Origin of the sequence: Saccharomonospora sp. NPDC046836 (genome assembly GCF_040645195.1) — a bacterium.
Lineage (GTDB): Bacteria > Actinomycetota > Actinomycetes > Mycobacteriales > Pseudonocardiaceae > Prauserella_A.
Genome location: NZ_JBEYXW010000007.1, coordinates 110,798 through 166,722, shown reverse-complemented (window position 1 = coordinate 166,722; position 55,925 = coordinate 110,798). Strand labels below are relative to the sequence as shown.

At 68.4% G+C, this 55,925-nt stretch carries 57 protein-coding genes and 2 pseudogenes (2 of these 59 running past the window's edge); 37 read left to right on the top strand and 22 right to left on the bottom strand.

Going from position 1 to position 55,925, the window contains the following annotated elements:
- The 14 genes and pseudogenes from dacB to folK all read left to right on the top strand — a co-directional run.
- Positions 1-1,009, top strand: partial view of a D-alanyl-D-alanine carboxypeptidase/D-alanyl-D-alanine-endopeptidase gene (gene dacB, locus ABZ863_RS12070; RefSeq protein ID WP_358534323.1) — the 3' portion only. 749 nt of this gene lie to the left of the window's left edge; the window shows 1,009 of its 1,758 coding nt (coding positions 750-1,758); its start codon lies beyond the left edge, outside the window; the stop codon is at positions 1,007-1,009.
- A 20-nt stretch (positions 1,010-1,029) separates the two neighbouring features.
- Positions 1,030-2,085, top strand: a complete 1,056-nt coding sequence (locus ABZ863_RS12065) for a zinc-dependent metalloprotease (protein ID WP_358534321.1) — start codon at positions 1,030-1,032, stop codon at positions 2,083-2,085.
- Positions 2,064-3,029, top strand: coding sequence for a tRNA lysidine(34) synthetase TilS (tilS, locus tag ABZ863_RS12060; protein ID WP_358534319.1), 966 nt, complete (start codon positions 2,064-2,066; stop codon positions 3,027-3,029). The genes ABZ863_RS12065 and tilS overlap by 22 nt, the downstream gene beginning before the upstream one ends.
- Positions 3,030-3,064: 35 nt before the next feature.
- Positions 3,065-3,619, top strand: a complete 555-nt coding sequence (hpt, locus tag ABZ863_RS12055) for a hypoxanthine phosphoribosyltransferase (RefSeq protein WP_358534317.1) — start codon at positions 3,065-3,067, stop codon at positions 3,617-3,619.
- Positions 3,620-3,774: 155 nt separating this feature from the next.
- Positions 3,775-4,143: a hypothetical protein gene (locus tag ABZ863_RS12050; RefSeq protein ID WP_358534315.1), complete on the top strand. Its 369-nt coding sequence runs from the start codon at positions 3,775-3,777 to the stop codon at positions 4,141-4,143.
- 18 nt (positions 4,144-4,161) lie between these two features.
- Positions 4,162-5,520: a hypothetical protein gene (locus ABZ863_RS12045; RefSeq protein WP_358534313.1), complete on the top strand. Its 1,359-nt coding sequence runs from the start codon at positions 4,162-4,164 to the stop codon at positions 5,518-5,520.
- 3 nt (positions 5,521-5,523) lie between these two features.
- A complete protein-coding gene (locus ABZ863_RS12040) occupies positions 5,524-6,315 on the top strand; it encodes an ESX secretion-associated protein EspG (RefSeq protein ID WP_358534311.1) in 792 nt (263 codons plus the stop codon).
- 54 nt (positions 6,316-6,369) lie between these two features.
- Complete coding sequence (locus ABZ863_RS12035; protein ID WP_358534310.1) at positions 6,370-7,158, top strand: ESX secretion-associated protein EspG; 789 nt, start codon at positions 6,370-6,372, stop codon at positions 7,156-7,158.
- Positions 7,159-7,367: 209 nt separating this feature from the next.
- The gene (gene ftsH / locus ABZ863_RS12030) at positions 7,368-9,743 is read left to right on the top strand and encodes an ATP-dependent zinc metalloprotease FtsH (protein WP_358534308.1); all 2,376 of its coding nucleotides are present in this window, start codon (positions 7,368-7,370) and stop codon (positions 9,741-9,743) included.
- A pseudogene (locus ABZ863_RS12025) lies at positions 9,724-10,029 on the top strand (GTP cyclohydrolase I); the annotation flags it as partial. The gene ftsH and the pseudogene ABZ863_RS12025, both read left to right, overlap by 20 nt.
- A gap of 621 nt (positions 10,030-10,650) precedes the next feature.
- Positions 10,651-10,995, top strand: a pseudogene (gene folE / locus ABZ863_RS12020) (GTP cyclohydrolase I); the annotation flags it as partial.
- Positions 10,996-11,030: 35 nt separating this feature from the next.
- Positions 11,031-11,831 carry a dihydropteroate synthase gene (folP, locus tag ABZ863_RS12015; protein WP_358534401.1) on the top strand — a complete coding sequence of 267 codons (801 nt, stop codon included), beginning with the start codon at positions 11,031-11,033 and terminating at the stop codon, positions 11,829-11,831.
- Complete coding sequence (folB, locus tag ABZ863_RS12010) at positions 11,770-12,183, top strand: dihydroneopterin aldolase (protein WP_358534306.1); 414 nt, start codon at positions 11,770-11,772, stop codon at positions 12,181-12,183. Before folP ends, folB begins: the two co-directional genes overlap by 62 nt.
- Positions 12,180-12,680, top strand: coding sequence for a 2-amino-4-hydroxy-6-hydroxymethyldihydropteridine diphosphokinase (folK, locus tag ABZ863_RS12005; protein ID WP_358534304.1), 501 nt, complete (start codon positions 12,180-12,182; stop codon positions 12,678-12,680). Before folB ends, folK begins: the two co-directional genes overlap by 4 nt.
- 80 nt (positions 12,681-12,760) lie before the next feature.
- Here the strand turns inward: folK and ABZ863_RS12000 are convergent, their stop codons facing one another.
- Positions 12,761-13,702, bottom strand: a complete 942-nt coding sequence (locus tag ABZ863_RS12000; protein ID WP_358534302.1) for a MerR family transcriptional regulator — start codon at positions 13,700-13,702, stop codon at positions 12,761-12,763.
- A 63-nt stretch (positions 13,703-13,765) separates the two neighbouring features.
- Between ABZ863_RS12000 and ABZ863_RS11995 the strand changes: the two genes are divergently transcribed.
- The 9 genes from ABZ863_RS11995 to ABZ863_RS11955 all read left to right on the top strand — a co-directional run bounded on the left by ABZ863_RS11995 (position 13,766) and on the right by ABZ863_RS11955 (position 22,612).
- A complete protein-coding gene (locus ABZ863_RS11995; protein WP_358534300.1) occupies positions 13,766-14,233 on the top strand; it encodes a DUF3180 domain-containing protein in 468 nt (155 codons plus the stop codon).
- A 69-nt stretch (positions 14,234-14,302) separates the two neighbouring features.
- Positions 14,303-16,060, top strand: a complete 1,758-nt coding sequence (locus ABZ863_RS11990; RefSeq protein ID WP_358534298.1) for a DUF6779 domain-containing protein — start codon at positions 14,303-14,305, stop codon at positions 16,058-16,060.
- Positions 16,061-16,151: 91 nt separating this feature from the next.
- Positions 16,152-17,261 carry a PrsW family intramembrane metalloprotease gene (locus ABZ863_RS11985; protein WP_358534399.1) on the top strand — a complete coding sequence of 370 codons (1,110 nt, stop codon included), beginning with the start codon at positions 16,152-16,154 and terminating at the stop codon, positions 17,259-17,261.
- A 178-nt stretch (positions 17,262-17,439) separates the two neighbouring features.
- Positions 17,440-18,336, top strand: a complete 897-nt coding sequence (locus ABZ863_RS11980) for a DUF2520 domain-containing protein (RefSeq protein WP_358534397.1) — start codon at positions 17,440-17,442, stop codon at positions 18,334-18,336.
- The gene (gene panC / locus ABZ863_RS11975) at positions 18,333-19,247 is read left to right on the top strand and encodes a pantoate--beta-alanine ligase (protein WP_358534296.1); all 915 of its coding nucleotides are present in this window, start codon (positions 18,333-18,335) and stop codon (positions 19,245-19,247) included. Before ABZ863_RS11980 ends, panC begins: the two co-directional genes overlap by 4 nt.
- 11 nt (positions 19,248-19,258) lie before the next feature.
- Positions 19,259-19,759, top strand: a complete 501-nt coding sequence (gene panD / locus ABZ863_RS11970) for an aspartate 1-decarboxylase (RefSeq protein ID WP_358534294.1) — start codon at positions 19,259-19,261, stop codon at positions 19,757-19,759.
- Positions 19,760-20,545 (top strand): type III pantothenate kinase, encoded by a 786-nt coding sequence (locus ABZ863_RS11965; protein WP_358534292.1) that lies wholly within the window; start codon positions 19,760-19,762, stop codon positions 20,543-20,545.
- A gap of 72 nt (positions 20,546-20,617) precedes the next feature.
- A complete protein-coding gene (lysS, locus tag ABZ863_RS11960; protein ID WP_358534290.1) occupies positions 20,618-22,123 on the top strand; it encodes a lysine--tRNA ligase in 1,506 nt (501 codons plus the stop codon).
- Positions 22,124-22,261: 138 nt separating this feature from the next.
- On the top strand, positions 22,262-22,612 hold the full coding sequence (locus ABZ863_RS11955) for an Lsr2 family protein (RefSeq protein WP_358534288.1): 351 nt from the start codon (positions 22,262-22,264) through the stop codon (positions 22,610-22,612).
- A 31-nt stretch (positions 22,613-22,643) separates the two neighbouring features.
- Here ABZ863_RS11955 and ABZ863_RS11950 read toward each other — a convergent pair whose 3' ends face one another.
- Positions 22,644-23,447, bottom strand: a complete 804-nt coding sequence (locus tag ABZ863_RS11950) for a helix-turn-helix domain-containing protein (protein ID WP_358534286.1) — start codon at positions 23,445-23,447, stop codon at positions 22,644-22,646.
- Between the two features lie 74 nt (positions 23,448-23,521).
- On the opposite strand from ABZ863_RS11950, the gene ABZ863_RS11945 reads away from it, so the two are divergent.
- Both ABZ863_RS11945 and ABZ863_RS11940 read left to right on the top strand, forming a co-directional pair.
- Positions 23,522-23,725: a maleylpyruvate isomerase N-terminal domain-containing protein gene (locus tag ABZ863_RS11945; protein WP_358534284.1), complete on the top strand. Its 204-nt coding sequence runs from the start codon at positions 23,522-23,524 to the stop codon at positions 23,723-23,725.
- Between the two features lie 16 nt (positions 23,726-23,741).
- Positions 23,742-24,110 (top strand): TIGR03086 family metal-binding protein, encoded by a 369-nt coding sequence (locus tag ABZ863_RS11940; protein WP_358534282.1) that lies wholly within the window; start codon positions 23,742-23,744, stop codon positions 24,108-24,110.
- A 23-nt stretch (positions 24,111-24,133) separates the two neighbouring features.
- On the opposite strand, the gene ABZ863_RS11935 is transcribed toward ABZ863_RS11940, so the two are convergent.
- The gene (locus tag ABZ863_RS11935) at positions 24,134-24,970 is read right to left on the bottom strand and encodes a (2Fe-2S)-binding protein (protein WP_358534280.1); all 837 of its coding nucleotides are present in this window, start codon (positions 24,968-24,970) and stop codon (positions 24,134-24,136) included.
- A gap of 380 nt (positions 24,971-25,350) precedes the next feature.
- Here ABZ863_RS11935 and ABZ863_RS11930 point away from each other — a divergent pair, with 380 nt between their 5' ends.
- Entirely contained in the window at positions 25,351-27,903 is a 2,553-nt protein-coding gene (locus tag ABZ863_RS11930) for an ATP-dependent Clp protease ATP-binding subunit (protein ID WP_358534278.1), read from the top strand.
- A gap of 86 nt (positions 27,904-27,989) precedes the next feature.
- On the opposite strand, the gene ABZ863_RS11925 is transcribed toward ABZ863_RS11930, so the two are convergent.
- From ABZ863_RS11925 to ABZ863_RS11910, 4 genes are read right to left on the bottom strand one after another with little or no spacing between them, the layout of a single operon-like run.
- Positions 27,990-28,796, bottom strand: a complete 807-nt coding sequence (locus ABZ863_RS11925; protein WP_358534276.1) for an NAD(P)H-binding protein — start codon at positions 28,794-28,796, stop codon at positions 27,990-27,992.
- A 37-nt stretch (positions 28,797-28,833) separates the two neighbouring features.
- Positions 28,834-29,667 carry a Sir2 family NAD-dependent protein deacetylase gene (locus ABZ863_RS11920; protein ID WP_358534274.1) on the bottom strand — a complete coding sequence of 278 codons (834 nt, stop codon included), beginning with the start codon at positions 29,665-29,667 and terminating at the stop codon, positions 28,834-28,836.
- Positions 29,664-29,975, bottom strand: a complete 312-nt coding sequence (locus tag ABZ863_RS11915; RefSeq protein WP_358534272.1) for an antibiotic biosynthesis monooxygenase — start codon at positions 29,973-29,975, stop codon at positions 29,664-29,666. Before ABZ863_RS11915 ends, ABZ863_RS11920 begins: the two co-directional genes overlap by 4 nt.
- 16 nt (positions 29,976-29,991) lie before the next feature.
- Complete coding sequence (locus ABZ863_RS11910) at positions 29,992-31,434, bottom strand: M1 family metallopeptidase (protein WP_358534270.1); 1,443 nt, start codon at positions 31,432-31,434, stop codon at positions 29,992-29,994.
- Between the two features lie 55 nt (positions 31,435-31,489).
- Between ABZ863_RS11910 and ABZ863_RS11905 the strand changes: the two genes are divergently transcribed.
- Entirely contained in the window at positions 31,490-32,254 is a 765-nt protein-coding gene (locus tag ABZ863_RS11905; protein ID WP_358534268.1) for an alpha/beta hydrolase, read from the top strand.
- On the opposite strand, the gene ABZ863_RS11900 is transcribed toward ABZ863_RS11905, so the two are convergent.
- From ABZ863_RS11900 to ABZ863_RS11885, 4 genes are all read right to left on the bottom strand, one after another.
- Positions 32,251-33,222, bottom strand: coding sequence for an N-acetylmuramoyl-L-alanine amidase (locus tag ABZ863_RS11900; protein ID WP_358534266.1), 972 nt, complete (start codon positions 33,220-33,222; stop codon positions 32,251-32,253). The two genes, ABZ863_RS11905 and ABZ863_RS11900, sit on opposite strands and share 4 nt — an antisense overlap.
- A gap of 38 nt (positions 33,223-33,260) precedes the next feature.
- Positions 33,261-34,136, bottom strand: coding sequence for an A/G-specific adenine glycosylase (locus tag ABZ863_RS11895; protein ID WP_358534264.1), 876 nt, complete (start codon positions 34,134-34,136; stop codon positions 33,261-33,263).
- Between the two features lie 10 nt (positions 34,137-34,146).
- On the bottom strand, positions 34,147-34,638 hold the full coding sequence (locus ABZ863_RS11890; RefSeq protein ID WP_358534262.1) for a carbonic anhydrase: 492 nt from the start codon (positions 34,636-34,638) through the stop codon (positions 34,147-34,149).
- Positions 34,639-34,701: 63 nt separating this feature from the next.
- Positions 34,702-35,802, bottom strand: a complete 1,101-nt coding sequence (locus ABZ863_RS11885) for a LacI family DNA-binding transcriptional regulator (RefSeq protein ID WP_358534260.1) — start codon at positions 35,800-35,802, stop codon at positions 34,702-34,704.
- 188 nt (positions 35,803-35,990) lie between these two features.
- Between ABZ863_RS11885 and ABZ863_RS11880 the strand changes: the two genes are divergently transcribed.
- The 3 genes from ABZ863_RS11880 to ABZ863_RS11870 are packed head-to-tail and all read left to right on the top strand — an operon-like array spanning position 35,991 to position 38,650.
- Positions 35,991-36,938, top strand: a complete 948-nt coding sequence (locus ABZ863_RS11880) for a zinc ABC transporter substrate-binding protein (protein ID WP_358534258.1) — start codon at positions 35,991-35,993, stop codon at positions 36,936-36,938.
- The gene (locus ABZ863_RS11875) at positions 36,935-37,753 is read left to right on the top strand and encodes a metal ABC transporter ATP-binding protein (RefSeq protein WP_358534256.1); all 819 of its coding nucleotides are present in this window, start codon (positions 36,935-36,937) and stop codon (positions 37,751-37,753) included. Before ABZ863_RS11880 ends, ABZ863_RS11875 begins: the two co-directional genes overlap by 4 nt.
- Positions 37,754-37,762: 9 nt before the next feature.
- The gene (locus ABZ863_RS11870; RefSeq protein WP_358534254.1) at positions 37,763-38,650 is read left to right on the top strand and encodes a metal ABC transporter permease; all 888 of its coding nucleotides are present in this window, start codon (positions 37,763-37,765) and stop codon (positions 38,648-38,650) included.
- Between the two features lie 19 nt (positions 38,651-38,669).
- On the opposite strand, the gene ABZ863_RS11865 is transcribed toward ABZ863_RS11870, so the two are convergent.
- On the bottom strand, positions 38,670-39,899 hold the full coding sequence (locus ABZ863_RS11865; protein WP_358534252.1) for a DUF445 domain-containing protein: 1,230 nt from the start codon (positions 39,897-39,899) through the stop codon (positions 38,670-38,672).
- A 115-nt stretch (positions 39,900-40,014) separates the two neighbouring features.
- Here ABZ863_RS11865 and ABZ863_RS11860 point away from each other — a divergent pair, with 115 nt between their 5' ends.
- The 5 genes from ABZ863_RS11860 to ABZ863_RS11840 all read left to right on the top strand — a co-directional run bounded on the left by ABZ863_RS11860 (position 40,015) and on the right by ABZ863_RS11840 (position 45,099).
- Positions 40,015-40,890, top strand: a complete 876-nt coding sequence (locus ABZ863_RS11860) for a DivIVA domain-containing protein (protein ID WP_358534250.1) — start codon at positions 40,015-40,017, stop codon at positions 40,888-40,890.
- 72 nt (positions 40,891-40,962) lie between these two features.
- Positions 40,963-41,613, top strand: coding sequence for a class II aldolase/adducin family protein (locus tag ABZ863_RS11855; RefSeq protein WP_358534248.1), 651 nt, complete (start codon positions 40,963-40,965; stop codon positions 41,611-41,613).
- 163 nt (positions 41,614-41,776) lie between these two features.
- Complete coding sequence (locus ABZ863_RS11850) at positions 41,777-42,463, top strand: hypothetical protein (RefSeq protein ID WP_358534246.1); 687 nt, start codon at positions 41,777-41,779, stop codon at positions 42,461-42,463.
- Positions 42,464-42,589: 126 nt separating this feature from the next.
- A complete protein-coding gene (locus ABZ863_RS11845; protein ID WP_358534244.1) occupies positions 42,590-44,119 on the top strand; it encodes a DASS family sodium-coupled anion symporter in 1,530 nt (509 codons plus the stop codon).
- Between the two features lie 59 nt (positions 44,120-44,178).
- The gene (locus tag ABZ863_RS11840; protein WP_358534242.1) at positions 44,179-45,099 is read left to right on the top strand and encodes an NADP-dependent oxidoreductase; all 921 of its coding nucleotides are present in this window, start codon (positions 44,179-44,181) and stop codon (positions 45,097-45,099) included.
- A gap of 6 nt (positions 45,100-45,105) precedes the next feature.
- Here ABZ863_RS11840 and ABZ863_RS11835 read toward each other — a convergent pair whose 3' ends face one another.
- From ABZ863_RS11835 to ABZ863_RS11795, 9 genes are all read right to left on the bottom strand, one after another.
- The gene (locus ABZ863_RS11835; protein ID WP_358534240.1) at positions 45,106-45,708 is read right to left on the bottom strand and encodes an RloB family protein; all 603 of its coding nucleotides are present in this window, start codon (positions 45,706-45,708) and stop codon (positions 45,106-45,108) included.
- Positions 45,708-47,057 carry an ATP-binding protein gene (locus tag ABZ863_RS11830; RefSeq protein WP_358534238.1) on the bottom strand — a complete coding sequence of 450 codons (1,350 nt, stop codon included), beginning with the start codon at positions 47,055-47,057 and terminating at the stop codon, positions 45,708-45,710. The genes ABZ863_RS11835 and ABZ863_RS11830 overlap by 1 nt, the downstream gene beginning before the upstream one ends.
- Positions 47,058-47,194: 137 nt before the next feature.
- A complete protein-coding gene (locus tag ABZ863_RS11825) occupies positions 47,195-48,631 on the bottom strand; it encodes an MBOAT family protein (protein ID WP_358534236.1) in 1,437 nt (478 codons plus the stop codon).
- Positions 48,632-48,731: 100 nt separating this feature from the next.
- Positions 48,732-49,700 (bottom strand): 23S rRNA (guanosine(2251)-2'-O)-methyltransferase RlmB, encoded by a 969-nt coding sequence (rlmB, locus tag ABZ863_RS11820; RefSeq protein WP_358534234.1) that lies wholly within the window; start codon positions 49,698-49,700, stop codon positions 48,732-48,734.
- A gap of 4 nt (positions 49,701-49,704) precedes the next feature.
- Entirely contained in the window at positions 49,705-51,087 is a 1,383-nt protein-coding gene (cysS, locus tag ABZ863_RS11815) for a cysteine--tRNA ligase (RefSeq protein ID WP_358534232.1), read from the bottom strand.
- A 17-nt stretch (positions 51,088-51,104) separates the two neighbouring features.
- Positions 51,105-51,791, bottom strand: a complete 687-nt coding sequence (locus ABZ863_RS11810; protein WP_358534230.1) for an HAD-IA family hydrolase — start codon at positions 51,789-51,791, stop codon at positions 51,105-51,107.
- A 9-nt stretch (positions 51,792-51,800) separates the two neighbouring features.
- Positions 51,801-52,265 (bottom strand): 2-C-methyl-D-erythritol 2,4-cyclodiphosphate synthase, encoded by a 465-nt coding sequence (ispF, locus tag ABZ863_RS11805; protein ID WP_358534227.1) that lies wholly within the window; start codon positions 52,263-52,265, stop codon positions 51,801-51,803.
- Positions 52,262-52,852: a 2-C-methyl-D-erythritol 4-phosphate cytidylyltransferase gene (locus tag ABZ863_RS11800; protein WP_358534395.1), complete on the bottom strand. Its 591-nt coding sequence runs from the start codon at positions 52,850-52,852 to the stop codon at positions 52,262-52,264. Before ABZ863_RS11800 ends, ispF begins: the two co-directional genes overlap by 4 nt.
- A gap of 62 nt (positions 52,853-52,914) precedes the next feature.
- Positions 52,915-53,406 carry a CarD family transcriptional regulator gene (locus tag ABZ863_RS11795; protein WP_358534224.1) on the bottom strand — a complete coding sequence of 164 codons (492 nt, stop codon included), beginning with the start codon at positions 53,404-53,406 and terminating at the stop codon, positions 52,915-52,917.
- 312 nt (positions 53,407-53,718) lie between these two features.
- On the opposite strand from ABZ863_RS11795, the gene ABZ863_RS11790 reads away from it, so the two are divergent.
- Together ABZ863_RS11790 and radA are read left to right on the top strand one after the other, a co-directional pair.
- Complete coding sequence (locus ABZ863_RS11790; protein WP_358534221.1) at positions 53,719-54,258, top strand: copper chaperone PCu(A)C; 540 nt, start codon at positions 53,719-53,721, stop codon at positions 54,256-54,258.
- Positions 54,259-54,287: 29 nt separating this feature from the next.
- Positions 54,288-55,658 (top strand): DNA repair protein RadA, encoded by a 1,371-nt coding sequence (gene radA / locus ABZ863_RS11785; RefSeq protein WP_358534218.1) that lies wholly within the window; start codon positions 54,288-54,290, stop codon positions 55,656-55,658.
- A gap of 80 nt (positions 55,659-55,738) precedes the next feature.
- Here radA and otsB read toward each other — a convergent pair whose 3' ends face one another.
- A protein-coding gene (gene otsB, locus ABZ863_RS11780) for a trehalose-phosphatase (protein ID WP_358534215.1) crosses the window boundary here: on the bottom strand, positions 55,739-55,925 show its 3' portion. 2,342 nt of this gene lie beyond the right edge of the window; the window shows 187 of its 2,529 coding nt (coding positions 2,343-2,529); its start codon lies off the right edge, out of view; the stop codon is at positions 55,739-55,741.

Genomic DNA, 55,925 nt, shown 5'->3' with positions numbered 1-55,925 from the left:
CCAGCTGTCCACCCGCGTGGTCGCTGGTGCCGAACCCGGCACCGTGGTGCTCGTCGCAGGCGGTGACGTGACGCTGTCGTCGCTGCCGGAAGGGCAGGAGTCCGTCTATCCCGGTGCCGCGCATCTCGACGACCTGGTCGCGCAGGTCAAGCAGGCCACCGGTGGCAACGTCACGCGGGTCCAGCTCGACCTGAGCGCCTACGCCGGGCCGCTGAGCGCGCAGGGCTGGGCGGCGGAGGATGCGCCGTCGACCTACGCGGCGCCGGTTACGCCAGCGATGCTCGACGGTGGCCGCAGCGTTGCCGACGACGACAAATCCCAGCGTCACGCCCAGCCGGCCACGGTGCTGGCTCAGGAGCTCGCCAGCCGGCTCGGCGCGCAGGTCGGCACACCGGTCACGACCACCGCGCCGCAGGGCGGACAGCTACTCGGCGAGGTGAAGTCCGCACCGCTCACCGAGCTCGTCGACCAGTTCCTGCTGCACTCCGACAACCTCCTGGCCGACGTAATCGCGCGGCAGGTCGCCATCGCCACCGGTGCGGAGCCGTCGTTCGCCGGTTCCGCGCAGGCCACGCTGGATGTGTTGCAGCGCAACGGTTTCGACATCAGTGGCGCGCACTTGTCCGACAACAGCGGTCTCTCGCTCGACGACAAGGTGCCCGCGAACCTGTTCGGTGACGTGCTGGCGGTGGCCGCCGCGCCGGACGGCAGGGGCGACGCGCGTACCGCGAAGCTGCGGCCGCTGCTGGGCGGGCTGCCGGTCGCGGGTGGCAGCGGCACACTTGCCGACCGCTACACCGAGGGCACCGCCGTCACGGGCCGCGGCTGGGTCCGCGCGAAGACCGGCACGATCCCGTCCGACGGCATCAACACACTCGCCGGCGTCGTCCTCGACAAGGACGGCCGCGTGCTCGTGTTCGCGGTCATGACCTCGGGCTCCGACACCGACGCAGGCCGGGCGGCGCTCGACACCATAACGGCCACGTTGCGTGGCTGTGGATGCCAGTGACAACAGGTAGCGTCGAATACGTGCAAGAGCAGACGCAGGCCAACGCCAACCCTCTGGTCGACTGGTCCGTAGCCGCGTCCACCGGAGCGTTCCTCGCCCGTGGCGGGCCGGTCGTGCCTCGTGCCGAGGCGGAACTCGCCGTCGCTGAACTGCGCGAGCTGACCGTCGACGCCGAGCGCCACGTCCGCGAGCTGACCAAGCTCGGTGCGGGCCTACCGCTGCTGCCCGGCGATGTCGTGGACCGGCCCGGTTGGGTGCGTGCGGCCGCGTCGGGGCTCGACGTGTTGACCAGCCGGGCTCTGCCGACTGTTCCCGCAGGCCCGCTGACGCCGCTCGTCGCGGGTGGCGCCGGTGTACAGACCGGGGTCGTCCTCGCCTTCCTCGGGGCGCGGGTACTCGGGCAGTACGACCCGTTCGGCGGTCTCGGGGGGAACGGCAGGTTGCTGCTGGTAGCGCCGAACGTCGTCACCGCGCAGCGGGCGATGGGTGTGTCCGGTCGCGATTTCCGTATGTGGGTGTGCCTGCACGAGTCAACGCACCGGCTCCAGTTCACGGCCGTCGGCTGGCTGCGGGACTACTTCGCCGACGAGGTGGGCAGGCTGATCGGTGGCCTCGCCGACGCCGACGGGCTCGGCACCGTCCTCGGCAGACTGCCGGAGAGCCTGCGCGACGCGCGGCGGATCAGGGCCGACGGTTCGCACGGCCTTGCCGAGCTGCTGCAGTCGCCGCAGCAACGTGCCGTGTTCGACCGGCTGCTGGCACTGTCGACGCTGCTGGAAGGGCACGCCGACTACGTGATGGACGCCGTGGGGCCCGATGTGGTGCCGAGCGTGGCCACCATCCGCCGCCGGTTCACCGCGCGGCGCAAGGGCGGCGGCCTGCTCGACCGCTTCCTCCGCAGCCTGCTCGGCGTTGACGCCAAGATCCGCCAGTACGCCCTTGGCGCGGCGTTCACCCGGCAGGTCGTCGACGAGGTGGGCATGGCCGGCTTCAACGCCGTCTGGACCTCGCCGAACACCCTGCCCAGCCGCGCCGAGATCAGGGATCCGCAGGCATGGGTGCGCCGGGTGCACTGACCGTCACCAGGCGGGCAGTTCGCGACTTTCTCACCGAGCGTGCCGGCCAGCTCGGCGACGGCGAGGTGTTCGTCGGCGTATCCGGCGGCGCCGACTCCCTCGCACTCACCGAGGCGACTGCGCATGTGGGGCAACGACTCGGGCTGCGGGTCACCGCACTCGTCGTGGACCACGGCCTGCAGCCTGGTTCGGCCGAGGTCGCGGTGCAGGCCGCCGCCACAGCCCGCAAGCTCGGCGCAGCCGACGCGCGGGTTCTCCAGGTGACCGTTGCGGGGCCCGGCGGGCCGGAGGCCGCCGCACGCAAGGCGCGCTACGCCGCGTTACGCGGGGCGTTGCCCGCGGCCGGTGGGCTCGTGTTGCTCGGCCACACCCGTGACGACCAGGCCGAGACCGTGCTGCTCGGGCTGGGGCGTGGTTCCGGCCCGCGCTCGGTGGCCGGGATGCGGCCGTTCGATCCGCCGTGGGGCAGGCCGCTGCTGGGCGTGCCACGCACGGTCACCAGGGAGGCGTGCGCCGAGCTGGGTGTCGAGCCCTGGCTCGATCCGCACAACGCCGACCGCCGCTACACCAGGGTCCGGCTGCGCGAGGAGGTTCTCCCGCTGCTGGAGGACGTGCTCGCAGGCGGGGTCGCCGCCGCGCTGGCCCGCACCGCGGCTCAGCTGCGGGAGGACGCCGAGGCGCTGGACACCCTTGCCGGTCAGTTGCTCGACCGTGCGCGTACCGGGCGTGAACTCGACGTCGCCGTACTCACGCCTGCCGCGCCTGCACTGCGCCGCCGGGTGCTGCGCCGCTGGTTGCTCGATGCCGGCGTCACCGAGCTGACCGACTCCCACCTGCGCTCCGTCGACGCGCTCGTGGGGAACTGGCGCGGCCAGGGTGGCGTATGGCTGCCGGGCAATTTTGAAGCACGCAGGTCACGTGGAAAGCTCTGTGTCGAACCGTGAACTCTCCCGAACCCACCACCAGAGGGGACTGGCCCGTGTACGAAGGCGACATCGCCTCCGTGCTCATCACCGAGCAAGAGATCAATGACAAGATCGCGGAGCTGGCCGAGAAGGTCGCAGCCGACTATCCGATGGAGACGAGGGCATCGGACCTCGTGCTGGTCGGCGTGCTGAAGGGCGCCGTCATGTTCATGACGGACTTCGCCCGTGCGCTGCCGATCCCCGCGCAGCTGGAGTTCATGGCCGTGTCCTCCTACGGCTCGTCGACGTCGTCGTCCGGCGTCGTGCGGATCCTCAAGGACCTCGACCGCGACATAGCGGGCAGGGACGTGCTGATCGTCGAGGACATCGTCGACTCAGGGCTCACCCTGTCCTGGCTGCTGAAGAACCTCGCGACGCGCAACCCCGCCTCGCTCCACGTGTGCTCGCTCCTGCGCAAGCGTGACGCGGTGAAGGTCGACGTGCCGGTGAGGTACATCGGCTTCGACATCCCGAACGAGTTCGTCGTCGGCTACGGCCTCGACTATGCGGAGCGTTACCGCGATCTGCCGTTCATTGGCACGCTCGAACCCAAGGTTTACTCGTCGTAATCGCCGTTGGCTGCACTGCGTGACTACGGGAAAAGTACGGAACTGAGTCTGCGCAGATCGCGTCATAAGTTCGCAGGTAGTGCGTTAACCTAAGCGAAGATCGCTGGCGCGAGGCCGTTTTCGAGCGGTTCTGGGGACGGGAGAGAGCTAAGACTATGGGGAACAGCAGCTACGCGGACGCCGCCGCGTTCCGTAACGCGGCCGCTACCGGTCAGGTCGGCGTGGATCCCGATGCCGCACAGGCCGTGCTCAACAAGATCCGTACCGGTAAGGACCTGGTCGAGGCGTTGCTCGGCAACGCCGCCTCGCTGGCCGCGCCGCCGCGGCTCGGCGCCAACCCGATCGGCAACGCGATCGCCGCCAAGTTCTCCGAGCGCGCCGACGGCGGGGGCGACTCCTACGCGCAGGCGCTGCACAACCTCTACACCCAGTACGAGCAGGCCGAGCAGGCCATCATGACGGCGATGAGCCGGTACCACGAGATCGACCAGGCCGGCGCCGAGCCGTTCAGCGGCCAGGCGTAAACACCAGGGGGAACTCACATGGGCATCGACAATCGTGGCGCCGGGACCACCGGTTCCACCGTCCCACTCGGGGACAACTCCGAGGTCGTCGACATCGTCGCGCAGGCGCAGAGCCGGCCCGACGGGTTCGACTACGGCGACGACCGCGCCATCGGTGACCGGCCGAACTGGTATGCGCAGGACAGCCAGCAGCTCTACAGCTTCGCGACCGTCAACAACGAGCCCGGCTCCGCCGAGGAGATCGGCCAGCAGTGGTCGAGCCACAGTGCGAGCCTGCAGCAGGCGGCCGACGACCTGTACAACGCGATCGCCGAGCTCGGCGCGGCGTGGATCGGCCAGGGTGCCGGCGCGGCGCAGGGCTCGCTCGTCGCGATCGCCAACTCCAGCTCGCAGGCCTCCGAGGCGGCGAACACGATGAGCTCGCGCCTTGCGCAGCAGGCCTCTGCCGCCGCCGAGCTCAAGAAGATGCCGCAGCCGGTCGAGTTCGATCCGGGTGCCCAGACGGCGGCGATGCTGGCCGACGGGCCCGCCGCGATGGTCAAGGACATGAAGCCGCAGTTCGACGCGGCCCAGGACGTCAAGGCCCAGCAGGTGGCTTATCTGGAGGCCTACACCACCGCGATGTCCGAGGTCGACAGCACGACCCCGAGCTTCGGCCCCGAGTCGCTCGGGCTCAAGCCGCTGACCATTGGTTCGGGCCACAACGCGGGCCAGGTCGGCTCTCTGGGCTCCTACGGCGTCGGTTTCGGCACGCCGGGTGGCACGCTGGCCGGCATCGGCGCGGCCCCGGGGATCGTCACGCAGGGCGTCGACAACAGCGTTGTCTCCTCCGGCTACGCCGCAGGTGGGCAGGCTGTGTCGCCGGCTGCCGCAGCTCACAACGCGCCGGCCGCTGCCGCCGCACCGGCACCGGGCACGGGCATGGGCACCGGCACGGGCGTCGGTTCCGCGGCCGTTGCGCCCGCGCCGAGCTCCGGCCCGAACGTCGCCGGGTCGCTGGGTGCGGCCGTGGCGGGTGGTGCCCTCGGCTACGCCGGCGCGCGCTCCCTTGGCAGGGGCAACCGCACCGGGAGCACCAAGCAGTCGTCGTCGGAGACCGCCGCCACCGCCAACCAGCAGGGCGGCAGCGCGGCGTCGGTGCAGCCGCAGAACCAGAGCATGGTGCCGTCCAGCGGCACGATCGGTGGTGCGAACGCGGTCCCGCCCGGCGCACCGATGGGCGGCATGGGTGCGGGGGCGGCCAGGCAGGAAGAGGAGAAGGAGCACACGCACGCCTCCTTCCTCATCGACCCGGACCCCGACGAGACCTTCGGTGCCACGCAGGCCACGGCGCCGCCGGTGCTGGGTGCCTGGGGCCCCGACGACGAGGAGCGGTAGACAGTGGCGGAGCGGCTCACACCGCTCGAGTTCGACTTCCTCTGGGAGTCCTTCGGGGCAGGCGAACTGCCCTACCCCCTCCAGGTGCACTCACACGGCGAGACCATGGCCGAGCGTGCCACCCTGCGCAAGCAGGTGCTGCAGGACCTCGCCCAGCGTGGGCTGGTCGACGACCGGGGCAGGCCGCAGCCGTATGTCGAGGACTGGCTCGGCGTCATCGCCGGCTCCGACGTCAGCCTCGATTCGGTACAGATCAGCTCACAGAACGCCGAGCCGCAGCTGGCCGTTGCCGCTGCGCTCGGCGCGCAGGGCGTGCTCCTGATCAAGGATCCGCAGGGCTTCTTCCTCGACCGGTTGCCTGCGGACGCGCTCGCCAGCGCGATCGTGCGCCTGTTGCCAGCCGCTCCACGCGGTGGCGAGAAGTCGATCACCGTGACACTCGAACAGCTGCTCTCCGGACCGGGCGTGGACTTCCTCCAGCGCCGGGCGCCTGCTCCGGACGGCGGCCGGGGGAGCGTCGACGAGGATCGGAAGGCGCTGGCTCGGCTCCATGCACAGACCCGGCTGCGCGGCGGTCAGGTCGGCGCGAACGCGCGCAGCGGCACCGGCAGCAAGTCCCGTACCCCCGTGCTGAGCTGGTTCGACACCGAAACCGGCCGCTACTTCACGCAGGCAACGCGCGGTCGCGACGGCAGGGACTGGATCACGATCGCCCCGGCCGACGCACCGACGCTGCGGCACCGGCTCGCCGAGATGCTCGCGAACGCGGCGGACTCCACGACAGCGCCGCTCTAGATCGGGTGCGCTAGGGTTCGCGCAGCGTGTTCGTCGGTCAAGCTCGGGAGGATCGTGCCTGCGCAGGAGTTCTTCACCCCGGTCGCCTTCGACTTTCTGTGGGAGTCCGCCGGAATAGGTGAGCTGCCCTACCCCCTGCGCGTGCGTTCGCATGGGACGACCGAGAGTGAACGGCGCGCCTTGCGCACCCGCGCGGAGACCGAGTTCGCGGCTCGTGGCCTCGGCAACACGCCGGTCGCAGACTGGCTCGCGCTGCTGGCGCGGCCGTCGGTCAGCCTCGACGCGCTGTTCATCCCCGAGTTCCAGGCCCCGCCCGTCGGGGCGCTGGCGGCATCCGACGGGCGCCAGGCGGTACTGGCCGTCCAGGACTCCGACGGAGTCTGGTTACGACCGATCTACCCCGAGGGTCTCGCCTCGGCGATCGTCGACCTGCTCCCGCGGACCGATCGCGGATCGGAGGCGTCCATCACTCTGCCCATCGACGACGCGGTGCGCACCCAGCCGGCCCGTACGGGCGTGACCACGGCGGCGGCCGCCGACTCGCTGGGGCCCGCGCGCCGCAGGGCGAGCCTCGCCGACCGGCCGACCGACCCGCGCCAGGCCTACGCCCAGCTGATCGCCCAGCCCCGGCTGCGCGGCGGGCAACTGGCTGCCAACAGCCGCGATGACCTGGGCGGAAAGCGCCGCTCGGCGGTACTGGCGTGGTTCGACACGGCGACCGGCCGGTACCTGAGCCTGTCCCGCAGCGGACCGGACGGACGGGAGTGGGTGACGGTGTCGCCCGCGGACGCGAAGACCCTGCGCACCCGGCTCGGCGAGCTGCTCACAGCCGTCGCTCACTAAGCACTGGCGAGGCCCGTCGTGACCGACGGGAACACGAATGCCGGAACGACCGTTGACTTCGTGGAGGATCGCCCGGTTCCCCGTTGCGGCCGGGCGGTACCCTGGTGGGACGGCTAGCTCCGTGCCCCATGCAGTAGTGAACACCGTGACGGCGGATGTCACATGTACCGCCTAGCCAGGGAGGGTCGAGGCCACTACGGCCGGATCTAATGGACCGCAAGCGCCTGCTCAGGAACCCGTTGCTGTGGATACTCGCGGCTGTCCTGATTTTCCTCGGGTTCAACACGCTGTTCGACAGCAACCGTGGGTACACGCCCGTTCCCACGTCTCAGGCCGTGCAGTTGATCAACTCTGGCAACGTCACGGAAGCGAACCTCGAGGACAAGGAACAGCAGCTCAAGCTTCACCTGGCCGAGCCGATCAACGTCGACGGCCAGCAGGTGACCCAGGTCATGACAAAGTACCCGGCGGGGGCTTCTGGCCAGCTGTACACCGAACTGCTCGGCGCTCGCCACGGCGACTCGGCCGTCCGGTTCGACACGACGGTGACCCAGGACAGCTTCCTGACCCAGATGCTGTTCTACCTGATCCCGCTCGGCCTGCTGTTGCTGCTGCTGATGTGGATGATGAACAACGCACAGGGCGGCGGCAACCGGGTTCTCAACTTCGGCAAGTCCAAGGCCAAGCAGCTGAACAAGGACATGCCGAAGACCACGTTCAACGACGTGGCAGGCGCCGACGAGGCCGTCGAGGAACTGCACGAGATCAAGGACTTCCTGCAGAACCCGGCGCGCTACCAGGCGCTCGGCGCGAAGATCCCGAAGGGCGTGCTGCTCTACGGTCCGCCCGGTACCGGTAAGACGCTGCTCGCCCGCGCCGTCGCCGGCGAGGCAGGCGTGCCGTTCTACACGATCTCCGGTTCCGACTTCGTCGAGATGTTCGTCGGTGTCGGCGCCTCGCGGGTGCGTGACCTGTTCGAGCAGGCGAAGCAGAACGCGCCGTGCATCATCTTCGTCGACGAGATCGACGCGGTCGGCCGTCAGCGTGGTGCAGGGCTCGGCGGTGGGCACGACGAGCGGGAGCAGACGCTGAACCAGCTGCTCGTCGAGATGGACGGGTTCGACTCGCGGGGCGGGATCATCCTGATCGCCGCCACCAACCGTCCCGACATCCTCGACCCCGCGTTGCTGCGCCCCGGCCGGTTCGACCGTCAGATCCCCGTGTCGGCGCCCGACCTCCGCGGCCGCAAGGCGATCCTGGAGGTGCACTCCAACGGCAAGCCGCTTGCCCAGAACGTCGACCTGAATTCGCTGGCCAAGCGCACCGTGGGTATGTCCGGTGCCGACCTGGCCAACGTCATCAACGAGGCCGCACTGCTCACGGCACGGCAGAACGGGAACGTCATCAACGACGCCGCGCTCGAGGAGTCGGTCGACCGCGTGATCGGCGGGCCCGCGCGCAAGAGCCGGATCATCTCCGAGAAGGAGAAGAAGATCACCGCCTACCACGAGGGTGGGCACGCGCTGGCGGCATGGGCGATGCCGGACATCGAGCCGGTGTACAAGCTCACGATCCTGCCGCGTGGCCGCACCGGTGGGCACGCGCTGCTCGTCCCCGAGGACGACAAGGAGCTGATGACCCGCTCCGAGATGATCGGCAGGCTGGTCTTCGCGATGGGTGGGCGTACGGCCGAGGAGCTCGTGTTCCACGAGCCGACCACCGGCGCCGTGTCCGACATCGAGCAGGCCACCAAGATCGCCAAGGCGATGGTCACCGAGTACGGCATGAGCCCGCGGCTCGGCGCGGTCCGCTACGGCCAGGACCAGGGTGACCCCTTCCTCGGCCGCTCGGCGGGCAGGCAGGCCGACTACTCCCTCGAGGTCGCGCACGAGATCGACGAGGAGGTCCGCAAGCTCATCGAGACCGCGCACACCGAGGCCTGGCAGGTGCTCAACACCTACCGCGATGTCCTCGACGAGCTGGTCGCCGAGCTGCTGGACAAGGAGACCCTCCAGCGCAAGGACCTCGAGCGGATCTTCGAGACGGTTGAGAAGCGCCCGCGGATCACGACGTTCAACGAGTTCGGCGAGCGGTTGCCCTCGGACAAGCCGCCGATCAAGACACGCGGTGAGCTGGCGATAGAGCGGGGCGAGCCGTGGCCGCCCGAGCCGGAGAAGCAGCCGGAACCCGAGCCGGAACCGGAGCCCGAGACCACACCGGTGGCGGCCGCTCCTGGCAACGAGGTGCCCGCCGGTGCACCGGCCGGCAGCTCGCGACCGTCGAGCGCGCAGCAGGCGTACAACCCGTACGCCCCGCCGCAGGGCGGCTACCCGAACGGCACCCGTCGGCAGAACGGCGGCCCGGGCGGGCAGGGTCCCTGGCCGCAGCCCTACGGCAACGGACCGTCCGGTGAGTACTCCGCCGGCCCGCCGAACTATGGTGCTCCTCCCGGCTGGACGCCGGCCACCTCACCCGGTGGCAGCAGGCCGAGCCAGCCGTGGCGTCCCAGCGCTCCGGACCCGAACCAGGGGCGTCACCGGGAGCAGCCTGATCCCGACGAGCAGGATGGTCACCATCGACAGTGAGGTAACAGGCAACGGGCACGGGCTGCTCCAGGAAGAGGCTGCCCGTGCCACCGGCCGCGTCTTCGACCAGGCGCGCGCGGAGAACGCCGTGCGCGAGCTGCTGCTCGCGTGCGGCGAGGACCCCGAGCGCGACGGCCTGCGCGAGACGCCGGCCAGGGTGGCTCGCGCGTACCGGGAGATGTTCGCCGGCCTCTACAACGATCCGGATCACGTGCTGGACCGGACTTTCGACGAGAGCCACGAGGAACTGGTGCTCGTCACCGACATCCCGCTGTATTCGACCTGTGTACCGAGTAAGCAGACGGTCAATGCCGTCGGTGGTCGCAAACAGGCTCGTGAGGTCGAGGTCGGTGACAAGCTGTGGACCCTCGCGGGCGGCCAGGTCGAGGAGACGACCGTCGTCGGCGTCAGCTCGCACCAGACGCGAGAGCTCGTCGAGGTGAAGACGTCTGCGGGGTCTTTCGTCGTGACCCCGGACCATCCATTGGCGACACCCAACGGCTGGATGGAAGCGAAAGACGTCGCGGGCACTTTCGTGGAGTGGACGTCGGCGCGAAAGCTTGGCGACGCGCACCACCAGCGGCAGCGCTTCCCCATGGTGGTGTTGAACGACCGCGAGACGATCGTCAGTCGCAATACGGCGTTCCTGGAAGATCTTGCGACCGTTGTCGGTGCTCGGTTCACTCCCAAGGTCGGCAGGGCCTCCCAGTTATACGTCGCGGACAGCTGGTTCCGGCGTCATGGTTTCCCTCAGGATGACTACTCGACGGACCTGATCGAGTCGGAATATGTCGAGGTTCAGTCGGTTACGCCGGTCACGGCGACGGGTACCAAGCCGTACACCGTGTACAGCTTCAAATGTGAACCACATCCAACGTTCTTGGTCGCCGGGCACCTGACACACAACTGTGAGCACCACCTGGTGCCGTTCCACGGGTTCGCCCACGTCGGGTACATCCCCAACGCCAAGGGCAAGGTCACCGGTCTGTCCAAACTGGCCCGCCTCATCGACCTCTATGCCAAGCGGCCCCAGGTGCAGGAGCGGCTCACCTCGCAGGTCGCCGATGCGATCGAACGCAAGCTCCATCCGCGCGGCGTGATCGTGATCATCGAGGCCGAGCACTTGTGCATGGCCATGCGGGGTATCCGTAAGCCCGGCGCTCGTACCATCACCTCGGCTGTCCGCGGCCTGCTGCAGACTTCCGCATCCTCCCGGGCCGAGGCGCTGGACCTGATCAAGGGCCGTCGGTGAGCACTCGCCTGCCCGCGCCAGGGCGGTGCGTGGTGATGGGTGTCCTCAACGTCACGCCGGATTCCTTTTCGGACGGTGGGCGCTATCTCAGCCGCGAGGACGCTCTCGCGCACGCTCACGCCATGTGGCGGCGCGGTGCGGACATCATCGATGTCGGCGGCGAGTCGACCCGGCCCGGCTCGATGCGGGTGGACGCCGAGACCGAGAAGGCACGCGTGCTGCCCATCGTGCGTGCGCTCGCGGCCGATGGGCTCGCGCTGTCGGTGGACACGACGCGTGCCGCGGTGGCGGCGGCCGCGATCGAAGCAGGCGCGCAGGTCATCAACGACGTCTCCGGTGGGCTCGCCGACCCGGATATGGCGCGGGTCGCGGCCGACACGGGTGTGCCGTGGGTGCTGATGCACTGGCGTGGCCACAGCAAGGACATGAACTCGCTCGCGGCCTACACCGACGTCGTCGCCGAGGTGCGAGCCGAGTTGAGTGCACGCGCTGACGCCGCGCTGTCCGCGGGGGTCGCCGAGGACGCGATCGTGCTCGATCCCGGGCTCGGGTTCGCCAAGCACGCCGAACAGAACTGGGCACTGCTGCACCAGTTGGACGCCATCCTCTCGCTGGGCTTCCCGGTGCTGGTGGGTGCGTCTCGTAAGCGGTTCCTCGGGCGGCTGCTGGCCGATGGCGAGGGCGAGCCGCGCCCGCCGTCGGGGCGGGAGGTGGCGACGGCGGCGGTGACGGCGCTCGCCGCGGAGGCCGGCGCCTGGGGTGTTCGCGTGCACGATGTCGGTGCCTCGCTCGACGCGGTACGGGTCGCGGCTGCCTGGAGGCGTGGTGTCGACTGATCGGATCACCCTGACCGGCCTGCGGGTCTTCGGGCGGCACGGCGTTTTCGAGCACGAGAAGCGGGACGGGCAGGACTTCGTCGTGGACATCACGGCGTGGCTGAGCCTCGCGAAGGCGGCCGAGTCCGATGACCTCGCCGACACCCTGCACTACGGCGAACTCGCCCAGCTCGCCGCGGACATCGTCGCGGGTGAGCCGTACGACCTGATCGAGAGCGTTGCGGGGCGGATCGCCGACGAGGTACTCAAGGACGAGCGGCTCTCTGCGGTCGAGGTCACGGTGCACAAGCCTGCGGCCCCGATCCCGCTGACGTTCGCCGATGTGGCCGTGACGGTCCGGCGCGAGCGATGAGCAGGGCGGTGCTCTCACTCGGGTCCAACCTGGGTGATCGGCTCGGCTACCTCCGCCTCGCGGTCGATGGGCTGCGGGACGTGCTGGTGGCCGTGTCCAGTGTGTACGAGACGAAGCCGTGGGGTGTCACCGACCAGCCCGACTTCCTCAACGCGGTGTGCATTGTGGACGATCCGGAGCACGACCACTGGGCGTGGCTGCGGACCGGGCAGGCGCTCGAACGGGAGGCTGAGCGGGTGCGCGAGCAGCGCTGGGGCCCGCGCACCCTGGATGTCGACGTCGTGACGGTGGACGGTATCCGCTCCGCCGATCCGGAACTGCTCCTGCCGCATCCCGGCATCGCTGACCGGGCGACCGTGTTGATCCCGTGGCTCGAGATCGATCCGGCTGCCGAAGTGCCGGGTAGGGGGTCGGCCGCGCAGCTGCTGGCGGCGCTGCCAGAGGCCGACCGGGTCGGCGTCCGGCTGCGCGGCGACCTTTCCCTGTATGCGCTGTAGTTTGGCGGCATGCGGACCACCCGCGACTTGCGGAGATGGTCGAGCAGGCGCTCGATGACTCACTCTCAGACGCTGAGCACCTAACCCACGGTGGCCCTTAGCGCGGCGATGATCCACTGTGCGGCGGCGTTCTGGCTGGCTATGGGCGGCCAGCCGTTGATCGTCGCGAGCAGCTGCCAGTACCGCTCGGCACGTGGGTCGGCTCCCGCCGCGATCTCGTCCGCGAGCCGGGTGCGCAGCGCTGGCCCGTCCGGCTCCTCGGCCGCCGCCGCGATGTCGTCGGCGAGCGCACGGCCCTCGGCGGAATCCGGCGCCAGCCCGGCATCCAGTGCCGCCTCGGCGCGTCCGCTCCAGTCGACCCAGCGCTCCCGCTGCGCCTCCGTGAACGAGTCGACGTCATCGCCGCGTCCGCGCCGTTGCGCCTGCTGCTCGCCCATGCCGCGGATCAGCGCCCGGAAATCGGGGTCCTGCACCAGTTCGGCGAACTCGATCCACGCCTCCAGCTGTTCCGGCGCGGGATCGTCGGGCAGCTCCGGCTTGGCCGAGCGCATGCGGGCGTAGAACTCCGTGTCCACGTCAAGGCCCTCGGTGACCTCGTCCCAGAACTCGTCGACGAGCCGCTTGCGCTCCTCGTCCGGCATCGATGCCAGCTTGTTCATCAGTCTCACCTCGTCCAGTTCGGATTCTCGTTTCGCGACCGCACGCAGCACAGAACGGCGCAGCCGCAGGATGCGGATCTGCTCGTCGAGCGCATCCACGTGCCGGGCGGCCAGCGCCGAGATGGTCGCGGCCCCCTCGAGCACCTTCGCCACCTCAGTGAGGCCGAGTCCGAGCTCCCGCAGGGTGCGGACGAGCTCGAGCCTGGCCAGCGCCTTGGCGTCGTAGAGCCGGTAGCCGGCATGCGTGCGGTCAGTGGGCGGCAGTAGTCCCTCGTCGGAGTAGAAACGGATCGTCTTGACGGGCAGCCCCGTCCGGCGCGCCAGCTCTCCGATGGTGAACACACGTACCTCCTGCACTGACATCCATGCTGAACTCTCCTGTCACTGGAGAGTCAACCAGCGAAGTCGCGCCAGTACGGTGGACACATGCACTTCACGCGACCACGGGAGCTGCTCGTCGCCGGGGTGATCGGGCTCGCGCTCATGTATCTCGTGTTCCAGGTCGCGTACGGGTCGTTGCCGACCCTGCCGGTATTCGCGGGCGTGACCCTGCTGGTGCTCGCGATCATCGAGACCGTTCTCGCCTTCGTCATCCGCAGTCGGATCCGGGCCGGACGAGTGGCCAACGGCATCGGCATCGCGCGTGCGGTCGCGCTCGCCAAGGCCTCGTCGTTGCTCGGCGCGCTGATGCTCGGCGCGTGGCTCGCCGGGCTGGCTTACCTCGCACCACGGGCGGGGGAGCTGACCGCGGCGTCCCGTGATCTCCCTGCGGCTGTCGTCGGCGCGTGCTGTTCCGTGGCGCTGATCGCCGGCGCGCTCTGGCTGGAGCACTGTTGCCGGGCGCCGGAACCACGCGATGGTGACCGTGATCGCGATCGGAGAGCAACCGGTTAACGCTTGGATCGCACCGTTCGAAGTAATGACAAGGTCTCAGATGGATTACTAGAAGGTACGGTGTTGGTCATGACTCGCGTGGGTGACGGCTCGCGCGGCCACCGTTCGGGTAGGCCGTGGTTCGGCGCGGGCGTCGTCCTCGCGATCGGCGCCACGCTGGCGCTGGTGCTCACCGATGACCTCAGATGGCTTCGGCTCGCCATTCTCGCGGCGCTGTGGGCGGCGCTGATCGGCGCGTTCGTGGCTGTGCGGTACCGGAAGCAGGCCGCCACCACGGAGGAGTCCGCGGCCAAGGCGCAGGCGATCTACGAACTGGAACTGGAACGCGAGATCGCTGCCCGTCGCGAGTTCGAGCTGGAGATCGAGGCCGAGACGCGGGACCGGGTCGAGGAGGAGTCCGCCGAGGAGCTGGCGGAGCTCCGCTCCGAGATCGCCGCGCTGCGCGAGAGCCTGCAGGCGCTGTTCGGCGGCGAGGTGCTGTGGGAGCGGGTGGCGTTGACCGCCCAGTCGACACGAATGCGCTCGATCGGCGAAGAGCCGCGTGTGGTCACGGCAGGTGATGCGAAGGCCGGTGTTCCCGCGCAGCTCCCCGCGGGAAAGAAGGTCACCGAGATCACCGACCGGCCGACCGAGCTGATCACCCGGATCCGGGACAGGGAACCGGATGTCGTGGCCAAGCCGGTGCAGCAGGTCACGCAGGCGGCCCCGGCCAAACCTGCCAAGCAGGCTCCACCCGCGCCACCGGTCAAACAGGCGCCACCGATCAAGCCGTTGCCTCCCAAGCAGAACCCGCCGGTCCAGCCGCCACGACGGCCCGCGGCCGCGGCACAGGACGCGACGGCGCGAACCCAGTTCGTACCGCGGCCTGCGCGGCCCGCCGAGGACAGCAGGCCTGCGCAGCGGCCGGTCGATCCGCCGACCCGCCAGGTGCGGCCGGCCGAGCACGTGGGCATGGCGGCAGCCAGGGCGACGAAGGCCGCCAGCCTGGCCAGGGCCGAGATGTCGCGGCCACACCAGCAACCCGTTGCCAAGCCCGTTGATCCGCCGGCGGACGAGCCCGCCAAGCAGCACGCACCGGTCCGGCCGCCGCAGCGCAAGCCCGATCCCGAGCCGACGAGGCCCGCGATGGAGCGCGTGCCGCGTGGCCGGCCCGTGGCGAGCGTGACGCCGCCGCCACGCAAGCGCGAGCCGGAGCCGCCGACGGCTTACGCCCGCAGCTTCGACCACTTCCTCAATTCCGCGGACGACGCCGATGCCGGCCACGCCGAACGCGAGCGTCCCGCCAAGCCGATCGAACCCCCAACGCCGCCCACGCCGCCGCGCCAGGCCAAGCCACCCGAGCCGGTCGCGCCGCCCAAGCCGCCCAAGGTCGCCGAGCCGGCCGAGCCCACGGTCAAGCCGCAGGCGGAGCCGGTTCGCAATCCCACGTTGCCGCCGGAGATCCGGGACCTCGGCGCCCGCACCGGCGGGCGGCGGCGTCGCGCGGAGCGCGACGACAGCGCTGCCCCTGCCGAAACCCCCGCCGGGCTGCCGAGCGGACGGCACGGCACGCCACCCGCCGAGCCCGCGGGCGGCAGGCGGCGCCGCGCGGACGCCGAACCGCCGTGGCAGGACGTCACCGCGGAGCCGGTCAACGGGTCACGCCATTCGAAGCCGGACACGAACGGCGCCTCCTCCAGTGGCGGCAGGCGGCGAGCCCCGGAACCCGCCGCCGTGCCAGCCGAGGCGAGCGGTTCCCACGCCGAGGGAAAGTCAGTGAGCGAGCTGCTCGCGACGTACGGGGCGGGTGGTTCCGGGCCGCGCAGGAGGCGCCGCGCAGAGGACTGAGCCTGCGCGACGTTAGGGTGCCCGCGTGAGGGGACCCACGACGAGCCGGCGGCCACGCCACCTGCGCCGGCACACACCACGCAGAATCACCGTGTTGTTGCCGGTCATCGGCCTGGTCGGCGTCGCGTTGTGCGGCCTCCTGGTGGTGGGACTGGCAACCGTGCAGGTCGGGGTGCTCGCGGTGGTGATCGGCGTCGTCGCCGCTGTCGTGCCGGTGGCGCTCGTCGTAGCGGCGTTCCTGTGGATCGACCGCTGGGAGCCAGAGCCGGCGAAGCTGCTGCTGCTCACCTTCCTGTGGGGTGCGTGTGTCGCCACGCTCACCGCGCTGCTGATCAACGACACCGCGCAGACGGTCGGTGACCTGTTGCTCGGCTCCGGCAACGGCAGCAAGGTCAGCGCGATCGTGTCCGCGCCGCTGGTCGAGGAGGCGGTGAAAGCGGTGCCCGTCGTGCTGATCCTCTGGCGCCGCTCCCAGGAGTTCGACGGGGTCGTCGACGGCATCGTCTACGCCGGGTTCAGCGCGGCGGGCTTCGCGTTCACCGAGAACATCTACTACTTCGGGCGGGCGTTCGCCGAGCAGGGCTTCGGCGACGGCATGAGCTCCGGTGTCCTCGCGGCGTTCATCCTGCGCGGTGTGCTGTCGCCGTTCGCGCATCCGCTGTTCACGGTGCTGATCGGGATCGGTCTCGGGCTCGCCGCCCAGAACACGCGCAGCGGGCGGGTCCGGATCCTGCTGCCTCTTGCGGCCTATGTCGGCGCGGTGTTCCTGCACGCGCTGTGGAACGCCGCGGCAACGCTCGGCGGCGCGGCGACCTTCCTCAACGTCTACTTCCTGATCATGGTGCCGATGTTCGTCGGAATGCTGCTGCTCGTGCTCTGGCAGCGGCGGCGCGAGCAGCGCATCATCGCCCGCGCGCTGCCGGCCATGGCCGCGGCTGGCTGGATCGCCCGCTCCGAGGTCCGCCTGCTGGCTGATCTACGCCAACGGCGGCGCTGGCGCAGGCAGGCCCGCCGCGAGTCCGGACGGGAAGCTGCCAGAGCGGTCGGGGAGTACCAGGCGAGCGTCACCGAGCTGGCGTTCCTGCGCCGGAAGAGGGGCACCGGCGCCGCCGCCGAGGCACGGCACGACGAGCTGCTGCAGGTCGTGCGGGCGAGCCGTGCGGAGGCTGTGCGCCTGGCCACTGCCGGGCAGGAAGGGTGACCCTGGGGGCGGGTGAAGCTGGTCACCTCACGGCGGTTGCCGTGCGGTTCGAGGTAATCTCGCGCCGTCGTCTGGTACCCGCGACCGCAGAGTGGGACTGGAACGAGTCTGGGAGTTGTGCCATGAGCGTCCAACGGTGGCCGTTGCCGAACAGCAGGGCCGTACACGGGGGCAGGCGATGAGCCGTCCCGCTCGGCTCGCGGTGGGCGTCGTCTCGGCGGGCAGGGTCGGCAGTGTGCTGGGAGCCGCGCTCGCCCGCGCCGGGCACGCGGTTGTCGCCGCATCCGCCGTCTCCGAAGCCTCCGTCCGGCGTGCCGAGCGTCTCCTGCAGGGTGTCCCGTTGCTGCCGCCGGATGAGGTCGCCCAGCGCGCGGACCTGGTGCTGCTCGCGTTGCCCGACGACGTGCTCGGCCCGATGACCAGTGGCCTCGCCGCGACCGGAGCGTTCCGGGCAGGCCAGATCGTGGTGCACACTTCCGGCGCCCACGGCGTCGACGTGTTGAGTCCCGCTGCCGAGCTCGGCGCACTTCCGCTTGCCCTGCACCCGGTGATGACCTTCACCGGCAGGGAGGAGGACCTTGAGCGCATCGCCGCCTGCAGCATCGGTGTCACCGCGACGCCGGACGACGAGGCCGCCTGGAATGTCGGCGAGGCTCTGACCGTTGAGATGGGCGCGGAACCCGTGCGCATCCCGGAGGCCGCAAGGCCGCTGTACCACGCCGCGCTCTCGCATGGGGCCAACCACCTGATCACACTCGTCGCCGACAGTGTGGAACTGTTGCGGGGCAACGGTGTGCGTGACGCCGAGCGCCTGCTGGCGCCGCTGCTGTCCGCCGCACTCGACAACGTGCTGCGGCATGGCGACCGTGCCCTCACCGGCCCGGTCGCCAGGGGCGACGCGGGCACTGTTGCCACCCACCTGCGGGTGCTGGGGGATCAGGCGCCGGATGTGGCGACCTGCTACGCCGCGCTGGCCCGCAGGACCGTCGCCAGGGCGAGCTCAGCGGGTCTGCTGGGCGCCGATGCGGCGGCCGAACTCGGCAAACTCCTCGACAATGGACGTGAAACCCCATGACTGCCCCTCAGTTCACTCGCGGCCGGCTCAACGTCTACCGCAGCCTGGAGGACGTCACCAGGGTGACCGCCGCGCTGCGTGCGGTGGGCCGCAAGATCGCTCTGGTACCGACCATGGGCGCGTTGCATGCGGGCCACCGCGAACTGCTGCGCCGCGCCAAGCGGCTGCCCAACACGGTTGTCGCCGCATCGATCTTCGTGAACCCGCTGCAGTTCGGCGCAGGTGAGGACTTCGCGGCCTACCCGCGTCCGCTGGAGCGTGACCTGGAGGCGCTCAGCGAGCTGGGCGTGGACATTGCGTTCACGCCGGAGGCGGCGGACCTCTTCGCCGAGGACGCGGCCGTGACCGTGCACCCCGGTCCGCTGGGCGAGGAGCTGGAGGGAGTGGCGCGGCCAGGGCATTTCGCCGGTGTGCTCACGGTCGTGTCGAAGCTGCTCAACATCGTCCGGCCGAACTACGCGTTGTTCGGCGAGAAGGACTATCAGCAGCTGGTGCTCATCCGCCGCATGGTGCGCGACCTGAACATGGACACGCGCATTGTCGGCGTGCCCACGGTCCGCGAACCCGATGGTCTCGCGCTGTCCTCGCGTAATGCGTACCTGTCCGAAGAGGAGCGCGATCAGGCAGTCGTGCTCTCCGCCGCGCTGACCGCGGGAGCACACGCGGGCAGGTTCGGCGCCGAGGCGGCGTTGGAGGCCGCACGCCAGACGCTCGCGGCCCGACCCGAGGTGGCCGTCGACTATGTGGAGATCCGGGGAACCGATCTGGGGGCCGCGCCCGTCGATGGAGAGGCACGGTTGCTCGTCGCGGCGCGGGTGGGCACCACCCGGCTGATCGACAACGTCGCCGTGTTGCTCGGCGCCGCGGCCGAGCACGGGCTACAACTGTCTACAGAGGACGCAGGGGTATAGAGGGAGTCCGGATGTACCGCACGATGCTGAAGTCCAAGATCCACAGAGCGACGGTGACACAGGCGGACCTGCACTACGTCGGTTCCGTGACCGTCGACGAGGCACTGATGGAGGCGGCCGACCTCCTGCCTGGTGAGCAGGTGTCGATTGTGGACATCACCAATGGTGCCCGGCTGGAGACATACGTCATCAAGGGGGAGCGGGACAGCGGTGTGATCGGCATCAACGGTGCCGCGGCGCACCTGGTGCACCCCGGTGACCTGGTGATCCTGATCGCGTACGGGCAGCTGGACTCGGCCGAGGCCGCCTCCTTCGAGCCGCGGATCGTCTTCGTCGACGCGGACAACCGGATCGTCGAACTGGGCAGCGACCCTGCCGAGGCGCCGGACGGCTCAGGCCTGGTCAGTGGCGCGCTGCCGATCGGCCAGCAGGGCGGCGACGCGCAGGCCTTCCCGGTGGCGGAGACGGTCGACGCCGCCCGGCTCGACGCACTGCTGCACGCGGAGAGCTAGTTGCTGCTCACCGTCGACGTCGGGAACACGAACATCGTGCTCGGGCTGTACTCCGGGAGGGGCGAGTCGGCCGAGCTGGTTCGGGACTGGCGGATGCGCACTGATGCGCGGATGACCGCGGACGAGCTGGCGCTCACCATGCGCGGGCTGCTCGGGGAGTACGCCGACGCGGTCACCGGGATCAGTGCGCTGTCGACGGTGCCCGCTGTGCTGCGCGAACTGCGGGTCATGCTCGGGCGGTACTACGCGAAGGTGCCCAAGATCGTGGTCGAGCCCGGTGTGCGCACCGGGGTCCCGCTACTGGTCGACAACCCGCGGGAGGTGGGCGGCGACCGGCTCGTCAACACGCTGGCCGCGCATCACCTGCACAACACCGCCTGCGTGGTGGTGGACTTCGGTACCTCGACCAACGTCGACGCGATATCGGCAAAGGGCGAGTTCCTCGGCGGGGCTTTCGCGCCGGGGATCGACATCTCGGTCGATGCGCTGGCGGCGCGGGCCGCCGCACTGCGCAAGGTCGAACTGGTGGCACCGCGGTCGGTGATCGGCAAGAACACCGTGGAGTGTCTGCAATCCGGCATCCTGTACGGATTCGCAGGCCAGGTCGACGGTCTCGTGCGGCGAATTGCCAGCGAGCTGTCCCGCGGTTCCCGTGAGCCGGTGGAAGTCATCGCCACGGGCGGGCTCGCGCCACTGGTGATCAACGAGTCGGAGACGATCACCGAGCACCGTCCCGACCTCACATTGCTGGGCCTTCGGCTGGTTTACGAGCGCAACGTGCGCTGATCATCGGCCGTCCTGCCACCAACGGCGAACCGGTGCGCGGGGCTCGCACGGGTGTTCGTACCCTAGGGCCTCATGAGCGATATCCCGGAGCAGCCGATGAGCGAGGACGACCTGCCGGAGCAGATGCGGGTGCGCCGGGAGAAGCGTGACCGGATCCTGGCGGCGGGCAAGGAGCCCTACCCGGTGGAGGTTCCGCGCACGCACAGCCTCGCCGAGGTGCGTGCCGCATACCCGGATCTGCCCGTCGACACGCAGACCGGCGACCTGGTTGGGGTCACCGGCCGCGTCATGTTCCTGCGCAACACCGGCAAGCTCTGCTTCGCGACGCTGCGCGAGGGCGACGGCACGGAGTTGCAGGCGATGCTGAGCCTGGCCAAGGTCGGCGAGGAGTCGCTGGCGTCCTGGAAGGCCGACGTCGACCTCGGCGACCACGTGTTCGTACATGGTGAGGTCATCACCTCGCGGCGTGGTGAGCTGTCCGTGTTCGCCGACAGCTGGCAGGTCACGTCGAAGGCACTGCGCCCGCTGCCGGTCGCGCACAAGGAACTGTCCGAGGAGACGAGGGTCCGGCAGCGTTATGTCGACCTGATTCTGCGGCCCAAGGCACGCGATGTGGTGCGCACCCGGGCGACGGTGCTGCGCGCGCTGCGCGACTCTTTCCACCGCCGTGGGTTCACCGAGGTGGAAACGCCGATGCTGCAGACGTTGCACGGCGGTGCCTCAGCGCGCCCGTTCGTCACGCATTCCAACGCCTTTGACATGGATCTTTACCTGCGTATCGCGCCGGAGTTGTATCTCAAGCGTTGCGTGGTGGGCGGTATCGAGAAGGTCTTCGAGATCAACCGCAACTTCCGGAATGAGGGCAGCGACTCGTCCCATTCGCCGGAGTTCGCGATGCTCGAATACTACGAGGCTTATGGGACCTATGACACAATCGGCGTGCTCAGCCGCGAGCTCGTCCAGGAAGCCGCCGAGGCCGCATTCGGTTCCCAGGTCGTCACGCTGAATGACGGAACCGAGTACGACCTGTCTGGTGAGTGGGCTTCGCTGACAATGTACGGCTCGCTCTCCGATGCACTCGGTGAGGAAGTCACGCCGGAAACGTCGGTGGAGAAACTGCGCTCGTTCGGCACGGCGCGCGGGATCGAGGTCGACCCGAAGCTGGGCCACGGCAAACTGGTCGAGGAACTGTGGGAGCATCTCGTCGGAGACGGGTTGCACGCACCGACATTCGTGCGCGACTTCCCGGTGGAAACCTCTCCGCTGACCCGCCAGCACCGAAGTCAGGAGGGCGTCGCCGAGAAGTGGGACCTGTATGTCCGCGGATTCGAGCTGGCCACGGGTTATTCGGAGTTGGTCGACCCGGTGATCGAGCGGCAACGGCTCGCGGCGCAGGCGCAGCTCGCGGCCAAGGGCGACAACGAGGCGATGCAGCTGGACGAGGATTTCCTCCGCGCGCTGGAGTACGGAATGCCCCCAAGCGGCGGAGCCGGAATGGGAGTCGACCGCTTGCTGATGGCGCTCACCGGTCTCGGTATCCGGGAAACGATCCTGTTCCCGCTGGTACGTCCGGAATAACTCGGTAGGGCAGATCTAACAGCAGATGTTGATTTGCCTTTGCTCCTGCCAACAGGTATTAATATCGTAAGTCGAAGGCTTTTGACAGGGCGTGGCCACCACGCGATCTATCGCCAGCTTTAAAACAGGAGGAATCTCATGGCGCAGAAGGTCCTTGTCTCCCTAGTGGACGATCTGGACGGGTCCGAGGCAGAAGAGACGATCGAGTTCGGCCTGGATGGGGTGAGCTACGAGATCGACCTGTCTGCGGAAAACGCTGAGGAATTGCGTGACGCGTTGGCGCAGTATGTCGAGCACGCCCGTCGCGCGGGCGGTCGCAAGCGGGCCGCCGGCCGTGCCGTAATCGCGAAGGCACCGGGCCGGTCGGCTGCTGTCGACCGGGAGCAGAACCAGGCCATCCGTGCGTGGGCGCGCAAGAACGGGTTCGAGGTTTCCGACCGCGGTCGTATCCCGTCGGAAGTCGTCGAGGCCTACCACCGCAAGAACTGACTGACGAACTCGAGCGGCCTCCCGGATTTCCTTACCGGGGGGCCGCTTCGGTTTTCTGCGCGTAACGCGCGGGCGGGATGCCGGCGACGGCTGTGAAGTCGCGCACGAAGTGCGCCTGATCGCTGTAGCCGAGTTCGTGTGCGAGTGCGGCGTGGTGCAGATGCGGGTTGGCGGCGATCCGCGCGGCGGCGTCGTTGAGCCGGTACACCTGGATCGCCCACTTCGGGTTCACCCCGACGTGTTCGGTGAACAGTCGCTGCAAGGTCCGCACGGGCATTCCGGTCGCCGTCGCGAGATCGCCCACCCGGGTCAACGTGGGGTCACTCGCGATGAGCGCCACCGCATCCCGGGCGCGGACCTCCGCGGCGGTCAGCGCCGGGACGTCCGCGCACAGCAGCTCGTCGACGATCGTCACCATCTCGCCGGTGGTGTCCGCGTGCCGTATCGCGGTCTGCGCCTGCTCCGCCGCCGGGCCGAAGACCTCCACCAGTGGCAGCGCGCGGCCGGCCAGTTTCGTCAGTGGTCTGCCCAGAAACGAGCGGCAGCACCCTGGCCGGAACCGGACGCCGAGCACCTGGTCCTTGCCGTCGAGCAGGTAGGAGAACACCTCGCGGCTCGGCCCCCACACGCCGGATGCGTTGCGCGAGAACGCGGTGTGCACCGACAGGTTCGGCAGCACCCGCTGCTCGTGCGGCGGCTGCCCGCGCAGGTCCCACCGCACGATCCAGTAGTACTCGATGAAGGGACGCAGCGGTGCCGCCGGTTCGTGCCTCGTCAGCTCGAACCGGGGCGCCGCCAGCCGCTCGGCCAGGATGCCCTGGGGAATTCGCACCACGCCGAGCACCATAACGTCGCCCGCTGACGTTTTTCTTCAAGACGAACCGAAGCCGGATCGGCTGGAATTCCGCCATGTCCGACTTGCCAGAAACCGTCCGTACCGCCGCTGTGCCGTTCCGGGATGTGGTGCGCGGCCTGCCTGCCGAACGGCTCGACGACCCCACCCCCTGCGCCGAATACGACGTGCGAGGGCTGCTGAACCACCTGCTCTACTGGGCTCCCCGGCTCCTCGCCGCCGCGCGCAGGGAGCCCGCTCCACCGCAAGGACGGTGGTGAGGAGAGCGCCGGTCTGGTGACCGGTGACTGGCGGCAGCGGTTGCTCGGGCAGATCGGCGATCTCACGGATGCGCTCGGCACCGCCGACGCCTGGCAGGGCACCACCAGGATGAGCGCCGGTGACGTGCCAGCGGCGATGATCGGCCAGATGGTGCTGTGTGAGCTGGTGATCCACGGCTGGGACCTCGCGAAGGCCACCGGGCAGGAGTTCCACTGTGACGCGCAGGTGGCCGCGGCGCTCACGGAGATCATGCGGCACCTGGGCGAGCAGGGCCGCCAGATGAAGGTCTTCGGCCCGGCGGTGCCGATCGCCGAGTCAGCGGGTGAGCTGGAGCAGGTACTAGCCCTTTCCGGCAGGGACCCAGCCTGGGCACCCGCCGCTTGAAGGTGCTAATGGGGGCGCTTTAGTCAGGTTCGTTGCCGGCGGCGTCGGGGGCAGCCGTCGCATTCGGTCCGGCCGGGGAGCAGGTAGGTGAAGCAGCAGCTCTGCCGGAGCCGGCTCCATCCGCGGCTGCCGTCCTTGGCTGTGGCCATGCACAGTGTCGAGGCCGAGGTCAGCGGCGCGAACCGGGATTCGAGCACGAGTGCGGCGTCGGCAACGCCTGCCCCTTCGTCGCCGCCGTCGAGGCCGGCCCACCACAGGGACGCGTCGAGCACATCGGTCGCACCGGCCCACAGCATCCGGGCGCCGAGCGGGCTGAGCTGGCTGTAGGTACGCACGAACTGCGCTGCGTGAGCCGTGTAGCGGGCGCGCAGAACTGCGGCGAGTGCCCGCTCGTCGGCCACGACGGTCGCCTCCGGCCGAGCCGCGCCGGGATCGAGCGGCAGGCAGTAGAACCGCTCGCCGAGCAACGCGATGCCATCGGGTTCTGGCCGTCCCTCCGCCGCGACGCGAACTGCCAGGTCCTCGGGGCGCAGCATGGGCACCCGGCGCTCGTGGTGGAGCAGCAGTGCGCCGAGATAGGCGGGCACGCGCAGGTACCACGACATGACGTAACTGGCCGTCGTGCGGGCGGGAGCCGCGCCGTATTCGGCTCGTAGCCAGTCGGTCAGCCGGTGCTGCCAGCGCACGAGGTGCCGGGGATCGGTGAGCAGCTCGGAACACCGTTGCCAGCTCGTGGCCGGCAGGTCGGTGCGGAGTTCGACGCGCTGCTGGAGCCCGGTGATCCGGGCGAGCGAACCGGCGAGCGCGCCCTGGCGGGCACGGGTGTGTCGAGTATCACGCACCGACCGATCGACGGTCACGCCTAGCCTCCACTGCTCCAATCAGGCGATTAGGGATGCCTTACCTTAGCCCTGTTTCCGGCATTCGCCAGTGGGGAGCCCCGTTCGTGGGACGTCGCCGGCTGATCGTGTTCGCGAGGAGCGGACAAGAACAACCCAGTGGAATCACGACGGGGTGTCGTGCGTTGTTCCAGACGTCAACAGCCAGCAACAAATCGACTGTGTGGCTGGTCGCGAGCCGTTTACAAGGCTGTCCGGAGCAGGGCACATTCCGCCGTAGTGCTACGCGAGCACGTGCGCTTGGCTACTACAGTGGTCTCACGGTGCCGAACTCGTCATCGGAATCGAATCAACGTTGCTGACGAGATCGGGCCGCCGGCGCAGCAGTCGAGGGAGTGGGAATGTTCGAAAGGTTCACCGACCGCGCGAGGCGGGTGGTTGTCCTGGCCCAAGAAGAGGCCCGGATGCTCAACCACAACTACATCGGCACCGAACACATCCTCCTGGGTCTTATCCACGAGGGTGAGGGTGTCGCCGCCAAGGCGCTCGAGTCGTTGGGTATCGCGCTGGAGGGCGTCCGCCAGCAGGTCGAGGAGATCATCGGCCAGGGGCAGCAGGCCCCGAGCGGGCACATCCCCTTCACGCCGCGTGCCAAGAAGGTGCTGGAGCTGTCGCTGCGCGAGGCGCTGCAGCTCGGCCACAACTACATCGGCACGGAGCACATCCTGCTCGGCCTCATCCGCGAGGGTGAGGGCGTGGCGGCGCAGGTGCTCGTCAAGCTCGGCGCCGACCTCAACCGAGTTCGCCAGCAGGTGCTGCAGCTGCTGTCCGGCTACCAGGGCAAGGAGCCGGCCGAGGCAGGCAGCGGCCGTGGCGAAGGCACCCCGTCGTCCTCGCTCGTGCTGGACCAGTTCGGTCGCAACCTCACCGCCTCCGCGCGGGAGGGCAAGCTCGACCCGGTCATCGGTCGCAGCAAGGAGATCGAGCGCGTCATGCAGGTGCTGTCGCGCCGCACCAAGAACAACCCGGTCCTGATCGGCGAGCCGGGCGTCGGCAAGACGGCCGTCGTCGAGGGGCTGGCACAGAACATCGTCAAGGGCGAGGTGCCCGAGACGCTGAAGGACAAGCAGCTCTACACGCTGGACCTCGGTTCGCTCGTGGCGGGCTCCCGGTACCGCGGTGACTTCGAAGAGCGTCTGAAGAAGGTGCTCAAGGAGATCAAGACTCGCGGCGACATCATCCTGTTCATCGACGAGCTGCACACGCTCGTCGGTGCCGGTGCCGCCGAGGGCGCGATCGACGCGGCCAGCATCCTCAAGCCGATGCTGGCGCGTGGTGAGCTGCAGACGATCGGCGCGACCACTCTCGAGGAGTACCGCAAGTACATCGAGAAGGACGCCGCGCTGGAGCGCCGCTTCCAGCCGATCCAGGTCGGCGAGCCGTCGCTCGAGCACACGATCGAGATCCTCAAGGGCCTGCGTGACCGGTACGAGGCGCACCACCGCGTGTCGATCACCGACTCGGCGCTGGTGGCCGCCGCGACGCTCGCGGACCGCTACATCAACGACCGGTTCCTGCCGGACAAGGCGATCGACCTGATCGACGAGGCCGGTGCCCGGATGCGGATCCGCCGGATGACCGCTCCGCCCGACCTGCGCGAGTTCGACGAGAAGATCGCCGACGTGCGCAGGGAGAAGGAGTCGGCCATCGACGCGCAGGACTTCGAGCGCGCGGCGCGCCTGCGGGACGAGGAGAAGACGCTTCTCGGCCAGAAGTCCGAGCGGGAGAAGCAGTGGAAGGACGGTGACCTGGACGTCGTCGCAGAGGTCGACGACGAGCAGATCGCCGAGGTCCTCGCCAACTGGACCGGTATCCCGGTGTTCAAGCTCACCGAGGAGGAGACCACCCGTCTGCTCCGCATGGAGGCCGAGCTGCACAAGCGGATCATCGGCCAGGAGGATGCGGTCAAGGCCGTGTCGCAGGCCATCCGCCGTACCCGTGCCGGCCTGAAGGACCCGAAGCGCCCGTCCGGTTCGTTCATCTTCGCCGGTCCGTCCGGTGTCGGTAAGACCGAGCTGTCAAAGGCGCTGGCGAACTTCCTGTTCGGCGAGGACGACGCGCTCATCCAGATCGACATGGGCGAGTTCCATGACCGCTACACCGCCTCGCGGCTCTTCGGTGCCCCTCCGGGCTACGTCGGCTACGAGGAGGGCGGCCAGCTCACCGAGAAGGTTCGCCGCAAGCCGTTCTCCGTGGTCCTGTTCGACGAGATCGAGAAGGCCCACCAGGAGATCTACAACACGCTGCTGCAGGTGTTGGAGGACGGCAGGCTCACCGACGGTCAGGGCCGCACGGTCGACTTCAAGAACACGGTGTTGATCTTCACCTCGAACCTGGGCACGGCGGACATCTCCAAGTCCGTGAGCCTCGGCTTCTCTTCCGGTGCCGACGAGGGATCGCGGTACGAGAAGATGAAGCAGAAGGTCAACGAGGAGATGAAGAAGCACTTCCGGCCGGAGTTCCTCAACCGGATCGACGACATCATCGTCTTCCATCAGCTCACTCAAGAGCAGATCATCGAGATGGTGGACCTGATGGTGTCCCGGGTGGAGACCCAGCTGAAGGCGAAGGACATGGAGCTGGAGCTGACCGAGCGGGCCAAGGCGCTGCTCGCCAAGCGTGGCTTCGACCCGGTGCTCGGTGCCCGTCCGCTGCGCCGCACCATCCAGCGGGAGATCGAGGACCAGCTGTCCGAGAAGATCCTGTTCGGCGAGGTGCAGGCCGGCCAGATCATCATCGTGGACGTCGAGGGCTGGGAGGTCGGCGACGAGCGCGACGACCAGGCCAAGTTCGTCTTCCGCGGTGAGGCGAAGCCGATGGACGTGCCCGACGCTCCTCCGGTGAGCGTCGCCGCCGCCAGTGGCGACGACGCCGGCGAGGCCGAGGCCGAATAATCCAGAACCGGATGAAGACGGCGCCCCCGTGGGAATCCCCACGGGGGCGCCGCTGTATTCAGCCTGCTGAACGTGCCACTATTCGCTCAGCTGAACTCGCCGGCGTGCGTGCGCGCCCAGTCGGCGAACCGCGTCGCGGGGCGGCCGGTGATGTCCTCGACGGCACGGTTGGCGTGGAGCCCACCGTTGTCGAACAAGGCGAGCACGTTGTTGACGTACCACTCGGTGTTCTCGCCCATCGCGGGTGCCAGCGCTGCCACGGTCTCGGCGGGTGTCGCTGTCACGAACGGTATGTCGCGGCCGAGTGCCGCGCTGATGCTCGCCAGGAGCTGGGTGCGGGTCAACGTCTCCGGCCCCGTCAGCGAGTAGGCACGACCCCGGTGGGTGTCATCCAGCAACGCGGTTGCTGCGACGGCGGCAATGTCGTCCATTGCGATCGGTGCGCTCGCGGCGTCGGGATTCGGTTCCCGAACGGCTCCGGTGCGGCGGATCTGCTCGGCCCACATCAGCGAGTTCTCCATGAAGTCGCCTGGCCACAGGTGCGTCCAGGCGAGGCCGGACTCCTCCACGGCAGTGTTGACCGTTCCCCACCAGCTGTCCGGCTCACCGGAGAGATCGACAATGTGCTGCACGCCTGCCTCGCGTGCCAGCCGGAGGACCTCCTGCACCGTTTCGGGCGTCGGTGCGAGATAGACCTTCGAGACGCCTTTGAACGCCGCGGGCAGCGTGTCCACCCTGCGCAGGTACCCCTCGGCCACCTCGACAGTCGGCGGCAGCGCGGCCTTCACGGGATTGTTGGTCAGCGCCCGGATGTGCCGTTCCCCGCGCGCCAGCAGCTGGTCGACGACCATGCGGCCGATGTTGCCGGTTGCTCCGGTAACCAGGATCGTCATCGACATCCCCCTGTCGCTTCCGTCGTCGGCGACGAGCCTAGCGTCGCGGCCTCTGTTGCTGCAGCCGTGCGTCGAGCTGGGCCAGCGCGTCGAGTGCGCCGAGGGCCAGCGGGACCCCGCGGCCATGCCGTACCTGCGGTTCGCGTGGGTTGATACGGATCAGCGCCCCGGTCGCTGCGCTCGCGAGCTCCGCCTGCCTGCGCACGGTGGGTACGGCAAGACCCGCGCCGATCTCGACGACGACCACGTTCTGCCGGTCCCGGCGCCACTCGCGCAAAGCGACCAGCTGGCGCTGGGATCGGCCGGGGACCCAGTCGAGGTCGCCGAACATGAGGATGTTGGGCCGCGCCAGGCCACCGCAGCGCGGGCACGTGGGCAACGGTGGCACGGCCCGCATCGTCGCCGCGTCCACGCTCACGGACATCTCGCCAATGGGCCAGCTGCCGTCGTGGCAACCCGCGAAGCACTGCAGGTGGTGAATCGAGCCGTGTACCTCGGCGACCGCGGGGAAACCGGCGCGCTGGAACTGCCCGTCCACGTTAGACGTGAACACCTGCACCCCGCCGGGCAGCGCCGCGCCCCACTCCCGCAGCACGGTGAAACCGGCATGCGGCACGGTGCGCCGGTACAGATCGAGGCGGTGCCCGTAGAAGCCCCAGGCCAGCTCGGGATCGGCAGCGAAGTGTGCCGGGTCGGCGAGTTCGGCGAAACGGAGGCCGAGCCTGGCATACGGCGGGTACGCCCGCCAGAATCCGTGGTCACCCCGGAAGTCGGGGAGGCCCGAATCCACGCCCATCCCCGCGCCCGCGCACACGAGCAGGGCGCCGGCGGCCGAGATGAGCTCGGCCGCGTGGTCGAGCTCCCGGCTCACTCCTGCTTCGGCACCGAGCTCTGCACGACCTCGAACTCCAGCAGGCTCGCTCCGCTGGCGACCGGCTTGGCGCGCTCACCGGAGTGTGCCTCGCGCGAGGGCCCCTGCGCCCACGCCTGGAAGTCCTCCTCGGACTCCCACTTCGTGTAGACGAAGTAGCGGTTCTCGCCGGACACCGGGCGAAGGAGCTCGAAGCCGAGGAAACCCGGCTGCGAGTCGACCGCGTGCAATCGCGCGGCGAAGCGTTTCTCCAGCTCCGGACCTGCGCCTTCGGGGACCTCGATCGCGTTGATCTTCACAACTGCCATGGCCCCAGCCTAGAACCTAGCGGCCGAGCGAACCGGGGTAGAGGTACTCGTCGGCGGGCCGCTCGGTGCCGCGGAACCAGGCGTCGAAGAAGCCGCGCAGGTTCTGGCCGGAGATGTCGGTGACGAAGCGCTCGAAGTCCGGCCAGCTCGCGTTGCCGTCCCGGTGCCTGGCAGGCCATTCCCGGAGCACCCTGTTGAAGTCCGCCTCGCCGATCTGCCTGCGCAGGGCGTGGATGGCGAGAATGCCCTTGTTGTAGACGCCCTCGAACTCGTTGCCGGTGCCCATGTCGTACAGCCGCGGTGCCCAGAACCCCGCGTTGTCGTGCAGTTGGTCGATGGCGCGCTGGTAGCGGGCGTCGAGATTGTCACGCTGCTTGCCCTCGGCCCACAACCACTGCGAGTAGCTGGCCAGACACTCGTTGAGGCAGATGTCGGCCCACGATTCGACCGACACCGAGTTGCCGTACCACTGGTGTGCCAGCTCGTGCACGATCGTCTCGAGGTCGGCCGAGCGCGTGTAGGTGGGCCTTCCCTGGGTCTCCAGCGAGTAGCCGATGTTCTCACCGAGGTAGATGCCGCCCGCGGTACTGGCGGGATACTCGCCGAACTTGCCCGCCAGGAAATCGATGATCTCGCCCAGCCTGCGGGCATCGCCCCGGACGGCGTCGGTGCCCGGTGCGAACGCGTTGACCACCGGTGTGCCGTCGGCGAGTCGCCCTCGCTCGATGGTGAACCGGTCGATCGCCACCGTGGTCAGGTAGCTCGCCACCGGGTTGGGCTCGGTCCACGTCGTCGTTGTCCAGCCGTTCGCGGTGGTGGTGTTCTCGAGCCTGCCGATCGACACCGCATTCCAGCCCTCGGGGACACGGGCGGTGAGCCGGAACGTCGCCTTGTCGCGAGGGTGCTCGTTGACCGGGTACCAGAACGCGGCGGACTGCGGTTCGCCGAGTGCGAAGGCGCCGCCGGTACTGCTGCGTTGCCAGCCGTTGGTGCCAAGCTGCGCGCTGGTGACGGACACCGGCTCCCCGTTGTAGTGCACGCGTGCGCTGAACGTGCTGTCCTTGGCGAGGGCACGCGGCGCGGTGATCACGAGCTCGGCGTCGCCTTGGCGGGAGAACTCCGCCCGCGCGCCGTCGATGTCCACCGAGGTCACCGTGAAGCCGCGCAGGTCGAGGTTGAACTGCTGCAGCTGCTGGGTGGCGCGCGCCGTGACGGTGGTGTCGCCCTCGAGGCGCCCGGTGGCCGGGTCGTAGGACACCGACACGTCGTAACCGGTGACGTCGTAGCCGCCGTTCCCGTCGTTGGGGTAGTACTTGTCACCGATGCCCGCTGCGCCCGGCGCGATGCTCGGCGAACTCGGCGGCTGCCGCTGCGGCGGCGCGGGTTCGGTTGCGGTGCAGGCAACTAGTGTGCAGACCAGACTTCCGAGCAGGAGCGTCCGCACGCGGCGGTTGAACATGAGGGCAGAGCCTACGCGCCGGGCCGGTAAGCCCACGTAAGAAAGAGTGACATCGATGCGCCAACGTGAGGACGTCGTCGACTTCGGTGGCCATGGCGTGCCCATCGTGCTACTGCACGGCCTCATGGGCAGGGCCACCACCTGGTGGCGGGCCGCGAGCTGGCTCACCGCCTACGGGCACGTCGTCGGCCTCGACGCCCGCGGCCACGGGCGGGCGCGTCGCGACGGGAGCTGGGCGACCGAGGAGTTCGCCACCGACGTCGCCGAACTCGTGACCGAGCTCGACTCCGGTCCCGCGGTGGTGATCGGGCACTCGATGGGTGGGTTGCATGCGTGGATGCTCGCCGCGACGTATCCGGAGCTGGTGCATGCGGTCGTGGTAGAGGACATGGCGCCTGACCAGCGTGGCCGCACCGTCGACGACTGGCGTGGCTACTTCGAGTCGTGGCCGGTGCCGTTCCGGTCGCTGGCGCAGGTACGCGAGTTCTTCGGCAGCACCGGTGACTACTTCGTCGAGTGCGTCGAGGAGCGCGCCGACGGCTACCACCTGATCGCCGACCTGAACGACCTCTACGCAATCGCGGCGGAGTGGGGCCGCCGCGACTATTGGTCCTATGTGGACAAAGTGCGCTGCCCGCTGCTGGTGGTCGAGGCCGGGAACACGGCGATGCCGCCGGGCCAGCAGGCCGAGCTGGCCGCGCGGGTCCCCGGCGGCAGGCACGTGGTCGTCGCGGGCGCCGGTCACGTGGTGCACGACGACGCACCCGATGAGTATCGCGGTGCCGTCGAAGCCTTCCTTTCCGGCGTTCTCGCTCGCTAAACGGACTTGACGAGGCGGGCGCTGAGGTCGTGCCTGCCGGTTCCCGTGGCGAGCAGCGGCCAGATGTCGGCGCCGAGCAAGCCCCGTTCGTCGGCATGCGCCGCGCCGGAGCACGCCGCCGCCTGCACGCCGTTGGCCGCCGCGAACGTGGCCACCGCATCCCGCGTCCTCGGCCCGAAAACCCCGTCCACAGCCAGGTCGTTGCCCTGCTCGCGCAGGAGCTGCTGGGCGATGCGGACGTTCTCGCCGGTGTCGCCGGGCCGCAGCAGCGGCCAGGTCGCCGCCTCCCGAACCGGCAGATCGAGTTCGGCACCGACCGCTTCCCGCAGCTCGGGCAGCCGCGCGTACAGCATGTCGCCCGGGCACTGGGTCGTCATGAAATCGCGGTGTCCCCTGATGAACTCGGGCGCGATTCCGTACTGGCTCGCGATGTAGGCGACCATTCGTACCAGCGATTCCCACTGCGCCTCCGGCACGTCGACGCTGGTGTAGAGGCCCTCGTTCTCGATGCCGATGACCTCGCTGTTGTGGTTGCCGACGTTGGCGCCCATGACGTGCCGGTTGCCGCTGCGCAGCGCTTCGTAGCTGCGGTGCCTGCCTTCGGTGATGTAGCCGCCACGGCTGATGGTGAACTGCTGCCCCGAGTCGATCCAGCCGCGGGTGTCCATGTGGAAGTTCTGGATGTCACGCGAGATCTGGAGCGCGCGCTGGCGTGAATAGTTCGTGCTGTTGCCGGGTTCCACCGTGTGGTGCACGACGATGTAGGTCGGTTTGCGGTTCAGCACCTCGATCGGCGCCCTCGGTGCGCGGGCGCCCCAGTCGCTGGTCCGGTAGATGACCGGCTCGGGTGCCCTGCGCGTCGCGGCGCCCGCGATGCCCACCGGTACGGCTGATAGCGCGCCCACCGCGGTCACGGCGAGGCCACCCCGGATCAATGCACGACGGTTGAATCCTGTCCGTGAACCCATTTGGTTCCCCCCTCAGTTCGGACGAGGAAACCATTGTTTCAATTTTCGCCAGGCAGGGCGAATCGACCATCGTCGGTCTGCTCGACGAGACCGTCGACCAGTAACGAGTCAAGGCACCGGTCGCGCTGCCCCGCCTGCGCCCACACGAGGTCGAGCCGCGCCTTCTCCACCGGCTCGCTGGTGCCGCGCAGCACGTCGAGCAGCAGGCCGCGCACTTGCCGGTCGGTGCCGGCGAACTTCTGCACCGGCTTGGCCGGTCCCGCGTAGGCCGGCCTGCCCGCGTGCTGCCAGGCGCAGTCCGCGGCCACCGGGCAGCCTGCGCAGCTGGGGCTGCGTGCGGTGCAGACCAGGGCACCCAGCTCCATCAGCGCGGCGGAGAACCGCGCGGCATGCGCGTCGGCGACCGGCAGCAGGGCCTCGACATCGGCCATGTCGCGGGTCGTCGACGGCGGTCCGGCGTCACCGGCACCGTGCACCGCCCGCGCGACGACCCGCCGCACGTTGGTGTCCACGACGGGTGCCCGCTTGCCGTAGGCGAAGGCCGCCACGGCGCGGGCGGTGTAGGCCCCGATTCCTGGCAGCGCGAGCAACGTGTCGACGTCGCCGGGCACGACGTCATCGTGCTCGCGCGCGATCACCTCCGCCGCGGCATGCAGCCGCAGCGCCCGGCGCGGGTAGCCGAGCTTGCCCCAGGCGCGCAGCACCTCACCCTGGCTCGTGGCGGCCAGCGCCGAGGGGGCTGGCCAGCGGCTCAGCCACTGCTCCCAGATCGGCTGCACGCGGGCGACGGGCGTCTGCTGCAGCATGATCTCGCTGACCAGCACGCCCCACGCGGTGCAGTCCTGGCGCCGCCATGGCAGGTCTCGCCCGGTGGTGTCGAACCAATCGATCAGGGTGTCGGCGTCGATGGGCACGCCACGGAGGTTACGACACCTCGGTCAGCCAACCGGTGTGCACGTTGTAGACGAACCCACGCACCAGGTCGGTATGCGGCAGGAACCGGCTGGTCTGCACCCGCCGGATCGACTGCCGGACGTTGGCGGAGACATCGCGGAACGCCTCGACGGCCCAGGGCGGCCGCAGCCCGCTGGCCTGTTCGAGCTCGTCCTTGAAGCCGTCCTCGGTCACCGCGTTGAGGCCGCAGTCGGTGTGCTGCACGATCAGCACCTCGCGGGTGCCGAGCTTGCGCTGGCTGAGCGCGAGCGAGCGGATCATGTCGTCGGTCACGACCCCGCCCGCGTTGCGCAGCACATGGGATTCCCCCTGCAGCAGCCCGAACAGCTCGAACACGCGGATGCGCGCGTCCATACATGTCAGGATTGCGACGTGTAGTGATGGGCGGGGTGAGGAACGGTCCCCCGGCACCACGTTGCCGAGCTGTTCGTTGCGCTTGAGCAGCAGGTCGATCGCCGTCATGGGTTCATTGGAACCACGGTCCGCGCGGGTGCACAACCCGAGGCGCGAAACGTCACCACGCGGTTACGGCCCGAACCAGCGTTCCTCGGCGGTGCGCGGTGGGGCGGAGGTCGTCCCCACCCGCAGTTCGGTGGGCAGCGTGATCACCTTGGGGGCGACCCGGTCGTTCGCGCCGAGCAGCAGCTTGCCAGCGGCTTTGCCCTTCTCGAGTACCGGCTGGTGCACGGTCGTCAGGCCGGCGCGGGTGGCCTCGGCGATCCCGTCGAACCCGGTGATCGTCAGGTCGGCCGGTACCCGCAGACCACGCCTGCCGGCCTCGGCGAGTGCGCCAAGCGCGAGGATGTCAGAGGTGCAGATCAGTGCCGTCACGCGCGGATGAGTGTCCAGCAGCTGGCGAGCGGCGGAGGCGCCGTCGTCCACGTTGTGCTCGAAACGTTCCACCACCGGCACGGTCTGCCAGGACACGCCCGCGGCCTCGAAGGTCCTCGCCAGCGCGGCCAGCCGAGTGCGCTGAACGTGGTAGTGCGCCTGCTGCTGGCGCGAGATGGACACGAAGTCGTCGTTGCGGTCGCGAGCCAGCCGCATGCACAGCACACCGATCTGGCGGTGGCCGAGACCCACGAGGTGGTTGGCGAGGCCGACGGTCGCGGCGTCGTCGTCAGGGCCGACCCGGTCGACTCCCTCGATCTGCGGCTGGTCGACGATCACGGTGGGCACCGGGCGCTGCAGCACGGCAGCGAGGTGCGGGTCGTCGTCCGGGACGGAATAGACGACGAAACCGTCGACTCCCGCCCTGTGCACGGAGGCGACGTCCTCGCGGCCGGGGCTCGCGGGCACGAGATGCAGGCCGACGCCCGCGTCCTCACAGGCCAGCGCCAGTCCTTCCAGTACCCCGATCGCCGCGGGGTCACGAAAGGCGTAGGACAGGTTCTCGGTCAGCAGTAGGCCAACCGCGCCCGCCTTGCGGGTGCGAAGCGACCTGGCGACCGGGTCGGGGCCGGGGTAGCCGAGCCGTCGTGCCGTTTCGAGCACACGTTTGCGCAGCTCGGGTGATAGTTGATCCGGCCGGTTGTAGGCGTTCGACACTGTCGTCCTGGACACGCCCAGCTCGGCGGCAAGTGACGCCAGAGTGGCCTGCCGCCGGGTTCGCATCGGCCGGTTCATGAACAAACCGTAACGGTTCAGAAGCAAATGCAGAAGTTGCACCCAATCTGCATCACACCTAACGGTCCGTCGTGACGCGCGTCGCTGACCTGTGGATCCGTCACCGGATGGGGTAAGGTCAAATCGACAATGGTTTCCATTATCCTTACTGTTCGTGACCGACTGACTTGTCAACGGAGTGTGTGTCGATGAACTCTCGCCGCGCGAGGCGCCTGCTCGGTACGGCGCCGGTGCTCGTCGCACTGGCTCTCGGAGTGGCCGCGTGCGGAGGCGGCGGTGCTGCCCAGCCCGGCGCGGGCGGCGCGATCTCGGTGGTCGCGTCGACCAACGTCTGGGGCAGCGTGGTCCGCGCCGTCGGCGGTGACCACGTACAGGTCACCTCGATCGTCAACGATCCCTCCGCCGATCCGCACTCGTATCAGGCCAGCGCCGTGGACGCCGCCGAGGTGCAGTCGGCGCAGCTGCTCGTCTACAACGGCGGTGGCTACGACGACTTCTTCGCCCAGCTCGCCGGGCAGGTCACCGGCGCGAAGCCGATCGTGGCGTTCACGGGCGAGACGGAACACGGGGAGCAACCGCACGGTAGCGAGGGCGGGCACGACCACGGCGGGGTGAACGAGCACGTCTGGTACGACCCCCACGTCGTCGCCGCGGTAGCCGACCAGGTCGCCACCCGGCTCGGCGAGATCGACCCGGCCCAGCGCGAGACGTTCACCGGCAACGCGGGCGCGTTCACGGCGAAGCTCCACGAGCTGGAGGCGCAGATCGTCAAGATCGGCACCGACCACCCGGGCAGGAAGGTCGTCGCCACCGAACCCATCGCGCACTACCTGCTGGAGGCCGCGGGAGTCACCGATGCGACGCCGCACGACTTCGCAGAGGCCGTCGAGAACGAGACCGACGTCCCGGTCGCCGCACAGCAGGAGGTCACCGACCTGGTGTCGGGCAAGCAGGTGCAGGCGGTCGTCAACAACACCCAGACAGTGACGCCGGTGACCGAGAAGGTCATCGGCACGGCACGCGATGCGGGGGTGCCGGTGGTCGAGGTGACCGAGACGTTGCCGGAAGGCACGACGGACTACATTGCGTGGATGAGTGGCCAGGTGAATGCGTTGGCGGGAGCACTGAGCAAGTGAGTCGAGGAGTCGTCGAGATCCGCGACGCGGCGCTGGGGTTCGGTGCACGGACCCTGTGGTCGGGTCTCGATCTCGACGTGCGGCCCGGCGAGTTCCTCGCCGTACTCGGGCCCAACGGCTCCGGCAAGACCAGCCTGCTGCGCGTCCTGCTCGGCCTGCAGCCGTTGAGCACGGGCACCGTCAGTGTCGCGGGTAAGCCGCCGGGGCGTGGGAACAACAAGGTCGGCTACGTGCCACAGCAACGCGCGCTCGACGAGCAGCTCACCCTCCGCGGTGTCGACCTGGTGGGGCTCGGCCTCGACGGCGATCGCTGGGGTGTCGGCCTGTTCGGCATGCGCAGGCGCAGGCGGCGGATCGCCGAGGCCGTGGCGGCGGTGGGTGCCGAGTCGTATGCGGCCTCGCCCGTCGGCAAGCTCTCCGGCGGTGAGCAGCAGCGGTTGCGGGTCGCGCAGGCGCTGATCGGTGAGCCCGACGTCCTGCTCTGTGACGAACCGCTCGCGTCGCTGGACCTGACGCACCAGCAGGTGGTGAGCGAGCTGATCGACAAGCGGCGGCAGGAAGTCGACACCGCCGTGCTCTTCGTTACCCACGAGATCAACCCGGTCCTTTCCTATGTGGACCGTGTGCTGTACCTGGTGAACGGTCACTTCCGCATCGGTACTCCCGACGAGGTCATGAACTCGGCGACCCTGTCGGAGCTGTACGGCACCCGCGTCGAGGTGATCAAGGTCGGTGGGCAGATCCACGTCGCGGGCGCGCAGAGCGCACTGTGTGAGGACGAGATCCACCACCACGTTGGCGAACGAGTGTCATGAGGCCTGCCCGTGGATAAGCTCTTCGACTTCGAACTCACCGCGAACCTGCTCGGTTTCGGTTTCGTGCAGACGGCACTGCTCGCGGCGGCCGTGCTCGGGCTGGTCGCCGGCGCGCTCGGGCCGCTGATCGTGACAAGGCGGATGTCGTTCGCCGTGCACGGCACCGCCGAGCTGGCGTTCACCGGCGCCGCCGCCGCGCTCCTGCTCGGCATCGGGGTCAGCTACGGTGCGCTCGCCGGTGCCCTCGTCGCCGCGTTGCTGCTGGGCCTGCTCGGCGGCCGGGAGTCCGAACGCGACTCGGTGATCGGCGTGATCCTGTCGTTCGGGCTCGGTCTCGGCGTGCTGCTGCTCTGGTTCTATCCGGGCCGCGCCTCGAACAAGTTCGGCATCCTGGTGGGGCAGATCGTCGCGATCGAGCCGCAGAACCTCACCGTGCTCGTGGTCGCGGCCGTTGTGGTGCTGGCGGTGCTCGCACTCGTGTACCGGCCGCTGCTGTTCGCCTCCGTCGACCCGGCGGTCGCCATGGCACGGGGCGTTCCGGCCCGCTCGCTCGGCGTGCTGTTCGCCGTGCTCGTCGGCGTGGCGACCGCGCTCGGAGTGCAGATCGTCGGTGCACTACTGGTGGTGGCTCTCATGGTGACGCCGGCCGCCGCGGCTGCCCGGCTGACCGCGAACCCGTTGCGGGCCACCGTGCTCGCGGTGATCTTCGCGGAGGTCGCGGCGCTGGGCGGGATCATCCTCTCGCTCGCGCCCGGCGCGCCCGTCAGCTTCTTCGTCACCGCGATCTCGTTCACGATCTACCTGGTGTGCCGGGTCATCGCCTACGTCCGCGGCCGCCAAAGCCGGGTGGTCACCGAATCGGTTGCGGAGCCATCGCCTGCTGAATCCGTTCGCTGAAACAGTCGTCGTTGAGCAATCAGTGCAACAGCAGCAGGACCTGTAGCTCACCGACGATGAACCCGATGATGCCGCCGACCGCGATCAGCTTCCACTCGTCCTGCCGGAACGCGGGCCGCAGCAGCCCTTCGTACTGCACCGGCGTGAGCCTGAGCATCCGTTCCTCGACCATGTTCGCCACGTCCATCGCCTTGGTCAGGTAGCCCTCGGCCGGCTGGATCGTGCCGGGCAGCCGCTCGATCGCCTTCGCCGCCGCGGCACGTTTCATCTCCGCCAGCCGCTGCGGGCCGATGGCCACGCTCACGAGCGGTTTCGCGGCGTTGGCCTGTTCGTCGATCGCCTCGATGACCAACGTCTGGACCATGGCCATCAGCCGGTCCGAGCGCGGACCCCGCAGGACCGCCTCCATCAGGTTCGGCACGGTCAGCAGCTCACGGGCGATCAGCTCGCCGTACTGCCTGGCCACCTCGGTGCGCCGCCGCTGGAACCTGCCCTGGATCGTGAACCGGTTGAACAGCCGGATCGGCTCCCGGGGCACGAAGATCAGCTTGATCGCGAGCCAGTCGGTGAACAGCCCGATGCAGGCGCCGAAGAGTGGCATCACAAGTGGTTCCTTGGTAACCGCCCAGACAATGGACTGGACGATGCCGAGGACGAAGCCGAAGTAGATGCCGGAGCGGGCGATGAACGCCATCTCCGGCCGGGAGGTCTCCCGGATCAGCCGGACCAGCAGCGCCTTGTCCTTGGTCAGCCGCTGCACGGTCATGTGCTTGACGTCGAGGAGGTCGTCCAGGTTCTCGCGCAGCTCGTCCATCAGCTGACGGACCAGCTGCGGCGTCGATGCCTGGAGCTGCTTGACGATGAGCTCCTGCGCCATCGCGGGCAGGCGCTCCCACATGCGCGGGTGGTACTCGGCGAGCACGTCGCGGGCGATGCTGTCGACGGCCCGCAGCAGTGGCTGCTCGATCTCGCGGGCGATCCGGTCGGCGTCGACCCTGTCGAAGACGTCGCGGATGTCGAGCAGGTTCGCCGTCAGCAGGTCGGTCGCGATCGCGGCCATCCGGCCGCCGTGCCGGGGAACCACGCCCTGCCAGCCGAGGAAGGTGCCCTTGACCCCGGTCCACTCCAGTGGCCGGAACATCATCTCGATGGCCACGCGCTTGGTGACGTACCCGATGAGCGCCGCGACGAACGGGATGGCGGTGTACAGCGGCCAGTGCTGGGCGAGATCGTCCAGGACCGCGTCCATTTCGGACCCCCTCCCGGCGTCGGCGGCCTGTGCTCCACGCACAGTATCGGTCGCGAACAGAAAGCGTCCGTTTGGAGGTATGGGATTCCGCCTGTGGACTCATTAAGGTTGCCGAATGGCAGAAGCCGGAGTCCCCAACCCCACGAAGTCCACCCCGTTCACGACAGTCTTCCGTGGTTACGACCAGGTCCAGGTCGACGACTACGTCAAGAAGGTCTCCGTCGAGCTCAGGCAGACGGCCCGCAGCCGGGACGAGGCGACCGCCGCGGTCGCCGACCTCACCAAAGCGCTGAGCTATGCCCAGTCGGAGCTCGCGGATTCCAAGGCCGCCCTGACCCGCATGGTCGAGGACCCGTCCGGGCCGGCCGCGATGAGCGAGCGCGTCAAGACGATGATGCAGCTCGCCGAGGAGGAGATCGCCGACCTGCGCAAGAAGGCCGCTGACGAGGCCGCCGCGACAAGGTCCGCCGCCGATTCCTACGCGGAGAAGACCCGCGACAAGGCACGCGCGGACGCCGGCCAGCTGGCTGCCGAGTCCGAACAGCAGCGCAACCAGCTGGACAAGGAGGCCGAGCAGCGACGGATCGCGGCGGAGCGGAAGTCCGCCGACGAGGTAGCGGCGGCGGAGAAGGCGTCGGTCGACAAGGTCGCAGCCGCCGAGCGGAAGTCCGCCGAGGAGATCGCCGCGGCGGAGAAAACGTCGGCCGAGAAGGTCGCAGCCGCCGAGAAGAAGTCTGCCGAGGAGATCGCCGCCAAGACCGCCGAGGCGGAGCAGCGCGCCGGCAAGCGCGAGGCCGATGCGAAGCAGCGTGCGGAGGCCATGATCGCCGATGCGGAGAGCAAGCTCGCCGACGCCAACGCCAACCGCACCGAGGCGCTCGAGCTGCGTAGCGTTGTGGCTGACCGGCTCGCCGCCAGCCACACCGCTCTGCAGGACGCGCTGGAGCGGCTCGGCTCCGTACCCGAGGTTGCCGTCAAGCAGCCTGTCTGACCCCCCGTTGACCTCCAAGCGGTCGTGGAGCCCTACCCGGCTCCACGACCGCTTTCGCGTCACAATCGGTGAATGCTGCTGGGTGACGAGCGAGCCGCCGTCTGCGAGTACGCCCGCCGGATGGTCGCCGACGGGCTCGTCGTCGGCACGTCCGGGAACCTGTCTGTCCGGGCGGGTGACCTCCTCGCGGTGACTCCGACCGGTGTGGACTACGCCGAACTGCGGCCCGCGGACGTCCCGGTGGTCGGCCTGGACGGAACCCCCGTGGCCGGGCAGCTGCTGCCCACCAGTGAGCTGCCGATGCACTTGCGCGTCTACCGTGCGGCGACGGACCCGGACGGTCACCCGATCAGCGCCGTGGTCCATACCCACTCCGTGCACGCCACGGCGGTGTCCACAGTGGCCGACGAGGTGCCGCCGGTGCACTACCTCGTGGCTCTCATCGGCCCATCGGTACGTGTTGCCCACTACGCCGGTTACGGCACGGAGGAGCTCGCCACGGCCATGCTGGCCGCCATCGAGGGACGCCGTGGCTGCCTGCTCGCCAACCACGGCACGATCACCTACGGCGCCGGCCTGCGCGATGCCTACCACCGGGCGCAGCAACTGGAGTGGTTGTGCCGGCTGTGGCTGCTGGCCCGCTCCGCAGGCGAGCCGCGGTTGCTGCCGCAGGCCGAGATCGAGCGCACCGGTGAACGGCTCCGCGATTACGGTCAGCGGTAAATGATTTGCCGCCCGTGCGGCGTTTGAAAACAATTCGGCCACGCGCGGGTTCCGGCGCTGGCGACTGTGATCCGTCCAATCGCCGAAGATGCCACTACGCCGCCAGTGCTGCGGCTTGGTAACAATAAGGCCGTACCGGGATTGAAGCGTGCACTATTTTCAGGTGAACTCGGATGCTGCTGACAAAGCATCGTTACCCGTCGACTTCACCGTTTACGGGCTCGACCAGACATTTCGCGGCCCGCGCTGGGTGGATTTCTTCGAGGGCGTGCCAGACGCCGCACCATGGGCGTTGTGGCTGGGGCACCGGGAACGGGACAGCACGCGCGGTGTGCGGATCGGCAGCATGCCCCGTGCACGCTATGACCAGACCATGTGCTCGACCGGGGGCGATCCCCTGGCCGAGGTGGCCTTCAGCGGCGCATTCGGCCTGGTCAACCTCACCCTGCCGGATGGTTCCGTGCCGAGGCCAGAGGGGCTGATCCAATCACTCGTCGAGCACGCCGAGCAGGAGGCGAAGCGGTACCCGGCGTGGCCGTGGGTCCGCTGGGACGTCGACGGCACGTCGGTGCCCGCCAGGGTGTTGCGTTTCGCCGGAGCGTGGGCGGGTTTCACCGACGGGCTGGCGGACACCTACGTGGTGGCGATCGGCATCGGCGTCGAGCCGGAAGGTCTGCGCCTCGTGCCGATCTCGGAAACGGCGGCCTATGGCACCGACCTCACTGCTCCGCTGAGCCTGACGGCGCTGGGGCGGTACAAGAGCAACCGGCCAGAGGCATGGTTCCCGCCGCCGCAGCGAGACGCATTTCATCCAGACCAGTTGGCGCTCGTACCGAAGTCCGAAATCTAACCTTTTGGTCTAGTGACGCGGATCACTGATCGCTAGGGTGCCCCCATGCGACCAAGCGACGAGGCTGAAGGTCAGCGAACACAGACTGTCACTGAGGCCCTTCTCTCCGGAAGTACTTACCGCGGTGTGGCCGAGCAGAAGCTGTCACCGGCCGAGGAACGCTTCGAACGTGCAAGGCGGACGGTCGGGTTCGTGCTCGCGCCGCTGGTCACCATCGTGTTCCTCGCTCTGCCCACCACCCTTGACTCGAGCCAGCAGCAGCTCGCCGCCGTGTTGCTCGGCGTCGTCGTGCTCTGGGTTTGTGAACCCGTTCCCATTCCCATCGGCGGGCTCATCGGAGTCGCGGCCATCGTGATGATGGGCGTCATGCCGGTGGACGACGTGCTGGCGCCGTTCGGTTCGTCAACGGTGTTCGTCTTCATCGGCGCCTTCATCCTGGCGCAGGCGATGTTGCGGCACGGGCTCGCGCGCCGGTTCGCCTTCCGGATACTCGCGCTGCCCGGCGTCGGCCGAAGCACCTGGCGCGTGATCATCGCGCTCGGTGCTGTCACCTGTGTGCTGTCGGCGTTCATTTCCAACACCGCGACGGTCGCGATGTTGCTGCCGACCGCTGTCGGCCTGCTGTCGGTGATCGCCGAGCTAGTGCGCAGGCAGCAGCCGGAAGGCCAGGACTTCGACCCGTTGCGCCTACGGGTTGGCATCGCCCTGATGCTCGTGCTCGCCTACGGCGCGAGCGTCGGTGGGCTGCTGACACCCATCGGATCGCCGCCGAACCTCATCGGCAGGGAGCTGATCGAGGAGGCGACGGGTGCTCGCATCTCGTTCCTGGAGTGGACGACGGCCGCGCTGCCGATCTGCGCGTTGATGTTCGCCGTGCTCGTCGCGGTGCTGATCCTGCTCAACCGGCCGGAGATCAAGCAGTTGAGCGGCGTGGAGGACTACGTCGCCGCGGAGCGCGCCAAGCTGGGCAAGCTCTCCAGGGCGGAATGGAACACGCTGATCGCCTTCTCCGTCACTGTGACGCTGTGGATCACCCCCGGCATCGTCGCGCTGGTCGCGGGCAACGACTCGGCGGCGTACGAAACGATCAGTGACCGGCTGGACGAGGGCATCGTGGCGGTGCTCGGCGCGGCACTGCTGTTCATGCTGCCCACGAACTGGCGGCAGCGCCGTTTCACGCTGACCTGGTCGGAGGCCGCGCGCATCGACTGGGGGACGGTGCTTTTGTTCGGCACCGGCATCATCTTCGGCTCGCTGCTCAGCAACACCGAACTCGCGCAGCGGGTCGGCTCGGCGCTGGCGAACACCTTCGGCCTGACGAGCACCGTGGCGCTGGTCATTTTCGCGGTGCTGCTGGCGGTGGTCGTCTCGGAGACCACGTCCAACACGGCTGCAGCGGCCGTGGTGGTGCCGATCGTGATCCCGATCGCGGCCGCATCCGGCATCGATCCGTTCATACCCGCGCTCGCGGCGACCTTCGCGGCGTCGTTCGGCTTCATGCTGCCGGTGTCGACACCGCAGAACGCGATCGTCTACGGCTCGGGCGCGGTCCCGATCACGAAGATGATCCGCTCCGGTGTCGTCTTCGACGTGGCGGGCGCGTTGCTGATCATGCTGATGCTCCCGGTCATGGTGGCGTTGACCGGTCTTGGTTGACGCGCTGCGGGCGACCAGGCGCGGGGAATGAATCGGGCGGGGCGGAAGTTGCCCCGAGCATGAAGGCAATCGTGCTCGACCAGTACGGCTCGCCCGACGAACTGCGCCTGGTCGACCTCGGCGAACCCAGGGTCGCCCCTGGTGAGGTCCTGATCCGGGTGAAGGCTGCTGCGGTGAACCCGGTCGACTGGAAACTCGCCGCCGGCAAGCTCGATCCGATCATGGAGGTCCGCTTCCCGCTGATCCCGGGCTGGGACGTCGCCGGGGTCGTCGAGCGGGTCGGGCTCGATGCAGGTGAGTTCGCGGTTGGCGACGAGGTCTTCGGCTACATCCGCAAGGACTGGGCGCAGAACGGGGCCTACGCGGAGCTCGTCTCGGCGAACGTGCGGATGCTCGCCAGGAAGCCGGCTGCGCTCAGCTGGGCAGAGGCGGCCGGGGTGCCGCTGGCCGGCCTCACCGCCTACCAGTCGATCAAGCGGGTAGGCGTCGGTGCGGGCGACACGGTGCTCGTGCATGCCGCGGCAGGTGGTGTCGGATCGTTGGCGGTGCAGATTGCGGTCGCGCTCGGTGCCCGTGTGATCGGCACCGCGAGCGAGCGCAACCACGACTTCCTGCGTTCCCTAGGCGCCGAACCGGTCGCCTACGGGGAGGGGCTGGTAGACCGGGTGCGCGAGCTGGCGCCGGACGGTGTCGACGCTGCCCTGGACTTCATCGGTGGTGACGCGGTGGACATCTCGCTGGCACTGGTGCACCTGCCCGACCGGATGGCTTCGATCACCTCGGCCGAGGTGCGGGACAAGGGTGGTCACTACGTCTGGGTGCGCCCGGATGCGACCGGCTTGGCGGAGCTGGCGAAACTCGCGGATGCGGGCAAGCTGAGCGTGCACGTGGCCCGCGCGCTCCCGCTCGCGCAGGCAGCGGAGGCGTGGCGACTGAGCGCGGCGGGACACACCCGAGGCAAGATCGTCCTGACTGTCTAGTCGCCTTCAGAACTGGTTACGCTCGGCTCGAGCTGGGTCGTGTATGTAGTCAACGAGACCGGCGACTCCGGTCCCCGGGTTCCTGGGCACGTGACTTGAATCTTTGGGAGCACGGCCCACAGCCTGCCGGGCTAGTGCGAAATCAAAGCTCGGCGGTATGTCCTTGCCTTTTATGCCATAGCCGCGTAAGGCTCTGCGGAGATACGTCGAGTCCACGTGCTTGGTGCAATCGCAAAAATGCCAGAGGAGCCAAAGCTCGAAACATGGGTTACTGATGGCCGGTGCTAGCGCCTGTGGGATTTTCTTGTGATCATCCACGTCGAAGACGCGCCAGGCTGTATCGTAGCCATCCCGATCGCCGACCAGTCTTCCGTTGTCTGTTTCGTTTGCCGCAGCGTTGATAATGGAGACTGGGTCGCGCCCGCGACCCTTGACTTTCACGTCCACCACGCTAATGGCAGCTGCTCTTAGGTAGTCCGCGAGCCTTTTGAAGTACTGTACCTCGGTTTTCTCGCCTTCTGCAACGAGGAGAATCCGCGGATTCTCTCGTCGCGTCGCCTTTTTGCGGCGCAGGTCGGCTGAGCCTCGCGGGACTCGACCTCGCCCCACTAGTGGGCGACCTTTTCCAGGAGTCGTTTAATTCTTCCTGCGTCTACCATGGGGACCGCGCCATACCTGCCCTGCATGTACCTACGCTCGAAGTTGTCATCTTTTCTGACTTCGAACTCGTGCAAGGAGTACAGCTGAGAAGCGCTTCCCCGATCCTTTTCGGTGAACCATACTTCATCGGACCCCAGTGACTGGTCGACCAGCTTCCCGATGAGTGAGACGTCGTGAGAGGTGAATATCAACTGTGCGCCTAGTTTGTTGACTGATTCGTCTTTGAACATCTTGATGAGGGTCGACGACAGGAGTGGGTGCAAGCTGGCGTCGATCTCGTCAATTAGCAGCACCTGTCCGTTCTTGAGGCAGTTGATCGCTGGCACGCCGATTGTCAACCAGGCGATAGTTCCCGAGCTTGCATCGCTAATCGACAGTGGCTCGCCTGAATTTTCGCCATTCGCCCCAGAGTGGGAGAAGCGGATCTCGCTGCTGATTTCCTTGAGGATATCCTCCATGTCGACCTCGGGTGGGCGCTCATCATCGCCTTCATTTATGGCTGCGAAGATCCGGGCAAACTTCTGTTTGATCTTGTCGTCAATTGTGGCTTGATGTAGCTTGATGCTGGATATCCCGAGATCGGCCAGTCTGAGAAGTGACTCGGCTTCTCGAAGAAGTTCAGGATCTTCGATGGCCTGCTTGATCCACCGTAACCTGGAATTTCTGTCGTTCTCGTTGTAAGCGGCGTAGGAAACGCCGCCGACCAAGGCATCGGCAAGTCTGTTCAGTAGTGGGTGTTGACTATTTGCGGCAAACGACAGGAACAGCGTCTTTGGTCCAACCATTTTGCTGAGGGACACGTTTTGTCCAGGTAAGGTCCGACCAAAAGAATATTGAGAATCCAAGAGCCCCACTCGGTGGAACAGAAGCCGTGGGCGGGCATGCGGGTAGCTGTTCAGCCACTCTTCGTGGATTCCCTCGTGGTTGGATTCAAAGCCGTAGTTGTACCGAGTTCCGTCAACAACAAAGTCGACCTCATAGGTTGAGGTCTGCTGCCGATGGTGATCATCGAGCTTGAATGGACGATATGGAAACTTCTTGCGCTTCGCCCATATTGTGGCCGAGTTGGCAACGGCTTGCACGAGGAAATCTATCGCGTCGAGAACTGTCGATTTGCCGGACGCATTGGCGCCATAGATACCGGCGACGCGAGTGGTAGCCCGAAGCCAGTCCTTGTCGGCCGGCACCGCGCCACGGGCGGCAGACGACGCGAGCGATAGCTCCGCTGGATCGCGCAAGGACCTGTGGTTGGAGGTCCTGAAACGTAGTAGCATCGCCTGCTCCAGTGTCGAAATCATGCAGTTTGGATCCTCTTCTCGTCCTTTTTCGACGAGAATCGGCTCGAAACCGCGTCCCTGCGACAGAGTACACCGCCATCGCGGGGTAGGGTGAGCCCCTTTCGGCAGAGCCACCAAAGTTTGGGGCCGCTCGGGCCTCAGAACTGGTAGTACAGGAACGGGCTGAAGGTTCCTGTTGCCACCAGGATCGCGGCGTAGGCGAGGCCGACGGTCATGATGCTGATCCGCAGCGCCGTGGCGGGCTTGCTGCGCGCTGATTCCAGCAGCGGCCCGATTACCGGATGTGCGGGGAGGACGAAGATCGCCAGCGCGGCGAGCAGGATCACCAGCCGCTGGTTGGTCAGTGCCGATTCGACGACGTCGGTGAGCCCTTCGAAGTCCGGCACCAGCATCTGCCCCAGCATCGTCAGCGCGTGACCGAGATCGGGCGCACGGAAGAACACCCAGCCGAAGATCACCAGCACCAGAGTGAGCGCCCGGCGCGCGACCCGGGCGCCGGCGGCCTGCGGAGCCTTGTCCCAGCCGCAGGCTCGCTCGATGATCAGCAGTGCGCCGTGGTAGATGCCCCAGATGATGAACGTCCACGCCGCGCCGTGCCAGAACCCGGTCAGCACGAACACAATGCACAGGTTCCGGTAGGTCTTGCGGGCACCGCCGCGGTTGCCGCCGAGCGGGATGTACACGTAGTCCCGGAACCAGCGCGACAGCGACATGTGCCAGCGCCGCCAGAACTCCGTGATGGTCACCGACGAGTACGGCCGGGCGAAGTTCTCCGGCAACCGGAAGCCCAGCATCCGGCCCAGCCCGATCGCCATGTCGGAGTAGCCGGAGAAGTCGAAGTACAGCTGCAGCGTGTAACCGATCGCGCCGAGCCAGGCGATCGCGAACGTCATCTCATCGGCGGGGGTGGCGAAACACGCGTCCACCATGGGAGCCAGCGAATCGGCGATGATCGCCTTCTTGCACAGCCCCAGCGCGAACCGTGGGAAGCCGGCGGCGATGTCGTCGAGCCGGTGCGAGCGCTGCTGCGGCAGCTGGTCGGCGATCTCCCGGTAGCGCACGATGGGGCCCGCCGCCAACTGCGGGAACATCGCGATGTAGGTGCCGAAGGACACCGGATTGCGCAACGCCGGCCGCTCGCCCCGGTAGATGTCCACCACGTAGGAGATGTGGTGGAACGTGAAGAAGGAGATCCCGATCGGCAGGGCGAGCTCCGCGATCGGGAGATCGCCGCCGAACAGCTGCGCGAACCACGCGATCTGCTCGGTGGCGAAACCCGCGTACTTCCACACCAGCAGGATCGACATGTCGAAACTGATGACGCCGATGAGCAGCCAGCGCCGCCGGTCCGCCGAACGCATGCCCCACTCGTCCGGTTCCAACGCCGGCCCGGCCAGGAAGTTGACGACCATGCACGCCAGCAACAGCAGCGTGAAGGCCCCGGCCCCGGTTGCGTAGAAGACCAGGCTGCCGATCGCGACGATGCCGTTTCGCCAGTTTCGCGGGCACACCACCAGCGCCAACAGAATCGCGGGCATGAAGTACCACAGGAACAGCGGCGAGACGAACGACATCCGGCGGCCCCCTGGTCACGATGCGGCACCGTGACCCTAACCGAGCGTCCCGCCCGGCGTGGCCAAGACCAAGGTCATTGGGCGAGCGAGCTCTACTAGCTCACACGCGACCGGCGACCCTTCGCCTCCTGGCGACCTCAGCGAGCAGCACGCCTGCCGCCACCGAGGCGTTGAGCGACTCCACACCGGGCGCCATCGGAATGGACACTGTGACATCGCAGTTCTCGCGCACGAGGCGGGACAACCCACGCCCCTCGGAGCCCACCACGATCACCAGCGGATCGGTGGCGAGGTCGAGTGCGTCGATGCTCAGCGAAGCGTCGGCGTCCAACCCGGCGATCATCAGGCCGTCGGCCGCCCACGCCTGCAGCTGCCGGGTGAGGTTCGTGGCGATGGCGACCGGCAGCCGGGCCGCGGTGCCTGCGCTGGTCCGCCAGGCCACCGCCGTCATTCCGGCGCTACGCCGGGTGGGCAACAGCACGCCGTGCGCGCCGAACGCCGCCGCCGAGCGGATCACCGCGCCCAGGTTGCGCGGGTCGGTCACCCCGTCGAGCGCCACCAGCAGCGGGGGTTCGCCGGAGTCGCGCGCGGCGGCCAGCATGTCGTCAGGGTGCGCGTACTCGAACGGCGGGACCTGCAGGCCGAGGCCCTGGTGGACGGCGCCCCCCGTCTTACGGTCGAGCTCGTCGCGTGGCACCTCCAGGATCGAGATGCCCTTGTCGGCAGCCATGCGCACGGCCTCGGCCACCCGGTCGTCGGCGTCGATGTTGAGTGCCACGTACAACGCAGTGGCCGGGACGCCGGCGCGCAGTGCCTCCACCACCGGGTTACGGCCGGCAATGATCTCCGGTCCCTCGGCAGCCTTCTTCGCGGACTGGCGCTTCCTCTCGTCGCGTGCGGCTGCCGCGGCTGCACGCCGTTGCGCGGGATGTCCGGGACGCTGCTCCGCCCTGGGTGTCGGGCCCTTGCCCTCGAGCCCCTTGCGTCGCTGGCCGCCGGAGCCGACGACCTGACCCTTCTTGGTTCCGTCCTTGCGGATCGCGCCGCGGCGGTGGGAATTGCCTGCCATGTCTTCAGTCTCTCACTGTCCACAAGGGACCATTAGGGGTGTCTTCCACCGCGATGCCGGCAGCTGTCAGTTGGTCACGGATGGCATCCGCGCGCGCGAAGTCCCGGCCGGCGCGGGCTTGCTGCCGCTCGGTCAGCATCTGCTCCACCAGTTCGCCGAGCGCGTGTGTCCCCGCGCCACCGCCGCCCTCCGCCCACCGCTCGGAGAGCGGGTCCAGGCCCAGCACGTCGGTCATCGCCCGCACCGTCTCGGCGAGTTCGAGTGCCTTCGCGTTGTCGTTCGCGTCGAGGGCGGCGTTGCCGTCCCGCACCGTGTTGTGCAGTACCGCGAAGGCTTGCGGCGTGCCGAGGTCGTCGTCGAGTGCCGCGGCGAACTCGGCGGGTAGCTGTCCGATGTGGACATCGCCGGTGCTGCCGACGACCCGGCGCAGGAACTGCTCGATGCGCCGGTAGCCCTGAGCGGACTCCGACAGGGCGGCATCGGAGTACTCGATCGTCGAGCGGTAATGCGGCTGGATGAGGTAGTACCGCAGCTCTACCGCCCGGTAACGGCGCAGCATCTCCGGAATGGACACGACATTGCCCAGCGACTTGGACATCTTCTCGCCGGACAGCGTCACCCATGCGTTGTGCAGCCAGAACCGGGCGAACCCGTCGCCTGCCGCCTGTGACTGGGCACGCTCGTTCTCATGGTGCGGGAACACGAGATCCACGCCGCCGCCGTGAATGTCGAACTCGGCGCCCAGGTAGGCGGTCGCCATGGCCGAGCACTCCAGGTGCCACCCGGGCCTGCCGGGGCCCCACGGTGTCGGCCATGAGGGCTCGCCCGGTTTGCTGCCCTTCCACAGCGTGAAGTCGCGGGCGTCGCGTTTGGCGGTGGCCAGTGTCTCGCCCTGCTGAACCTCCTCGAGCCGCTGTCCGGACAGTGCGCCGTAGCTGTCGAACGAGGTGACCGAGAAGTACACGTCGCCGTCGGCTGCGTAGGCGTGCCCGTTGTCGATGAGCCGCTGGATGAGCTCGATCATCTGGGTGATGTGCCCGGTGGCGCGCGGCGCGATGGACGGCGAGAGGCACCCCAATGCCGTGTACGCCTCCTCGAACGCGCGCTCGTGGGTTGCCGCCCACTCCCACCACGGCCTGCCCGCGTCGGCGGCCTTGGTGAGGATCTTGTCATCGATGTCGGTGACGTTGCGGACCATCAGCACATCGAGTCCACTGTGGAGCATCCAGCGCCGGAGTACGTCGTAGTTCAGCGCGCCGCGGACGTGGCCGATGTGCGGGACGCCTTGGACGGTGGCCCCACAGACATACATGGACGCCGTTCCACTGCGTGCGGGATGGAACTCCCGCACGCCCCTGGTCGCGGTGTCGTAGAGATGTAGGACCACGTTGAAAATGGTACGGGTCAGAGCGCGGCGTGCTCGCGCAGGGCGGTCAGCAGAGCGTCGGTCCGTTCCGTCGTCGGCAGCGGCTCCACGAGAGCGAAAGCGCAGCCCAGCTCGCGTGCACCGCCATCGGCCTGCTCGTGGTCACCCACCATGAGCGCCTGTTCAGGGGCCACGCCGAGCCGGTCCAGGAGCAGCCGGAAGATCGCCGGATCGGGCTTGATGGCACCCACCTCGAACGACAGCACGAACTCGTCGACGTAGGTGTCGAAGCCGTGCTGGGTGAAGGCCGGGCGGATGTCGAAGGCGATGTTGCTCAGGACGCCGACTCGCAGGCCCTTGGCAGTGGCGGCCTTGAGCACCGCCGCGGTGTCGGGATAGGGGGTCCACTCGGACGGATCGATCAGCCTGTCGTAGAGGGCCTTGGCCTGCTCGACCCGCGGTACGCCGGACTGTCGCAGCACCTCGAGGTAGACCTTGTTGTGGGCGGCGGGGTCGAGGTCCCGGTTCTCCCAGGCCGCCCAGTGTTCGTCGTCGAGGTCGACGGTCAGCGTGACCGGCGCGGTCATCCTGCGCATCAGCTCGGCCTGCGCCTCGACGTCGAAGGGGGCGCCGTTGTGGTCGGTGAGGTCGGACAGCCAACTTGCCTTGTGTTCCAGCCGGAAAAGGGTGCCGGAGAAGTCGAACAGCACCGCCTGAATCGTCACCGGCCCAGGCTACCGGGGGAGGAGCAGTGCGGTGGCGATCGCCGCGATGCCCTCGCCGCGGCCGGTGAGGCCGAGGCCGTCGGTCGTGGTGCCGGTGACGGTGACCGGCCCGCCGATCGCTTCGCCGAGTACGCGTTCGGCTTCCACCCTGCGGGTGCCGATGCGCGGGGAGTTGCCGATGACCTGCACGACAGCGTTGCCGACCTGGAACCCGGCAGCTGCGATGCGGGTGCGTACCTCGGTGAGGAACTCGGCGCCGTGTGCTCCGGCCCAGCGCGGGTCGCCGGTACCGAAGACGGCGCCGAGATCGCCGAGTCCCGCTGCGGAAAGCAATGCGTCACAGAGTGCGTGTGACGCGACGTCGCCGTCCGAGTGCCCCGCGCAACCGTCGACGCCATCCCAGCGCAGGCCCGCGATCCAGCACTCACGTCCGGCTTCGATCGGGTGGACGTCCACACCCTGGCCGATTCTCACTGCCTCTTCTCCGCGGTCAGCAGGGCGTCGACGACAGCGAGGTCGAACGACGTCGAAAGGCGCATGCCGTGTGGATGCCCGGTGACGGTGTGCACTTTGGCGCCGAGCCCGGCCAGCGGGTCGACCGGATCGGCGTCGTGCAACACCGCGGCCAAGAAACCTTGTGGGGACTGGGTGAAACGTAGCCGGGAGCGATCGCGGGTGCCCCACACGACGTCGTCGTGGTTGACGATCTTGATGGTGTCGGTGACGGGCTCGACGGGGACGGCAGCGGGGGCGCCGGCCCGAATCTCGTCGACGACCGCGCGAATCGTCGCGGCCGGTGTGAAGGGTCTCGTCGCATCGTGTACCAGCACGATGTCGGACGGCTGTGCTGAGCTGGCCGCGAGCGCCGACCGCACCGAATCGGCGCGGTCGGCGCTCCCAGCGACAACTCGTACCCGCGTATCGGCGAGCCGTTCGAGTGCGGTCGAGTACGCGGTCATGTTGTGCGGCGGGCCTGCCACAAGCACTCGGTCAACACAATCCGAATGCAGCAGGCCGCGAACGGCATGCAACAAAAGCGATTCACCTCGGACCGGAGTCAGCGCACCGGACAGGTGCGCGTCGCGATCCGTGAGGGGAACCAGCGCGATGACGTTCAGGGCTGTTAGACCGCCGCGGTTTCCAGGACCTCGTCGAGTAGCACCTCGGCCTTGTCCTCGTCGGTGCCCTCGGCGAGCGCGAGCTCACTCACCAGGATCTGCCGTGCCTTGGCCAGCATCCGCTTCTCACCTGCGGAAAGGCCGCGGTCCTTCTCACGCCGCCAGAGGTCGCGCACCACTTCGGCCACCTTGTTCACATCGCCGGAGGCGAGCTTCTCGAGGTTGGCCTTGTACCGACGTGACCAGTTGGTTGGCTCGTCGGTGTGGGGAGCACGCAGTACGTCGAAGACGCGGTTGAGCCCGTCCTGGCCCACGACATCACGCACGCCGACGATCTCGGCGTTGTCAGCGGGAACGCGAACGGTGAGATCTCCTTGCGCGACCTTCAGGACGAGGTATTGCTTCTCCTCGCCCTTGATCACGCGTGTCTCGATCGCTTCGATGAGTGCGGCACCGTGGTGCGGGTAGACGACGGTCTCTCCGACCTTGAAAACCATGTGTCCTCTGCCCCTTTCGCTGAATACAGCTTAGCACGGAGCGTGGACAGCTAACCACCCACCCGCACTCGTCATCGCAGGTCAGTGGCCTTATGAAAGGTCATCCGGGGGTTGACAACCGGTCAATTCGTGTACTCACGCAGGTGGGCGTGGATGCGATTCCCGCGCTTTGCGAAATCCACTGTGGACAATTGATCGAGGGTTGCGGGCTGGGTGGCTGTCGCGTGACCGGTGACCACTTTGCGCCGGTCATCCGGCATCGGGATAGTCTGCGCGGCAGGGCAAGCCCCTAGGCAGGAAGGACTCGGAGAAGTGAAACGTCGCATGCTGGGCTCGGCCGGCCTCGGTCTCGCTGTCGCGTTGCTGATCACGGGTTGCGGGGCGGGGCAGATCACCCAGACCGACACCCAGGAAGCCGCGATCAACGGTGCGTCCGCGCAGGCGGGCACCATCGCGATCCGCGACGCCGAGTTGGCTTTCCCCGAGGGGATCCAGCCGCCTGCCTACCTGCAGGGCTCCAATGCCGAGGTCTTCATGAGCATCGTCAACCAGGGTGGCCGTGTCGACGAGCTGGTGTCGGCCAGCTCCGACGCTGCGACAAACGTCACCATCCAGGGTGAGCGGTCCCTGCCCGGTGGGGCCAGCCTGGCGATCAGCCCGGCCGCTCCCACCGCGGGCAGGCAGCTCCACGGTGAGATCGTCATCGAGGGTCTCCGGCGCGAGCTCCGCCCCGGGCAGACGATCGTCGCGACGCTCAACTTCCGCGACGCCGGTGCGGTCGAGGTCGAGCTGCCCATCATGTCGCCGCACGAGCCGCGTACCAGCGGTGGTCAGGGCGAAGGCGGTCACTGACTGTCGGTAGCGGCGGCTACCGTCTGCTCGTGGTCAAGAAAGGCTCGAGCAGCTATCGCTGCGCCGAATGCGGTATCGAGGTCGCCAAGTGGGTCGGTCGCTGCCCGGAATGTCAGGCCTGGGGCACGATCGAGGAACGTGGTGACAGCCGCCCGCCGATCGCGCGCGTAGCCGCCGGGGCGCCGAGCGCACCGGCCCGGCCGATCGCGCAGGTCGACATCGAGGCAGCGCGTGCGCGGCCGACCGGGGTCGACGAGCTCGACCGTGTACTGGGCGGCGGGCTCGTGCCGGGTGTCGTCGTGTTGCTGGCCGGCGAGCCCGGGGTCGGGAAGTCGACACTGTTGCTCGAAGTGGCCTACCAGTGGGCCATGGCTGGTCCGGCGACCGCTTTGTACGTCACCGGCGAGGAGTCGGCAGGGCAGGTGCGGCTGCGTGCCGAGCGGACCGGCAACGTGCACGACCGGATGTACCTCGCGGCCGAAAGTGACCTGTCGGCCGTTCTCGGGCATGTCGACGACGTCAAGCCGGGCCTGCTGATCGTCGACTCGGTGCAGACGATGTCGTCACCGCAGGTCGACGGCGCGCCGGGCGGGGTCACGCAGGTCCGTGCCGTCACCGCCGGCCTCGTTGCGCTGGCCAAGGAACGCGGCCTGCCTGTGGTCCTCGTCGGGCACGTCACCAAGGAAGGCTCGGTCGCAGGGCCGCGGGTTCTGGAGCACCTGGTCGACGTCGTCCTCCATTTCGAAGGCGATCGGCACTCCACATTGCGCCTGGTGCGCGGGGTGAAGAACCGGTTCGGGGCGGCCGACGAGATCGGTTGCTTCGAGTTGCGCGACGACGGTATCGCCGGTGTTCCCGATCCGTCGGGGCTGTTCCTGAACCGGCACGCCGAGGCGGTTCCCGGGACAGCGGTGACGGTGACGGTCGAGGGAAAGCGGCCGCTGCTGTGCGAGGTGCAGGCGCTGGTCGGCAAGTCGCACCCGAACCAGGCCAGGCGCGCGGTCAGCGGCCTGGACTCGGCGCGGGTGAGCATGGTGCTGGCCGTGTTGGAGAAGCGCGGTGGTGCGCAGCTGGGCGACAAGGACGTCTACACAGCGACGGTCGGCGGGATGAAGGTGACCGAGCCTGCCGTTGATCTTGCGGTGGCGCTGGCCGTCGCGTCGGCCTTCACTGATGACGCACTGTCGCCCCGGCTGGTGGCGATCGGTGAGGTGGGGCTGGCGGGTGAGGTCCGCAGGGTGACGTCCGTCGGCAGGCGACTGGCGGAGGCCGTCCGGCTCGGTTTCACCCACGCATTGGTACCGCCCGATCCCGGCCCCCTGCCGGACGGTATCCAGGCCCTGGAGGTGGGAGACCTGGCCAGCGCCGTTCACGCCGTGAAGTACGTCCCGGTGAAGTAGCGCCCCGTTTGTGGGGGTGGTGCCAACGGACGGAGTCAGAGCCCCCAAGGCCACCAAGGTGGCCTTGGGGAACCCTCAGCTCACTCGGAGAGTAGGCGGGCGCAGCGGATCAGGCCGATGTGCGAGTAGGCCTGCGGGTGGTTACCCAGTGAGCGCTCCGCGATCGGGTCGTACTGTTCCGGCAGCAGGCCCGTCGGGCCGGCCGCATCGACGAGTTGCTCGAACAGCTCCTGCGCCTCGGTCCGCCTGCCGGTCAGCAGGTACGCC

What these genes read in the sequence shown, in the direction of transcription:
- ABZ863_RS11925 (WP_358534276.1), bottom strand. Translation starts at nt 28,796, where the DNA reads ATGACGATCCTGGTTACCGGAGCAACCGGCAACATCGGCCGCATGGTC.
- ABZ863_RS11890 (WP_358534262.1), bottom strand. Translation starts at nt 34,638, where the DNA reads ATGACGGCGATCGACCTGCTGCTCAAGCGCAACGAACAGCTCGGCAAC.
- ABZ863_RS12045 (WP_358534313.1), top strand. Translation starts at nt 4,162, where the DNA reads ATGGGCATCGACAATCGTGGCGCCGGGACCACCGGTTCCACCGTCCCA.
- ABZ863_RS11995 (WP_358534300.1), top strand. Translation starts at nt 13,766, where the DNA reads ATGCACTTCACGCGACCACGGGAGCTGCTCGTCGCCGGGGTGATCGGG.
- panC (WP_358534296.1), top strand. Translation starts at nt 18,333, where the DNA reads ATGACTGCCCCTCAGTTCACTCGCGGCCGGCTCAACGTCTACCGCAGC.
- ABZ863_RS12000 (WP_358534302.1), bottom strand. Translation starts at nt 13,702, where the DNA reads ATGTCAGTGCAGGAGGTACGTGTGTTCACCATCGGAGAGCTGGCGCGC.
- ABZ863_RS11860 (WP_358534250.1), top strand. Translation starts at nt 40,015, where the DNA reads ATGGCAGAAGCCGGAGTCCCCAACCCCACGAAGTCCACCCCGTTCACG.
- folK (WP_358534304.1), top strand. Translation starts at nt 12,180, where the DNA reads ATGAGCAGGGCGGTGCTCTCACTCGGGTCCAACCTGGGTGATCGGCTC.
- lysS (WP_358534290.1), top strand. Translation starts at nt 20,618, where the DNA reads ATGAGCGATATCCCGGAGCAGCCGATGAGCGAGGACGACCTGCCGGAG.
- ABZ863_RS11905 (WP_358534268.1), top strand. Translation starts at nt 31,490, where the DNA reads ATGCGCCAACGTGAGGACGTCGTCGACTTCGGTGGCCATGGCGTGCCC.
- folP (WP_358534401.1), top strand. Translation starts at nt 11,031, where the DNA reads ATGGGTGTCCTCAACGTCACGCCGGATTCCTTTTCGGACGGTGGGCGC.
- ABZ863_RS11795 (WP_358534224.1), bottom strand. Translation starts at nt 53,406, where the DNA reads ATGGTTTTCAAGGTCGGAGAGACCGTCGTCTACCCGCACCACGGTGCC.
- ABZ863_RS11980 (WP_358534397.1), top strand. Translation starts at nt 17,440, where the DNA reads ATGAGCCGTCCCGCTCGGCTCGCGGTGGGCGTCGTCTCGGCGGGCAGG.
- ABZ863_RS11990 (WP_358534298.1), top strand. Translation starts at nt 14,303, where the DNA reads ATGACTCGCGTGGGTGACGGCTCGCGCGGCCACCGTTCGGGTAGGCCG.
- ABZ863_RS12050 (WP_358534315.1), top strand. Translation starts at nt 3,775, where the DNA reads ATGGGGAACAGCAGCTACGCGGACGCCGCCGCGTTCCGTAACGCGGCC.
- ABZ863_RS11830 (WP_358534238.1), bottom strand. Translation starts at nt 47,057, where the DNA reads ATGATTTCGACACTGGAGCAGGCGATGCTACTACGTTTCAGGACCTCC.
- ABZ863_RS11945 (WP_358534284.1), top strand. Translation starts at nt 23,522, where the DNA reads ATGTCCGACTTGCCAGAAACCGTCCGTACCGCCGCTGTGCCGTTCCGG.
- ABZ863_RS11910 (WP_358534270.1), bottom strand. Translation starts at nt 31,434, where the DNA reads ATGTTCAACCGCCGCGTGCGGACGCTCCTGCTCGGAAGTCTGGTCTGC.
- ABZ863_RS11855 (WP_358534248.1), top strand. Translation starts at nt 40,963, where the DNA reads ATGCTGCTGGGTGACGAGCGAGCCGCCGTCTGCGAGTACGCCCGCCGG.
- ABZ863_RS11915 (WP_358534272.1), bottom strand. Translation starts at nt 29,975, where the DNA reads ATGGCAGTTGTGAAGATCAACGCGATCGAGGTCCCCGAAGGCGCAGGT.
- ftsH (WP_358534308.1), top strand. Translation starts at nt 7,368, where the DNA reads ATGGACCGCAAGCGCCTGCTCAGGAACCCGTTGCTGTGGATACTCGCG.
- ABZ863_RS11885 (WP_358534260.1), bottom strand. Translation starts at nt 35,802, where the DNA reads ATGAACCGGCCGATGCGAACCCGGCGGCAGGCCACTCTGGCGTCACTT.
- ABZ863_RS11930 (WP_358534278.1), top strand. Translation starts at nt 25,351, where the DNA reads ATGTTCGAAAGGTTCACCGACCGCGCGAGGCGGGTGGTTGTCCTGGCC.
- tilS (WP_358534319.1), top strand. Translation starts at nt 2,064, where the DNA reads ATGGGTGCGCCGGGTGCACTGACCGTCACCAGGCGGGCAGTTCGCGAC.
- folB (WP_358534306.1), top strand. Translation starts at nt 11,770, where the DNA reads ATGTCGGTGCCTCGCTCGACGCGGTACGGGTCGCGGCTGCCTGGAGGC.
- ABZ863_RS11955 (WP_358534288.1), top strand. Translation starts at nt 22,262, where the DNA reads ATGGCGCAGAAGGTCCTTGTCTCCCTAGTGGACGATCTGGACGGGTCC.
- ABZ863_RS11880 (WP_358534258.1), top strand. Translation starts at nt 35,991, where the DNA reads ATGAACTCTCGCCGCGCGAGGCGCCTGCTCGGTACGGCGCCGGTGCTC.
- rlmB (WP_358534234.1), bottom strand. Translation starts at nt 49,700, where the DNA reads ATGGCAGGCAATTCCCACCGCCGCGGCGCGATCCGCAAGGACGGAACC.
- ABZ863_RS11825 (WP_358534236.1), bottom strand. Translation starts at nt 48,631, where the DNA reads ATGTCGTTCGTCTCGCCGCTGTTCCTGTGGTACTTCATGCCCGCGATT.
- ABZ863_RS11865 (WP_358534252.1), bottom strand. Translation starts at nt 39,899, where the DNA reads ATGGACGCGGTCCTGGACGATCTCGCCCAGCACTGGCCGCTGTACACC.
- panD (WP_358534294.1), top strand. Translation starts at nt 19,259, where the DNA reads ATGTACCGCACGATGCTGAAGTCCAAGATCCACAGAGCGACGGTGACA.
- ABZ863_RS11900 (WP_358534266.1), bottom strand. Translation starts at nt 33,222, where the DNA reads ATGGGTTCACGGACAGGATTCAACCGTCGTGCATTGATCCGGGGTGGC.
- ABZ863_RS11840 (WP_358534242.1), top strand. Translation starts at nt 44,179, where the DNA reads ATGAAGGCAATCGTGCTCGACCAGTACGGCTCGCCCGACGAACTGCGC.